Annotated in this window: 40 protein-coding genes (2 of these 40 cut by a window edge); 27 read left to right on the top strand and 13 right to left on the bottom strand. The window is 73.8% G+C overall.

What is annotated here, in order from left to right:
- From WME75_RS43545 to WME75_RS43530, 4 genes are all read left to right on the top strand, one after another.
- A protein-coding gene (locus WME75_RS43545) for a DUF2169 domain-containing protein (protein ID WP_437483712.1) crosses the window boundary here: on the top strand, nt 1–1693 show its 3' portion. The gene continues 968 nt to the left of window position 1, outside the view; 1693 of the gene's 2661 nt are visible here — the last part of the coding sequence; its start codon lies beyond the left edge, outside the window; its stop codon occupies nt 1691–1693.
- Nucleotides 1690–2760 (top strand): pentapeptide repeat-containing protein, encoded by a 1071-nt coding sequence (locus WME75_RS43540; RefSeq protein ID WP_437483710.1) that lies wholly within the window; start codon nt 1690–1692, stop codon nt 2758–2760. The genes WME75_RS43545 and WME75_RS43540 overlap by 4 nt, the downstream gene beginning before the upstream one ends.
- A 78-nt stretch (nt 2761–2838) precedes the next feature.
- Nucleotides 2839–3480, top strand: coding sequence for a DUF3540 domain-containing protein (locus WME75_RS43535; RefSeq protein ID WP_437483708.1), 642 nt, complete (start codon nt 2839–2841; stop codon nt 3478–3480).
- A gap of 28 nt (nt 3481–3508) precedes the next feature.
- Nucleotides 3509–3910, top strand: a complete 402-nt coding sequence (locus WME75_RS43530; RefSeq protein ID WP_437483705.1) for a DUF4150 domain-containing protein — start codon at nt 3509–3511, stop codon at nt 3908–3910.
- A 296-nt stretch (nt 3911–4206) separates the two neighbouring features.
- Here WME75_RS43530 and WME75_RS43525 read toward each other — a convergent pair whose 3' ends face one another.
- Nucleotides 4207–6582 (bottom strand): DUF2169 domain-containing protein, encoded by a 2376-nt coding sequence (locus tag WME75_RS43525; protein ID WP_437483702.1) that lies wholly within the window; start codon nt 6580–6582, stop codon nt 4207–4209.
- Between WME75_RS43525 and WME75_RS43520 the strand changes: the two genes are divergently transcribed.
- Nucleotides 6581–6772, top strand: a complete 192-nt coding sequence (locus WME75_RS43520) for a hypothetical protein (RefSeq protein ID WP_437483699.1) — start codon at nt 6581–6583, stop codon at nt 6770–6772. The two genes, WME75_RS43525 and WME75_RS43520, sit on opposite strands and share 2 nt — an antisense overlap.
- 525 nt (nt 6773–7297) lie before the next feature.
- Here WME75_RS43520 and WME75_RS43515 read toward each other — a convergent pair.
- On the bottom strand, nt 7298–7888 hold the full coding sequence (locus WME75_RS43515; RefSeq protein ID WP_437495045.1) for a Uma2 family endonuclease: 591 nt from the start codon (nt 7886–7888) through the stop codon (nt 7298–7300).
- Between the two features lie 230 nt (nt 7889–8118).
- Here WME75_RS43515 and WME75_RS43510 point away from each other — a divergent pair, with 230 nt between their 5' ends.
- Nucleotides 8119–8847 (top strand): metallophosphoesterase family protein, encoded by a 729-nt coding sequence (locus WME75_RS43510; protein ID WP_437483696.1) that lies wholly within the window; start codon nt 8119–8121, stop codon nt 8845–8847.
- A gap of 427 nt (nt 8848–9274) precedes the next feature.
- Entirely contained in the window at nt 9275–9736 is a 462-nt protein-coding gene (locus tag WME75_RS43505) for a hypothetical protein (protein ID WP_437483694.1), read from the top strand.
- A gap of 310 nt (nt 9737–10046) precedes the next feature.
- On the opposite strand, the gene WME75_RS43500 is transcribed toward WME75_RS43505, so the two are convergent.
- The 3 genes from WME75_RS43500 to WME75_RS43490 form a co-directional block, all read right to left on the bottom strand.
- On the bottom strand, nt 10047–10925 hold the full coding sequence (locus WME75_RS43500; protein ID WP_437483692.1) for a hypothetical protein: 879 nt from the start codon (nt 10923–10925) through the stop codon (nt 10047–10049).
- A gap of 140 nt (nt 10926–11065) precedes the next feature.
- On the bottom strand, nt 11066–12691 hold the full coding sequence (locus tag WME75_RS43495) for a M16 family metallopeptidase (RefSeq protein ID WP_437483689.1): 1626 nt from the start codon (nt 12689–12691) through the stop codon (nt 11066–11068).
- A gap of 4 nt (nt 12692–12695) precedes the next feature.
- Nucleotides 12696–14324 (bottom strand): M16 family metallopeptidase, encoded by a 1629-nt coding sequence (locus tag WME75_RS43490; protein ID WP_437483687.1) that lies wholly within the window; start codon nt 14322–14324, stop codon nt 12696–12698.
- Nucleotides 14325–14511: 187 nt separating this feature from the next.
- On the opposite strand from WME75_RS43490, the gene WME75_RS43485 reads away from it, so the two are divergent.
- From WME75_RS43485 to WME75_RS43475, 3 genes are all read left to right on the top strand, one after another.
- Complete coding sequence (locus WME75_RS43485) at nt 14512–14712, top strand: DUF350 domain-containing protein (protein ID WP_437483684.1); 201 nt, start codon at nt 14512–14514, stop codon at nt 14710–14712.
- 16 nt (nt 14713–14728) lie between these two features.
- Entirely contained in the window at nt 14729–15973 is a 1245-nt protein-coding gene (locus WME75_RS43480) for a hypothetical protein (RefSeq protein ID WP_437483681.1), read from the top strand.
- Nucleotides 15974–16205: 232 nt separating this feature from the next.
- Entirely contained in the window at nt 16206–16616 is a 411-nt protein-coding gene (locus tag WME75_RS43475; protein ID WP_437483678.1) for a response regulator, read from the top strand.
- A gap of 80 nt (nt 16617–16696) precedes the next feature.
- Here the strand turns inward: WME75_RS43475 and WME75_RS43470 are convergent, their stop codons facing one another.
- A complete protein-coding gene (locus WME75_RS43470) occupies nt 16697–16939 on the bottom strand; it encodes a hypothetical protein (RefSeq protein WP_437483676.1) in 243 nt (80 codons plus the stop codon).
- Between the two features lie 332 nt (nt 16940–17271).
- Between WME75_RS43470 and WME75_RS43465 the strand changes: the two genes are divergently transcribed.
- Nucleotides 17272–17721: a hypothetical protein gene (locus tag WME75_RS43465; RefSeq protein WP_437483674.1), complete on the top strand. Its 450-nt coding sequence runs from the start codon at nt 17272–17274 to the stop codon at nt 17719–17721.
- Between the two features lie 289 nt (nt 17722–18010).
- A complete protein-coding gene (locus tag WME75_RS43460; protein ID WP_437483672.1) occupies nt 18011–20773 on the top strand; it encodes an AAA family ATPase in 2763 nt (920 codons plus the stop codon).
- A gap of 39 nt (nt 20774–20812) precedes the next feature.
- Here the strand turns inward: WME75_RS43460 and WME75_RS43455 are convergent, their stop codons facing one another.
- Complete coding sequence (locus WME75_RS43455) at nt 20813–21196, bottom strand: nuclear transport factor 2 family protein (protein ID WP_437483670.1); 384 nt, start codon at nt 21194–21196, stop codon at nt 20813–20815.
- Nucleotides 21197–21248: 52 nt separating this feature from the next.
- Nucleotides 21249–24068, bottom strand: a complete 2820-nt coding sequence (locus WME75_RS43450; RefSeq protein ID WP_437483668.1) for a hypothetical protein — start codon at nt 24066–24068, stop codon at nt 21249–21251.
- A gap of 162 nt (nt 24069–24230) precedes the next feature.
- Here WME75_RS43450 and WME75_RS43445 point away from each other — a divergent pair, with 162 nt between their 5' ends.
- The 7 genes from WME75_RS43445 (at nt 24231) to WME75_RS43415 (ending at nt 31557) form a co-directional block, all read left to right on the top strand.
- Nucleotides 24231–24419 carry a hypothetical protein gene (locus WME75_RS43445; protein ID WP_437483666.1) on the top strand — a complete coding sequence of 63 codons (189 nt, stop codon included), beginning with the start codon at nt 24231–24233 and terminating at the stop codon, nt 24417–24419.
- 68 nt (nt 24420–24487) lie between these two features.
- Nucleotides 24488–25168 (top strand): sterol desaturase family protein, encoded by a 681-nt coding sequence (locus WME75_RS43440; RefSeq protein ID WP_437483664.1) that lies wholly within the window; start codon nt 24488–24490, stop codon nt 25166–25168.
- Nucleotides 25169–25238: 70 nt separating this feature from the next.
- Entirely contained in the window at nt 25239–26381 is a 1143-nt protein-coding gene (locus tag WME75_RS43435) for a hypothetical protein (RefSeq protein ID WP_437483663.1), read from the top strand.
- A 242-nt stretch (nt 26382–26623) separates the two neighbouring features.
- Nucleotides 26624–28285 carry an ATP-binding protein gene (locus WME75_RS43430; RefSeq protein WP_437483661.1) on the top strand — a complete coding sequence of 554 codons (1662 nt, stop codon included), beginning with the start codon at nt 26624–26626 and terminating at the stop codon, nt 28283–28285.
- A complete protein-coding gene (locus WME75_RS43425; protein ID WP_437483659.1) occupies nt 28282–29457 on the top strand; it encodes a response regulator in 1176 nt (391 codons plus the stop codon). Before WME75_RS43430 ends, WME75_RS43425 begins: the two co-directional genes overlap by 4 nt.
- Nucleotides 29458–29644: 187 nt before the next feature.
- Nucleotides 29645–30661, top strand: coding sequence for a hypothetical protein (locus WME75_RS43420; RefSeq protein ID WP_437483657.1), 1017 nt, complete (start codon nt 29645–29647; stop codon nt 30659–30661).
- A gap of 242 nt (nt 30662–30903) precedes the next feature.
- Nucleotides 30904–31557 (top strand): superoxide dismutase family protein, encoded by a 654-nt coding sequence (locus tag WME75_RS43415; RefSeq protein ID WP_437483655.1) that lies wholly within the window; start codon nt 30904–30906, stop codon nt 31555–31557.
- Nucleotides 31558–31681: 124 nt separating this feature from the next.
- Here the strand turns inward: WME75_RS43415 and WME75_RS43410 are convergent, their stop codons facing one another.
- The 5 genes from WME75_RS43410 to WME75_RS43390 all read right to left on the bottom strand — a co-directional run bounded on the left by WME75_RS43410 (nt 31682) and on the right by WME75_RS43390 (nt 43809).
- Complete coding sequence (locus WME75_RS43410) at nt 31682–33121, bottom strand: protein kinase domain-containing protein (RefSeq protein WP_437483653.1); 1440 nt, start codon at nt 33119–33121, stop codon at nt 31682–31684.
- A 60-nt stretch (nt 33122–33181) separates the two neighbouring features.
- On the bottom strand, nt 33182–36505 hold the full coding sequence (locus WME75_RS43405; protein WP_437483651.1) for a protein kinase domain-containing protein: 3324 nt from the start codon (nt 36503–36505) through the stop codon (nt 33182–33184).
- Between the two features lie 67 nt (nt 36506–36572).
- Entirely contained in the window at nt 36573–41465 is a 4893-nt protein-coding gene (locus WME75_RS43400; protein WP_437483649.1) for an FIST N-terminal domain-containing protein, read from the bottom strand.
- Nucleotides 41466–41484: 19 nt separating this feature from the next.
- The gene (locus tag WME75_RS43395; RefSeq protein ID WP_437483648.1) at nt 41485–42738 is read right to left on the bottom strand and encodes a PP2C family protein-serine/threonine phosphatase; all 1254 of its coding nucleotides are present in this window, start codon (nt 42736–42738) and stop codon (nt 41485–41487) included.
- Nucleotides 42739–42786: 48 nt separating this feature from the next.
- Nucleotides 42787–43809: a hypothetical protein gene (locus tag WME75_RS43390; protein WP_437483646.1), complete on the bottom strand. Its 1023-nt coding sequence runs from the start codon at nt 43807–43809 to the stop codon at nt 42787–42789.
- 399 nt (nt 43810–44208) lie between these two features.
- On the opposite strand from WME75_RS43390, the gene WME75_RS43385 reads away from it, so the two are divergent.
- The 8 genes from WME75_RS43385 to WME75_RS43350 all read left to right on the top strand — a co-directional run.
- The gene (locus tag WME75_RS43385; protein WP_437483644.1) at nt 44209–45552 is read left to right on the top strand and encodes a serpin family protein; all 1344 of its coding nucleotides are present in this window, start codon (nt 44209–44211) and stop codon (nt 45550–45552) included.
- Between the two features lie 242 nt (nt 45553–45794).
- Complete coding sequence (locus WME75_RS43380; protein WP_437483642.1) at nt 45795–46634, top strand: N-acetyltransferase; 840 nt, start codon at nt 45795–45797, stop codon at nt 46632–46634.
- Between the two features lie 336 nt (nt 46635–46970).
- Entirely contained in the window at nt 46971–48311 is a 1341-nt protein-coding gene (locus WME75_RS43375; RefSeq protein ID WP_437483608.1) for a ketopantoate reductase family protein, read from the top strand.
- Nucleotides 48312–48520: 209 nt separating this feature from the next.
- On the top strand, nt 48521–50479 hold the full coding sequence (locus tag WME75_RS43370; protein WP_437483606.1) for a hypothetical protein: 1959 nt from the start codon (nt 48521–48523) through the stop codon (nt 50477–50479).
- A 2-nt stretch (nt 50480–50481) separates the two neighbouring features.
- Entirely contained in the window at nt 50482–52326 is a 1845-nt protein-coding gene (locus WME75_RS43365; protein WP_437483605.1) for an acetyltransferase, read from the top strand.
- A gap of 29 nt (nt 52327–52355) precedes the next feature.
- Nucleotides 52356–53849, top strand: a complete 1494-nt coding sequence (locus tag WME75_RS43360; protein ID WP_437483603.1) for an outer membrane protein transport protein — start codon at nt 52356–52358, stop codon at nt 53847–53849.
- 716 nt (nt 53850–54565) lie between these two features.
- Nucleotides 54566–55969 carry a sigma 54-interacting transcriptional regulator gene (locus tag WME75_RS43355; protein WP_437483602.1) on the top strand — a complete coding sequence of 468 codons (1404 nt, stop codon included), beginning with the start codon at nt 54566–54568 and terminating at the stop codon, nt 55967–55969.
- Nucleotides 55938–57671, top strand: partial view of a protein kinase domain-containing protein gene (locus WME75_RS43350; protein ID WP_437483600.1) — the 5' portion only. 1578 nt of this gene lie beyond the right edge of the window; the window shows 1734 of its 3312 coding nt (coding positions 1–1734); it begins with the start codon at nt 55938–55940; its stop codon lies beyond the right edge, outside the window. Before WME75_RS43355 ends, WME75_RS43350 begins: the two co-directional genes overlap by 32 nt.

The raw sequence follows: 57671 nt of genomic DNA, 5'->3' as shown, positions 1-57671 counted from the left end.
CCCGCTCGAGCACTACCAGGCGGCCCTCGCGCGCCGCCTCGACAAGGACAAGGGCGCGGTCGCAGAGATCTCCGACGGCGATCTCATGCCGCCGCGCGCCTCGGGCGTCGCGCCCAACATCGACCTTGGCGACATGGGACGCTGGGTCAAGAGCGAGAACCTGGCCGCCCAGAACCTGCGTCGGGGCCAGGAGCGGAGCTTCGCCGAGGCGCGCGCGCGCGTCGAGGCCGAAGGGCTCGACCCGAAGGACCACGGCCTCGACGAGCTGCCCGCCCTCCCCGAGCCGCCGCCGGACGACCTCGATGCCCTCGCCGCATATGTCGAGGCCGCGTCCCTGAGAACCGAAGAGCTGATGGAGCGAGCCGGAGCAGCGGAGGCGCAAGCCCGCGAAGAGGCGAGACGGGCCTGGGCCGCGATGGGCGAGGACTTCGATGCCGCCATGGAGAGGGCGGCCAAGGAGGGCGCAGGGCCGCCCAAGTTCTCGGCAAAGGCTCACCTCGCGGTGCTGCGCTCGACGGCGGCGGAGGCGCGCGAGGCGGGCGTCGTGCTGGACGACGTGGAGCAGATGCTGGCCGACCCGGGGTATCACGCGACGATCGAGGAGCAGGAGCGGGGCCTGTTCGAAATGTACCGGCGCATGGGGCACCTGCAGCCCGCGGCCGCGGCGATGGCTCCCGAAGCCTCGGAGCGCGCGCGCGTCGTCGTCGGGCTCGCCATGGAGGTCGGCGAACCCCTGGCGAACCGCGATTTCACGGGTGCGAACCTCGCGGGAATGTGCCTGTCCGGCGTGGACCTCTCCGGCGCGTTCCTCGAGGCAACCGACCTCTCGGGCTGCGATCTCTCCCGAGCCAACCTCGAGGACGCCGTGCTCGCCAAGGCGAACCTGCAGGGCGCAACCCTCTCCGGAGCGCGGCTCCGCGGCGCCAACCTGGGCGGCGCCACGCTGCGCGGCGCCGTGCTGGAGCGCGCCGACCTGAACGAGGCGGTGCTGAGCCGCGCCGAGCTCGAGGGAGCGCGCTTCTCCGGCGCGGATCTCACGGGCGCCGACTGGTTCGAGACGATGCCGGGCGGCGCGGACTTCACGGGCGCAACGCTCGGGCAATGCAACCTGCTGAAGGTCGACCTGTCCGGTGTCCGCTTCACGGGCGCCGATCTGTCGGACGCAAACCTCGTGGAGTGCACGCTCGATGGTGCCGATTTCTCGGACGCCACGCTCCGGAAGACGACGTTCATCGCCTGTCGCGGAGAGCGCGTCTCGTTTCGAGCAGCGTGTCTCCAGCAGGGCGTCGTCGTACACGGGTCGTCCTTCCCCGAGGCCGACTTCAGCGACGCCGAGATGGAGAGGGCCAACCTGCGCGGCACCGTCCTCGCAGGCGCACGGTTCGACCGGGCGAACCTGCGCGGCGCGGATCTCTCCGGATGCGACGCCTCCGAGGCGAGCCTGGAGCGCGCCGTCCTCAAGGGCGGCCTGCTCATCCGCACCAATCTCGGAGGCGCGTCGCTGCAGGGGGCCAATCTGATGGACGCGCTCGCCTCCAAATCCCGACTGGCCGGCGCCGACTTGACGGGGGCGAACCTGTTTCGCGCCGACCTGTCGCGCGTTGCCGGCGACGAGCGGACCACATTCGCTGAGGCCGAGGTCGGACACGTGCGCTTCCTGCCAAAGGCCGACGGCCCGCGAGGTGGCTCGTGAACCGCGATGAGCTCCTCGACAAGCTCCGGCACGGCGAGCCGGTGCGCCACGTCGACCTGTCGCACCTCGCGCTCGACGGGGCGGACCTGTCAGGCGCGAGCTTCGAAGAGGTGCGCTTCCCCGCGGCGATGCGCGCGGCGCTCCTCAAGGAGTCGAGCTTCATCGCGTGCGATTTCACCGGGTGCGATCTGCGCGACGCGGACTTGCGCCACGCGAGCTTCTACCGATCGCGGCTCGAAGGGGCGCGCTTCGACGGCGGCAAGCACATCGCGGCTGGCTTCGTCGAGTGCGCCGCCGACGGCACATCGTTCGCGCTCGTCGAGGCGCCCATCGCGAGCTGGGTGAAGACCTCGCTCCGGGGAGCGTCGTTCGCGGGCGCCAACCTCGACCGCGCGAACCTCGTCGACATCGACGCAGACCGGACGAGCTTCGCCGGGGCGAACCTCGAGAAATCGACGCTGTTCCGGGCCGATCTCCGCACCGCCGACCTCGCCGCCGCGAACCTCGAGCTGACCACGCTCGTCGAGACAAGGCTCGGGCCGAAGAGCTTCGCCGACACGAAGCTCTTTCGCACGCAGTTCATGAAGAGCGATCTCGCCGGCGCGAGCTTCGCCGGGGCAGACTGCGCGCAGTGCAACTTCATGGGAGCCGACCTGCGCGAAGCCCGGTTGGAGGGCGCGCGCGGGCCGCAGTGCTTCTTCGGCGAGGCGAGGCTGCACGGGGCGCGCCTCTCGAACGGCCGCTTCCCCCAGGCGGTGTTCGACAGGGCCGAGCTCCTGAAAGCGGACCTCTCCGGCGCGTTCCTGGAGGAGGCCTACTTCGGTCACGCGCTGGCGGCGGGAGCGCGCTTCGTCGACGCCAGGCTCCGGGAAGCGGACTTCTCGCACGCCGACGTGTCGGCCGCCGATTTCTCCGGAGCCGGCCTGTATCGCACCAGGTTCCACCTCGCGAAGCGCGACGGCGCCGTCTTGCCGCGGCTCTCGGGGTGGCTCGGCGATGACGAGGAGCTGGCCAGGGTGGAACGATGGCAGCCGAGGCATGGCGCGGCGCACCCTGGCAAGAGGTGAAGCGGGGTGGATCCCGGCGAGGAGCAGGTCTCTCGAGACACACTCCGTCACAGACGACGGGGAGAAAGGGTTGATACCGTGACAGCCGTAAAGAAGCTTGTGAGGACGGAAGCCTACCTCGAGACGGGCCGCGTCGAGCAGGTCGGCGCGACGATGCTGGTGCGCCTCGCTTCGTCGAGCTGCGAGGCGCGGCGCGCCAAGAGCTGCTTGGTCGCCCCCGAGGCCGGGGACAAGGTGCTCTGCGCGGTCGAGCCGGAGGGGGTCTATGTGCTGGCCGTGCTCCATGGCCGCGACGGCGCACCGACGAAGCTCGCGACCGAGGGCGATCTGGAGGTGCAGGCGCGAGGCGGGCGGGTCGCGATCTGCGCCTCGGAGCGCGTCGACATCGTGGGCGCGCGCGAGGTGGCCATGACGGGCGCCGAGGTGCACGTGCGCGCCAGGAAGGGGTCGATCGCGATCGAGGAGCTCGGCTTCTTCGGGCGGCTGGTGCAGGCCGAGGTGACGAAGATCGCGCTGGTAGCGCAGGAGGCCGACACGATCCTCACCCGCTTGACCCAGCGCGCCAAGCGCGTGTTTCGCTTCGTGGAGGAGATCGATCAGACGCGCGCAGGCACCATCGATCTGCGCGCCCAGAACCTGGTCGGCATTCGCGGCGAGAACGCGATCATCTCGGCCCGTGTCCTCGCCAAGGTCGACGGCGAGCAGATCCACCTCGGTTGATTGCTGAGCGACGAGAGGAGATTCTGATATGCTGGCAAAGACGAGCGCGGGCGGCATGTGCCTGGCGTTTCCCGACGTGTGCCTCACGCCGGCCCCACCTGCACCGGCCCCGGTCCCCATCCCTTACCCGAACATCGCCATCGAGCCCACCGACGTGAGGTTCGTGCCGAACGTCCTCATGACGTGCGCGCCGGCGCACAACATGGCCACCATGCCCATGCTCACGAACGGCGATAACGCTGGCCTGGCGACCGGCGTCGCGTCTGGCACCGTCATGGGCCCTGCGCGTACGGTGACTGCCGCGTTCACGGTGATCGTGGGCGGCATGCCCCTGGCACGGCTCACCAGCATGACGATCCACAACAACACCAACGCGCCCGGCGCCAAGATCGTGCCCAGCGTGACCAACGTGGTCGTCCTGGCGCCGTGAGGGCGTTACGCCAGGGGAGGTGGCGGTGCGCGTCGCGCCGTCACCCGGCCCCCGCGGCGATCACCGGTACGGGGTGCCGGTCGCTGTCGCTGTACAAGGTTGCCGCCTCCGACGACCCCGCTCCCTTCGGGACGCGCAGGGAAGCCCCTCTCCTCCGCACCGTCGCCTCCCAGGGAGGTTCGCCGAGCGTCGCGCCCCGTCCTCGTCGACGTGCTCGGGGGCGCGGCGCAGCAGCGCGCGGAGGAGCGGGCGAGCCTCGACCTCGTGCGGTCGGGGAGCGCCCCGCCTCTGTCGGCTCACGCACGCCCGGGATCCTCCGGACTCGCGGGCGCCGTCTCATCGATGTCCTTCATCTTCGCCCCCGCGATCTTCGCCCGCCGCCGCGCAGCCCCGTGCAGATTGGCACGCTCCAGGTCGGCGCCGCGGAGATCGGTCAGATCGAGCCGCGCATGAGCGAGCACCGCGGAAACGAGGCGGGCGTTGCGGAAGGAGGCGTCGCCAAGATCGGCGCGATCGAACCGCGCCGAGGTGAAGTCGCCTCGCTCGGCCTTCGCCCCGCGCAGGTTGGCATCGACGAACGAAGCGCCCGCGAAGCGCGCTTCCTCCAGATCGGCCCCCTCGAGGTTGCTCCCGCAGAGGCTCGCCCCTTCGCCCCGCGCGCGCGCGAGCCTTGCCCGCTGGAGGTTCGCTCCGGAGAGCGAGGCGCCGCGGAGGTCCGCGTCCTCGAGCACCGCCTCGGCGAGCTCCGCGCCGTCGGCGCGCGCGTTCGTGAGGAGGGCGCGGGACAGGTCGGCGCCGCGGAGATCGGCCTCCTCGAGCATCGCCTCGACGAGCGTGGCGCCCGCAAGGCGAGCGCCGCGGAGCTTCGCGCCGCGGAACGCGCACCGCGCGAGCGAACGCCCGCTGAAGTCGAGCCCCGCCAGGTCGCCGCCCGACAGGTCGTCTCCGTCGAAATCGCGGCCTTCAGCGAGCCTCGCCTCGGCCCGCTTTCGCACCTCGAGCCCGGCGAGCGGCTGGCGCGACGCAGCCGGCGGCACCGCTGCGAGCGCCGCCACCTCGGGCGGCTGGCTCCCCCTCTCCGGCGCCTCCACCTCGGGCGGCTGGCTCCCCCTCCCCGGCAGCGCCACCTCGGCCGACGGCGAGCAGCGAGCGTCTGGCGGCGGCGCGGGCACGGGGCTCCACGGCGCGCCCGGGATGGGGAGCTCCCGGATGGGGAGCTCCCAGCGCGACGCGCTCGTCCCCGGCGCCGCGAGCGGAAACTGCGCCCGCTCCGCCCCGACCTGCGCGAGCCTGTCGGGGATGGGCATCTTCTGGTCGAGCGGGCCTGTGGTCGTCCCGTCCACGGCGAGCGCGGGCTCCGCCTGTGGAGCGGCAGGTACACCGCGGAAGGGGAGCACCGGCGTCTCGATCTTCGAAAGAGGGCCAGTCCCTGCGAGCGCAGCGGGAGCCTCTCTGGGCACCGGGAGCGACGCGCCCCGGCGGGTCGCCTGATCGTGGAGGGGCGGCACGGCGCCGTGGTCCGACGCATGCGCCGCCGGAGCCGCCACGTCTCCTGTCCTGCCGCGCCCCTGGACCGGAGGAGCGAGCTCGCCCGGCTCCGGCCAGGGGACGGTCACGGTGCGCGTCTCGACGCCCGCAAGGAGGCGGAGCTCCTGGATGACGTTGTGGCTCTCGACGGCGAAGTTGCCTCGCCATACCACCGAGACGATCTGCCGATCGGTGTCGATGAGGAGCATGTCAGCGCTGAGCGGGATCTCCTGTGATCCGCTCGCGCCCGCGACGTTGGCGCGGGTGCGGCGCACGCGCGCGCGCGCCGAGGGGAGTCGCGTCTGGATGCGCGCTCGCCCCGCGTTCAGGTTATCCATGACGATCCACTCATCGCCTTGAAGAAAGGGAATCTGCTGATCGAACGGCGCCGGGTTGAAGGCGCGAAAGTCGAAGTCGTCGGGAAGGTGAAGCACGCCGGCGCTCCCCGCGACCCCGGGATCTGCGCCCGGCGCGCCGTGCTGCGCCGAGCTCCGCGGCGTCGCGCGCGGCTCGAAGCCGCCGAAGAGCCGTCTCCGCAGGGGCCAGTGGGGCGCGATGGGCCCGAAGCCCGCGGGCCGGTGCGGGCTCCCAGGATGGACAAGGTTCGGGTGCGTCCGGCCGGGGACCCTCGCTGGATCCAGCGCGTCCGTGTGCGCCTCGTCGCTCGCCGCGGAGAGGCCGACCGGGTTCGAGGGAAAGCCGGGCCCGCCTTGCGCGCGCTCGTAGACGAGCGGCATCTCCTGGAACGGCGCGGGCGTGTCGCTGCCGGGCGCGCGGTCGCCGAAGACATGGATCGTCTTGTCCAGCAGCGGCCCGTCGCGGAAGAGCGCGAGCCTCGCCGAGAGGGCCGGCACCGGACCTGCGCCCGGCGCATGAGCGTGCCCGGTGAGCACGACGCCGGCGCCGGGGAGGTACGGCGCTGTATCGCTCGCGCAGCGCAGGCTGCGCGACGGGTCGTCCTCGTGGAAGCGGTCCTCACGCTCGATGGGCTCGGGCGCCACGAGGTCCGCGTCGCCGCCTGCGCCCAGCGCAAAGCTCGCCTTCACGATGACGGTGACGCGCAACACCCCGCCGACGCACCAGAGGACCGCGCCGCACGACACGGGATTCAAGGCGACGACGTCCACCGGCCAGCTCGAGCGCATGGGCCCATCCTACGTGCCGGCGGTCCCCAGGGTGCAGGGCGACCTCGCGGGGACGACGCCTGGATCCATGCCCGTGTGGCGGGCGGCGGAGGTCGCTTTCCTGAACGACCGTCCTGCCAGCGTGCGGACGCAGCTCGCCTGCGCGGCCCCCTCGGGGCTCGACGCGGACGGCGATCTCCAACGACTGTGACGGGCTCGTGGACGACGAGCCATCGTGCCCGCATTGCGCCCTGCGCCCCGCAGGCGCCGTGCGTCCGCCGATCCCCGATCCGACAGGGTCCGGGCGGGTCGATTCGCTCGATCCCTGAGCGTTTTCTCTAGATCCTGGGTAGATTGATCGGGTTCCCTGAGTCAATTCTCTCGATGTGGCTTTCAATTACCTAGATCCGAGAGATTCAACTCTGGATGGAGCTTTCATTTAGCCAGAAACAAGAATGAATTCTCTAGATTCGGTCTTTATTTAGTCCATTTCCTGGCCGAGATGTCTCGGCGCCGCTGATCCCGGGGTCCCCGCTACGCCGGCGCCGTGCCGCCGCCCCTGCTGACCGACCACGACGAGGTCCGCTACGAACGAGATCCGCTACGAAGTCGAGGCGCCGAGCGGGATGCCGGAGGCGCTGGTGGCGGGAGGCGGGCACCTCGCGAAGCGAACGACCCGATCGCCCTGGCGGAGTACGCCTGAGCGCTCCAGCAGCGCGGCTTGGCGGCGAAGCGACTACTTCGTCCAGAGGACCGAGAGGTCGAGTTCGATCGCCTCGAAGGGCGCGACGCGAACGCGTGCGGCGTCGCCGTGGATCGGACCGCGCTCCCAGCTTCGACCGGACACGAGAGAGAACACCTCGAGCGTGCGTGCGATCGGATCGACAAGCCACGCGTACCGCACGCCCTCGCGCGCGTAGATCGGCATCTTCTCCGTGCGGTCGACATCCTCGGTCGACGGGCTCAGGACCTCGCAGATCCAGTCCGGGGCGAGCGCGAAGTACGCCGTCTCGGGCAGCTCGGGCATGCGCTCGCGGCGCCAGCCGGCGAGGTCGGGCACGAGCGCGTCGATCTCGCCAGGCGCCATCGGGTCGCGGAAGTGCAGTTCGGGCTCGTCCAGGATCCACCAGCCGCCCGGGCCGCCCTTGCCATGGTCGAACGGGCCGGTCAGCTCGGCACCCAGGCCCGAGCTTGCGCGCGCATGCCGCGGCGCCGGACGGGGGAACACGTGCAGGGTCCCGCGAACGAGCTCCGCCACCTTGTTCGGCGGGACGGCCTCGAGGTCCGCGTACGTGGCGCGGCGCTGCTTCTCGGCGGGCTGGCCCATGGGCGAAGCCTGCCCGGGGCGGGGCGGCGGTGCAACGTGGTGCGCGGCGCGATCGACCCCGACCGAGCTGCCCACGCGGGACCCCAGGCCTCGCTCGGGCAGCCGCGAGGCGCTGGAGGCGCTGCCGGACATGGTCTAGCCTGTCAAGCGGTCGATCAACCAACCGCCGCGCCGCCGCGCCGCCAAAGGCCGCTCCAGCGTCCCCATGGCGCCCGCAGAGAGGTCCTCCCATGCGCATCGCCCTGATTTCCGACATTCACGGCAATGAAGTGGCGCTCAGGGCCGTGCTGGCCAGCATCCAGGAGGCCGGCGTCGATCAGGTGATCTGCCTCGGAGACGTCGCGACGCTGGGGCCGCGACCTCGGGCCATCCTGGACATGCTGCGGGAGCTCGGGTGTCCGTGCATCCTCGGCAACCACGATGAGTTCATGCTGGATCCGGAGCTGATCCGCACCTACACAGAGGCGCCCATCGTGGTCGACGCGGTGGACTGGTGCCGTGACCAGCTGTCCGGGGACGATCTCGGCTTCCTGCGCACGTTCCAGGCGCGCCTCACGATCCCGCTCGACGATCACGCGACGCTCCTCCTGTTTCACGGCTCGCCCCGGTCTCACATGGAGGACCTCCTCTCGAACACGCCGCCCGAGGAGCTGGATCGCCGCCTCGACGGCCACACGGCGACGGTGATGGCCGGAGGGCACACGCACCTCCAGATGCTCCGCCAGCACCGCGGCACGCTCCTCGTGAACCCGGGGAGCGTCGGGCTCCCGTTCAAGGAGTACGCGAACGGCGGGCCGCCGACGCTGCTGCACCACGCCGAGTACGCGATCGTGGAGGCGCGCGGCGGCGCGGTCAACGTCAGCCTGCGCCGGGTGCCGGTCGACAGGGACGCGCTCCGCGCCGCCGTGGGGGCGTGCGATAACCCGATGCGCGGCTCGCTGCTGCAGCAATACGCCTGAGCGCGCGCGGCCCGGGGCGAGAGGGCGCCTTCGCGCTGCGACGTCCTGGATCGGAGAGCGCTGCAGGGTGTCTGGGGCAACCCGGAGTCCGAAAACACCCATGATAGGAGATCTCACGGGGCGAGCTTCGTGGCGTCGACTGCCATCAAGGCGATCTCGGCGCGCTCGCGGAGGGTCACGATCTCAAGCCGGTTGGTGGTGCGGTCCTCGGCCTCCCGGGGCCATGCAGCCGCCGCCGGTGTGGACGGTCGACGGGCTCCGACGCCGCCCCGGGCGCGCGAGCGCCCGGATGAGCGCCCGGCGCGGCGCGGGCAGGCGCGCCCTCGGATCACGCGGCGTCGGCGAGGTCGACAGGCCCGATCTGCGCGCGACGGGGCGCGGCGTTCTGGTAGCCTCGACGTGCACGCCGGAGAGCGATGGAGTCCCGATGACGAAATACGAGCAGATCAAGCTGTCCTATGAGGCGTCGAAGGCGGCGATCGGCCAGGTCGCGGAGGAGCTCTTGCTCTGGATATACGAGCTCAGGGATCACCTGGCCTGGCCGAGGGACAAGTGGGCGCTCAACCGGATCGCCGGCGATGGCCAGGCCAACGGGCTGCTGCAGCGGTTCGTCGTCGAGAACCAGCCCGGCGTCGGCGAGGTCCTGAAGTGCCAGCTGTCCCTCACCGTCGAGGACGAGCTGCCGTTCACCGTCGACTTCTTCGCGGTGGGCAGGACCGACAGAGGCCTCCTCGTCGTCCTCATCGGCGGAGACCAGATCACCGTCAGCAAGGCCTCCCCCGAGCCGTTCTTCGAGAAGGCCGTGGAGCACATCCGGCAGCAGGCGAGGCGCGTGGCCAAGGCGCGCCGCGTCGGAGCCGGCCCCGGCACCCCCTACCGCCCCGCATAGCCCCGGCACCACCAGGCGCGTAGCGCCCAGACGAGCGCCGCCGTGCAGAAGCGACAGGCGCGCCGGAGGTGCCGGACTTCACCAACGAAACCCGCCCCGGCCAAAACGAAAGCCAGACCCCCGAGAAACCTGCGCAAACTCACGATGTCTCGTCAGGAAGCTCCTGGCCCAGCTCCTGCTACTACGGGACACCGAGCGCCTGAGGGACGGTTTCCCCCCCCCACCGTCGGACGGGCGCTCTTTTTTTTCCGCGTCGCTGCCTCGGCGCGTCGCGCGGGCACGGCGCACGAGGCGCCGTGCCCCGGGGCGGTCACGGCGAGACGCAGGGGACGCTCGGCGCGGCGTCCGGCGAGAGCAGCGGCGGCAACCACCGCCGCAGCACCAGGGGCACCATGGCGTCGTGCGGCATGGGCTCCGTCGGCTGGAGCTGCTCGAGCTCGCGGAGCACGCCGGGCGCGGCAGGGTGCGCCTCGACGCCGCTCTGGAAGGCGCGGCGGAAGTCGCTGATGGGACGCCTGGCCCAGGTCATCGTCTGCCACGACACGACGACATGCGTGGTCGGCGACGACCGCGCGAGGGGCAGCGCGATGTCGACATCCATGCACGTGTCGACAACGAGCGCCGCGTGCACGGGCGTGGACGCGCGCAGGGCGGTCGCGATGCCGCCCGCGCTGTTGCAGCCGCCGCCGGAGTGGCCCGCGACGACGACGCGCGTGCGGTCGAGCGTCGCGACGCCGCGCAGCCGCGCGGCGGTGGCGTCGAGGAACGTGTCGAGATCGAAGGCCGGCCAGCTCGTCCGCGCCACCGCCACGGCCGCCGGGAGCACGGCGCTCGGCGCCGCGACAAGCATCGGCGGGATCCGGCCCGCCTCCATGAGCTCCGCCGCGATCCGGCGGACGTCGCCCTCCTGGCCGCCCCCCATCCAGCGGTACTTGATCTGCGCCGCGTTGGTGCCGTGCAGGAACACGAGGATCGGCAGCGGCCGCGCGGGGTCGGCGGCCGCCAGGCGGTGCACGAACGCCCGGCCCAGCCAGCGCTGCTCCGGCGGCACCGCGTTCGCGGCAGCCCCGGCCTGCGCTGCGCCCTGCGAGGCCGCGCCGCTCGCCGGGGCAGGCGGGCGCTCGTAGTCGTAGGTCGCGCCGTCGAGCTGCCCCGCAGGCAGCCTCGGCCCCGCCTTCGCGGCGGCCACCGGCGCAGGCCTCGGCTGCGCCCCCGTGCGGCCCGGGAAAGACGCGGCCGCGAGCCCCGCCGCGAGCGCCAGGGCAAACGCCGCCCGCGGAGCGCGCCTGCCCCGAGGAGCGCGCGGCCGCCCGCAACGCCCGGCGGCGGTCACGGCTGCTCCCGCGCCGGGGCCTGCCCCGGAGCGGACGAGGCGCTCGAGTCCCGCGGGATCGTGCGCTTCCGCTCGAAGGCGCGGGTCGGGTCGACCACCTTGACGTCGCCGAAGCGGCTCAGCATCGGGCCGATCACCTCGGCGTCGCCCACGGCGACGAGCGCGGCGCGCGACGGCCGCACGTGATCCGCCGCGACCTTGCCGGCGAGGGCCGGCGTCATGTCCCGGAGCTCCTTGCGGTAGCCGTCGTGATGGTCGTCCGGCAGGTCGAGCACCTGCAGCCTCGCGATCTCGTCCGCGAGCCCCGCGGCCGTCTCGATGCCGAGGCCGAGGCCGCCCGCGAGCCGCCGCGCCGCCGCGTCGACCTCCTCCTGCGACGGCGCCGTGGCCGCGAGCCGCTCGGCGTGCTCGAGCATCGCCTGGGCGGCGAGGCCCGCGCGCGCCGCCGGAACGCTCGCGTGGGCCAGGAGCGGGACCGGGCCGTGCGCGACGTCGAGCGTCGTCGCGGACGCCGCGCGCGCCGCGCCGCGCGGCTCGAGGAGGTCGTGCGAGAAGCGCCCCGAGGGGCCGCCGAGCACCTGGCCCGCGACCGCGAGCGCGGGCCACTCCGGGGCGCCGCGCTCGGGGCCGAGGACGCCGAGGAAGAGCTCGCTCTCCGCGCTCTTCGGGCGATCGATGACCGTGAGCTTGAGCGACCTCGGGGGCATCGGCTCGGTGAACGAGAGCGCCGGAGGCTCGCCTTCGCGCCGGTCGGCGAAGGCCTTCTCGACGGCGGCGCGCGCGGCCTCGGGCGTCGTGTCGCCCGCCACGACGACCACGGTGTTCTTCGGGACGTACCACGCGGCGTGGAAGGCGCGGCAGTCGGCGGCGGTGATCTTCGGGAGCTCCGCCGCGGTCGCGCCGAACGAGGCGTAAGGGTGCAGCTCGGTCGGGAGCGCGTAGAGGTCGCGGAAGAGGATCATCATCGCGCCCCAGCGCCCGTCCGTGTGGGCGCGGTCCCTCGCCGCCTCGGCGGCGCGGGCCTTCAGCTTGGCGAGCTCCGCGGCGTCGAGGCGCGGCCGCTGCACGACGAGCCCGAGCAGCGCGATCGCCTCGGCGAGGCGATCGCGGGGCGCGCGCAGGCCGATCACCGTCGCGTCGAGGCCGGTGTCCACCGCGAGGGAGGCGCCGAGCGACTCGAGGCGCGCGAGCACCTCGCGGCCGGGGAGGTTGCCGGCGCCGCCGCGCAGGAGGAGCTCGCCGGTGAGCGCCGCGAGCCCCGTGCGCTCGCCGTCGGCCGCGGACCCGCCGTGCACGACCACCCGGACCTCCACCAGCGGCAGCGCGCGGTTCACGGCCGTGGCGACGCTCAGGCCGCCCGGGAGCTCGGCCCAGGTGATCGCGGGCATGCGCGCGGGACGCGCGGGGCCGGACGGCGGAGGCGGCTCGCGGCGCGCGACCTCGGGCGGCGGCGCCACCTTCGCGTCGTTCGCCGGCGCGGCCGCCTGCGCGGGCGGGCGCGGCGCGCGCCCGGCGGGAGCGCAGCCGCACACAACGGCCGCCGCGAGCGCCGCCGTCCAGGAGAGCCAGGGGCGCGCCGTCCGTCGCCCGCGCCGTTCGCGTCGGTTGCTTCGCTCGCTCATGACGTCACTTCTTCCTGGGTTTCGCCGTCTTCGCCGGCTTCTTCTTCGCCGCGGGCCGGGCCGCCGCGCCGCGCGGCTTCGCCTCCCCCTTGCCCGGCGCGGCTTTCTCCTGGCCCTTGCCCGGCGCGGCCCGCTGCGCGCCGGCCGGCGCGCGCCTGGGCGCCCGCGGCGGCGGGGCGGCTCCCGGGATGGTGGGGGGGTAGATCTCCACGATGGTCCGGCGCGTCGGGCCGAGGTGATCGCGCACGACGCGCTGCACGTCCTCCCGGGTCACCGCGAAGTAGCGGGCGAGCTCCCCGTTCAGGTGGGCGGCGTCCCCGAAGAGGAGCTCGTGCTCGGCGAGCGCCCTCGCGCGCGCGCTCGCGCCCGCGAGGCCCGACACGAACGCCGACTGGAGCAGCCGGCGCGCCTTCGTCAGCTCGGCCGGAGGCGGCCCCGCCGCCCCGAGCGACCGGATCTCGCCCTCGATCAGCTTCTCGACGTCGCCGACCCGGGCGTCCTCGGCGAGCCGCACGTCGATGGAGAAGAGATCGGGCCCGCGGTGGCCGCCCATCGCGACCCGCACCGACCGCGCGACGGCCTTGTCGCCGACGAGGAGCGCCTCGAGGCGCGAGCTGTCGCCGGCGCCGAGCAGGAAGGCCGCGAGCGAGAGCGCGTGGTGATCCGCGTGCGCGCGCGGCGGGACGGCCCACCCGTAGAGGATGGCCGGAGCGCGGGCGGCGCTGTCCCTGACGACGCCGGTGCGCTGGCTCGTCTGCTCGGGGAACGGGACGTCCTTGAAGGGCGCGGCGGAGACGGCGGGGATGCCGTCGAAGTACCTGTGCACGAGCTCCAGGGCCTCGCCGGCGTCGAAGCCGCCGGCGATGGCGAGCACCGCCCGGTTCGGGCCGTAGTGGGCGGCGTGGAAGTCGCGGGCCCAGGAGAGCTCGGCGCCCGCGAGGTCGTCCGCGTCGCCGAGCGCCGGGTGCTCGTGGGGCCAGTACCCCTGGAAGGCGAGCTGGCGCAGCCGGATCCCGCCCTGGCCGTAGGCGGCGCCGAGGATCGCGCCGCGGCGCTCCTGCGCGTCCCTGCGCTGGGCCTCGAAGCCCTGCGCGCTCAGGTCGAGCGATCTCATGCGATCGGCCTCGAGCCACAGCGCCAGCGCGAGCTCGTTCGCGGGCAGCGTCTCGGCGTAGGTGGTGCGGTCGAGCTCCGTCTCGGCGTGGAGCTCGCCGCCGCGCTCGGCCACGAGGCGCAGGTGCTCGCCCGCGGCCACGTTGCGGCTGCCCCGGGCCATCATGCCCATCACGAGGCGCGCGACGCCGCTCCTGCCGCTCGGCTCGTCGCGCGAGCCGGCGTCGTACGTGACGGCCACCGCGACCGTGGGCGAGCTCTCGTCGGGGCTCAGCACGACGCGCAGCCCGTTCTGGAGCGTGGCCCGCTCGACGGGGATCGCGAGCGCGATCGGCGCCTCCGCCGGGGCTGCCGCGGCGCCCTTCGGCGCGGCAGCGGCGGCGCGCCGCGGGCGCGCGGCGACGGGCGCGGGCTTGCCGGACGGCGGCGCGGCGACGGCGGGACGGGGCGCGCCTGCGCTCAGCAGGCCGAGCGCCGCGAGCCCGGCCGTGAGGGCACCGCGGAGCAGGGTTCGGCTCACGGTCGTGGACACGGCAGGGCGATAGCACGTCGCCGGCCGGGCGCGCCCGCCGCGCGGCGCGGCGACCGCGCTTCACGCGGTCGGCGGTCTCGCGTAGGCTCACGCCGCAGCTCCCGAGGTCACGAGCGCGCGCCGCGCGCCGCCCCGAGCTCAGAGAGAACCGCCGATGCCCGACGTTCAAAACTTGATGAAAGCCGTGATCGGAACGCTCGTCTTCGTCGCAGTGGGGCTGCTCGTCTTCCTGCTGGCGTTCATGCTGATCACGAAGCTGACCCCGTTCTCCATCCGCAAGGAGATCGAGGAGGACCAGAACACGGCGCTCGCGATCGTGATCGGCTCGGTGATCCTGGGCCTCGCCTGGATCATCTCGGCGGCCATCCACGGCTGACGCGCGGGTCTCGGCGTTGGCCACGGCCGGGCCCGACCTCCTCGGCGCGCTGCCGGCCGGGCGGCGCGGCGCGGCCCGCGGCGCCTTCCTGTGGGGCCGCGGCGTCGACCTCGCGGTGTTCGGCGGCTCCGCGGCGGTCGCGCTCGCCCTCGCGGCGCTCTCCTCGGGGGGCGCGCTCCCGACCTGGGGCTTCCTGCTCTTCGTGGTCGGCGTCGACGTGGCTCACGTGCACACGACGCTCTTCCGCACGTACCTCGATCCCGAGGAGCTCCGCCGCCACCCGGCGCTCTACGCCGCCGCGCCGCTCGCCTGCTACGCCGCCGGCGTCGCGCTGCACCTCGCCTCCGAGCTGACGTTCTGGCGCGCGCTCGCCTACGCCGCCGTGATCCACTTCGTGCGCCAGCAGGTCGGGTGGGTCGCCATCTACCGAGCGCTCGCGGGCGAGCGCTCGCGCGTCGATCGCCTCCTCGACGACGCGCTCATCTACGCGGCGACCGGGTGGCCGCTCCTCTACTGGCACGCGCACCCGCCGCGCGCGTTCCGGTGGTTCGTGGACGGCGACTTCGTGAGCTCCCCGCGGCTCGCCGGCGCGGTGGGCCCGCTCGGCGCGGTGTACGCCGCGCTCGCCGTCGCGTACGTCGCCCGCGCGATCCAGCGGGCCTGCGTCGCGCGCGCGCCGCTCAACCTCGGCAAGCACGTGGTCGTCGCGACGACCGCGGCGACCTGGTACGTCGGCATCGTCGCGACCGACAGCGACTTCCAGTTCACGGTCACGAACGTGATCGTCCACGGGGTGCCGTACATGGCGCTCGTCTTCGCGTACGCGCGGGAGCGGGCCCGCGAGGCGCCCCGCTCGCTGCTCGCGCGGCTCGTCGCCGGCGGGCTCCTCGCCTTCCTCGGGTTCGCGCTGGCGCTCGCGTTCGCCGAGGAGATGCTCTGGGATCGGCTCGTCTGGCACGACCAGCCGGAGCTCTTCGGCGGCGCCGTGGACGAGCCGCTCCTCGGCCCCCGCGCGCGGGCGCTGCTCGTGCCGCTGCTCGCGCTCCCGCAGGCGACCCACTACCTGCTCGACGCGGTGGTCTGGCGCCGTCGCCACACGGGCCCCGCCCAGGCGCGCGCGCTCGGGTTCCGGTCCGGCGCCGTGGAGGGCGCGGACGGCGAGGGTGGCGAGGAGGGCGGCGGGCGCGGCGGCGGCGGCGGCGGCGGCGGCGGCGGCGGCGGGACGGACGCCGTGTCGGTTCGGGCGAGCCGAGAGGCTTGACCCGCGGCGCAACTCCCGTAACCCTCGGCGCTTCGCATGGCTTCGCTCGCGGCGCCCGTGCTCCAGCCACGTCCCTCGCCCCCGGCTCGGGCGCGGAGCCGGCGCCGCCTCGCGCAGCCCGGAACCATGGATCCCGGAGAAGATCCGGAGATGCTGAGAGCATGCAATGCGTGCGCGGCCTGCGCCTGCTATCGCTTCGGCATGCTTGTGCAGTCTGGGAGAGGTGACAGAAATGACTGAACCACGGCCAACCGACGGGCCCGGCGCGCCGCGCCTGACGCCGATTCCCCCGAATCCGCGCGCGCCCGTCCTCCTGGTCGACGACGACGCCGAGCTCCGCGAGATGCTCCGCGAGATGCTCGAAGCCTCCGGCTACGATGTCTACTGCGCCAGCAACGGCAAGGAGGCGCTCGATCTGCTGCACGAGGCAGACCCGCCGCCCGGGCTCATTCTCCTCGACCTGATGATGCCGGTGATGACCGGCGAGGAGATGCTCGCCGCCTTGAAGCAGGTGCATGCGCTCGCGGCCATCCCGGTGACCATCGTCTCCGGCCACGACGTCCCGCCCGAGGGCACGGCCTACCTGAAGAAGCCCGTCGATTTCGGGGCGCTGATCGGCATCGTCCAGAAGACCTGCGGCTAGCGTCTCCGCTCACCTGCCGAGCTCGCACGGCAGGAGCGAGCCCACGCACCGATCGAGCTCGGCGCCGCGCTCGCGCCCCCTCAGGCCGCCGGTGAAGCGCCGCCGTGCAGCACGGGATCGACGCCGGCCCGCTCGCCGCGCAGCTCGGCCGGCGCCGGCGACCGCGGGCTCATCGCCGCGAACGCCAGGAGCCCCACCACGGTCAGCAGGAGCGCGAGCGCGAACGCCGCCGCGAGGAACAGGATGCCGAACGACGCGCGGTCGGTTCCGCCTTCGCCCGCGCCCTGCTCCGGGTCCTCGTCGCGTCGCTCCGGCTCATCCACGCTTCGCCCTCCGCTCGGTGGTTGTGCTTACCGCCTCGCGCCGGATGGCGCAACGGACGCAGCGAGCCCCCGGGGGATCGGCCGCGTTCACGGCGGATCGGCCGTGTTCACGCGGGCGCAGCGGCGTCCCCGGCGGACCCGCGGGTGAGGACATTGTCTGTCCGGAAGGCCCATCGCCGTCCGCCTCCGGCGGCGATAGGTTCGCCTCCTCGGAGGGCGAACGAATGGCAGAAGGCCGCACCAGCGACGCTGTGGAGAAGAGCGGACAGGCGAGCTCCGATCGCCTGTGGATCCTTGTCCACACAAGCCATCGTGAGTCAGCTCCAGAGCGCGTGAGCGGCCGACACCCGCGTGAAACCTTGGTGGTGCGCGACGGCGACAACGTCCTCGTCAGCGTCGATGTGGGCAGGGGCTCGGCGCTCGCCGTGCCCTTCAACAAGGCAGAGCTCGGCTGCCCGGAGACCACGCTCGTCGTGCGGCTCGCGGCCAGCTCGACGCCGTGCGCCCGATGCGTCGACGACAGCCTCGCCAGGGCGGCTCAGGAGCTCGGCGGGCTCGACGCGGAGAGCGTCTTCCGCGCGGTCCGCGCCGCGATCGCCGGCTGCGCCGAGCGCGCGCACGGCGAGCGGCCCGGCGGCTCGACGGGCGGCGGACCTCCGCCCGAGAGCGCGGGGCCGCGGTCGTGCGGCGCGCTCCGCCTGGCGCCGGCCAACGCGCCTCACGTGCCCGCGGGGAGCGCGCTCCCTTCGGACAGCGATATCGATGTCATCCTGATCATCTGAGTCAGGCCCCGCCGGGAGACGGCGAGTCGGCTCAACGCGGCTCGGGATGGGCCCATCGCCGATCGCGCGCTCGCAAGGGGGTAGTGGTCAAATTGGAACATGAAGGCGGGAAGGTAGGAAGAAGAGATCAATGATCTTGCCATCTTCCCATCTTCCCGCCTTCATGTGGGCTCTCTCTGGGCAAAGTTGACCACGACCCGATGCCGGGGTGCGTCGCGGCCCCGGGGCTCCGAAATTTGGCCCTCCCGCCCCCGGCGTGCGAACCGAGGGATCGGAGACCTCTGCAAGGATGACCAGCCCTCGCTCCCACGCCGAGCTCGTGACGCTGCGCAAGCTCGCGCAGGACCTCGCCGCCCAGCGCAAGGAGCGCATGTCGAGCGTGCACCTCCTCGCGGCCATCGCCATGAGCGGAGGCCCGGCCGCGGACCTGCTCCGCGATCGGCGGCTCGACGACGAGGCCCTGCTCAAGGCGACCCGATCGGTCGACGACGAGGGGCCCGACCCGATCGGCCGGGCGATGGGGGGCGCGCGCGACGTCGCGAAGCGCGCGACGGCGAAGGAGCCCGCGGCGCTCCACCTGCTGCTCGCGCTGCTGTCCGACCGCAGCTCGGCCGCGCACCGGGCGCTCACGCAGTCGGGGGTCGACCTCGCGCGGCTGCGGACCTCCGCGCTCCAGATCGCGCTCGGCGTCGTGCAGGCGCGGCGGACGCCCGTGCGGGGGATCCACGACGGCGGCGCGCCGGAGAAGCCGGCCGCGCCGGCCAAGGCGTCGCCGGCGCGCCGCGCCCGCGGCGAGGGCGAAGGGCCGGAGCGCACGTCGCGCATGCCGGCCGAGCTGCGGCCGGCCAGGGGCGCCGGCGTCACCGTGCCGGAGCTGCGGCCGTCGAAGAGCGCCGGCGTCACCGTGCCGGAGCTGCGGCCGTCGAAGAGCGCCGGCGCGCCGGAGCCGCGGTCGTCGAAGGGCGCCGGCCCGGGCGTCACCGTGCCGCTGTTCCCGCCGCCACGCCCCCGGCCCATCGCGGCCCCGGGCGCTGGCGAGGCGCCCCTCCCCGCCGAGCCGGCCGCGGCCCTCGCGCCCGCGCCCCGGCGCTCCCTCCTGGCGGACGACGCGCTGGCCTCGCCCGCCGTCGTCCCGGCCGTCTCACCCGCGGGGCGGCCGGTCGCGGCGCTCTCGGCCGCCGCGAGCGCCGTCGCGGCGCGCTTCACCCTCGACCGTGGGCGCTTTCCGGCCCTCGCCTCGCTCGGCCACAACCTCTCGCTCGCGGCGGCGCAGGGGGAGCTCGAGCCGATCGTCGGGCGCGAGCGCGAGATCGAGCAGGCGCTCGACGTGCTGGCCAAGCGCAGCGCGAACAACCCTTGCCTCCTCGGCCCGGCGGGCGTGGGGAAGACCTCGGTGGCGCGCGGCATCGCGCACCGGCTCGCGTTCGAGGAGCGGGAGCCGCGCATCGTCGTCGAGCTCGTGCCCTCGGAGCTGCTCGCCGGCACGGGCGCGCGCGGCGCGCTGAGCGAGCGCCTGTCCACGCTGCGGGCGGAGCTCCGCGAGGCGGGCGGGCGGGTGATCCTGTTCATCGACGGCATGTCGGAGCTGTTCGGCAGCGGCGCGCTCGACGAGGCGATGGCCGAGCTCAAGCTCGCGCTCGCCCGCAGCGAGCTCACGCTGATCGGCACCGCCACGCCCGAGGAGTACCGGAAGAGCATCGAGGTCGACCCGGCGCTCGCGCGGCGCTTCACGATCGTCGAGATCGACGAGCCCGAGGAGGACGAGGCGTTCCTGCTGCTCCAGAGCGTCGCGGTGGGGCTCGGCGCGCACCACGGGCTCGCGTTCACCGACGAGGCGCTGGCCTCGGCCGTCGCCTGGTCGGTGCGCTACCTGCCGGGGCGCGCGCTGCCCGACAAGGCGCTCTCGATCCTCGACCTCGCGGGCGCGCGCACCCGCCGGCGCGCGCAGGCGCCCGCGAGCGCCCGCGCCCAGCTCCGCGAGCCCGCGCGGCAGGTGGGGCCCGCCGAGGTCGCCGAGGTGGTCGCCGAGCTCGCCGATCTCCCGGTCGAGCGGCTGCTCGAGACCGACCGCGAGCGGATGCTCGCGCTGGAGACGCTGCTCGCCGACCGGGTCGTGGGCCACGGCGAGGTGCTCGCGCGCATCGCCCGGGTGCTGCGCCGGAACGCGGCCGGCCTGCGCGCGCGCCGCCCGATCGGGTCGTTCCTCTTGCTCGGCCCGACCGGCGTGGGCAAGACGGAGACGGCGAAGGCGATCGCCGAGGCGCTGTTCCACTCGCCGGACGCCATGACGCGGCTGGATTTCTCCGAGTACGCCGAGTCGCACGCGGTCGCGCGCCTGGTCGGCGCGCCGCCGGGCTACGTCGGCCACGAGGCGGGCGGCCAGCTCACCGAGGCGGTGCGGCGGCGGCCGTACCAGGTGGTGCTGCTCGACGAGATCGAGAAGGCGCACCGCGACGTGCTCGAGGCGTTCCTTCAGGTCTTCGACGAGGGCCGCATGACCGACGGCCGCGGCCGTCGGGTCGACTTCACGAACACGGTCCTCGTGATGACCTCGAACCTCGGCGCGGCGGAGGCCGGCGCGCTCCGCTCCGAGCGCTCCGTCGGCTTCGCGCGCGCCTCCGCGGCCGTGACGCCCGAGCGCCTCGGCGAGGCGATGCTCGCCGCGGCCCGCGCCACGCTCCCGCCCGAGCTCTACAACCGCATCGACGAGGTCCTCAGCTTCGCGCCGCTCACGCGGGCGGACGTCGCCGAGATCACGCGCCGCCTGCTGGGCGGCCTGGAGCGCGAGCTCGAGGCGCGCGGCGTGGAGCTCGAGGTCGAGCCGGAGGCGATCGACGCGCTGCTCGACGCCGGCGGGTTCGATCCCGAGCTCGGCGCCCGGCCGATGAAGCGCACGATCGCGCGGCTCATCGAGGCGCCGCTCGCGGAGCTGATCCTGCGCGGCCAGCTGGAGGAGGGGTCCGCGGCGCTCGTCGGCGTCGAGCAGGGCGAGGTCGTGGTGGACGCGATCGCGCGGGCCGGCGAGCGGCGTTATGCCGCGTGCTCGAGCTGAAGGAGGCGTCGCGCCACGCGCTCCCGCGAAGGCGTGGCGTTATGCCGCGTGCTCCAGCTGGAGGCCGAGGGCCCTCGGGTCGAAGTACGCCTTGAACCGCGTGATGGCGCCGGCGGGGTGCTCGATGACGCTCACGCCCTCGTACGAGAACACCACCCCGTTCGCGAGCGTCCCGTGGCTCTTCCACTCGAGGACGGAGGACTTGTCGGACTCGACGACGCACCGGAAATCGGACTGCACCTCGCCGAAGGTGTGGCGGTAGCCGCGCCAGAAGTCGCGGGCGCCGTCCGGGCCGCGGAGCGGGCGCGTGATGGTCACGTTGCTGAGCTCGGCGTTGGGCGCGAACAGCCGCGCCATGGGCTCGACGTCGCCGCGCTCCTCGATCCGGCGCAGGGCTTCGATGAACTCGTTCGCCTTGGACATGATGCCTCCTGCAGCGCGGGCGCCTGCAAGGGGCGGGCCTCGGCCCCTCCGACTACGGCGGTCCCGCCTCGATCGCCCGCCTGTACCGCTCGCGCCGGTGCGGCTCGCGCAGGATCTCGTAGGCCTCGTCGAGCACCTCGATGACGAGCCGCACGTCGTCGAGCAGGTCCACGGTCGCGGCCGTGAGCAGGGTGGACGGCTCGAACGCCTTCCTGAGCGCGAGGTACGCGCGGCGGATCTCGTAGTTCGTCGCGTCGCGCGGGATGCCCAGGATCGAGAAATAGTCCCCGTCCTCCACCAGCGCGAGCCGCGCCCGGACGCGCTGCCGGATCGCCTCCTCGTCGAGCGGATCCTCGACCGGCGGGGGCGGCGCCTCGGTGATCGACGGCGGGATGAGGACGTCGAGCACCTCCAGGCAGACGAGCGCGTAGATGACGCTCGCGTTCTCGGGCTCCGCCGCGCCCACGAGCTCGCCGACGCTCCTGCCGCGCGCGGTGCGCACGAGCTCCTCCTCCTCGCGCGGGAGCGCGCACTCGCCGAGCAGGTTGCGCCGGACCCCGTCGTCGAGGCGCGCGCCGGGGCCGCCGAGGCGGCGCAGAGCCACCTCGGGGGCGATCACACGGCGGATCGTCTCCACGAAGACCTCGGCGCCGGTCGCGCCGCCGAAGACGTTCGGCTCGGCCTTGAGCCGGCCCGGCGGCTCGGCCTCCAGATCGCACGTGCCGGCCTCGATGAGCACGACGTGGCCGATGACCCACTCGGCGTGCGCGCGCAGGACCGGCCAGAGGTCGTCCTGGCCGAGGTGGCCGTGCGCGATGAGCGCCGCGCCGGCGTGCCGGCCCGACGCGGGGAGCTTGCCCGCGAGCCGCATCGCGACCTCGCGCTCCATGTCGCCCCGCCCGACGAGGAAGGCGAGCAGCGTCTCCTCCGGGATGCTCGAGCCGGCCGTGACGAGATCGCCCTCGTGCAGGACGATGCGCCGCGCGCCCTCCTCGGTCGTGATCGCGAGAGAGCCGGAAGAGCGGCTGCCCACCGCGCGGGCGAGCGCGCGCGGCGCGTCGCCCGGGCCGAGCACCGTGGTCGAGGAGGCGCCGCTGGAGATCGGCGCCTCGTCGTCGAGCTGCGGCGGCGGAGCGTGACCGAGCGCGCCCGTGCTGACCGTGGCGGGCGCGGAGGGCACCGCCGGCATGGGGGGCATGGGCGGCGCCGGCCCACGGAAGGCTGCGCCGGAGATCGCCATGGACGACGGCGCAGACAGCGGCATGCGGCCGAACGAGCCCGGCGCGGCGGGCGAGATCGGCGGGAGGAGACCGCGCCCGAGCGTGCCCGCGTTCACCGTGGCCGGCCCGCCGGCGGGCACCGGGGCGCGCCCCGCGGCGGCGGAGCGGACCGGCGCGGGCCCAGGCGGCAGCGGCTCGGGCTCGGCCCCGCCGCCCCCCGGCGGCAGCAGCGCGGTCCTCACCTCGACCGAAGGCGGCGACAGGAACGCGACGCCCGGCGCGGGCTGCGGAGACGGCGGAAAGCCGGGCGCGCGCGGGTCGCGGGCGCCGCGCGACCGGGTCGGCGGCGGCTCGGTGTAGCGCTGGCGGCGGCTCGGCTCGATCCGACCCGACGGGGCGCGCACCCAGTCGAGGTCCTCGCCGCGCGGGGGGCCCGGCTGCGCGCGGTCCCACGCGGGCTCCTCGCGCGGCGCGGGGGAGGGCGATCGCTCCCACGCGGCCTCGGCGCGCGGCGGCGGCGACCCGAAGCCGTGGGGCCGGCCCGCGTCGCGCGGGGTCGGCGGCGCGGCGTCGCGCCCGCCGCTCCGGCGCGCGGGGGCGCCGTGATCGCGCTCCTCCCTGCCGAGCAGGTGCCCCTCCCGGTCGATCGAGAACGCCGCGAGCTCGGGCCCGGCGCGCTTCGTCGCGTACGCCGCGTCGAGCGACGCATCACCGTGGAGCTCGTCGTCGTGCTCGTCCTCGCCCGGCTCGGCGAGCTCGGCGAGGAGGTCGCCCGGCCCGGTGGTCTCGGCGCGCGTGGCCGGCGGGTGCGGAGCGGCCGCGGCGCCGTACGGGTCGGAGCTGGCCCGCGGCTGCGAGCCCGAGCCGGCGGGCAGCGGCGCCTGGCCCGCGCTCGCGCCGGTGCGCGGCTCGTCTTCCTCCGGATCGAGCGGCTCGTCGAGGGCCGAGAGCAGCTCCGGCGACAGCATCAGGTCGACGTCCTCCTCGGCCGCCGGGATGCTCGACGGGCGCGCCTTCGCCGTGACCCGCTGCTCGGCGGCGACGAGGATCTCCTCGAGCTCCGGGCTGATCCGCGCCGGCAGGAGCCGCGGACCGACCTCCGCGCCGTCCTCCGGCGGCGGCAGCACCGAGCCGACGTCGAGCCGGTCGAGATCGCTGGAGAAGTCCGGGTTCGACGGGACCTCGTTGTCGAATGCGCCCGGGTAGCCCGCCGGCAGGCGCGCCGCGGCGGTCGGGTCCCCGCGGAAGCGCCCCGGCTCCGCGACCGCGCTCACGTGCGCGGCGAGCTCGGCGATGTCGACCGGGCGCTCGAAGACCTGCCCGAACAGCTGCGGATCGAGCTCCGCCGAGCGGACCGGATCGCCCACGAGGAGCACGGACGCGGCGACGCCGCCCGCCCGGAGGTAGAGCCGCTCGAGCGCCTCGATGGTGCCGGGCTCGTCGATGTCGACGATCACCACGCGCGGCGCGTCGCTCGCGAGGCGCGCCTCGAGCTCGTCGATCGGCGCCGCGATCACCTCGAAGCCCCGGCCCCGCAGCGCCGCGCCGATCGCCGCGCCCTCCGCCGAGCCGTCGGCCACGAGGATGGCGCCCGCGCGCAGGCGCGCCTGCACGGCTTCGTGGTCGTCGCGGAGCTCGGACACGGCGGTCATCTCGTGGCGGAGGCCCAGCGGAGCAGCACTCAGGCCCCCCGGTTCGCCTGGACTGTCGGCGGTCGCAGGCGGGCTGTCAAACGGGTTCGCGGCCGCTCGGGTGTTCCCGCCCGCGCGGCGGCTCTCCCGCCGCAGGGCGCGCAGCGTGGTAGACCTCGGCACATGGTGCTCGGCGCTGCCCCCAACGAGATCGCCCTGGCGGCCTTCCTGCTCATCGTGGTGCTGCTCGCCCCGAAGATCGGCCGCATCGGCGAGGCCATCGGCGGGCTGTTCGAGCGGAACGCGCCCGCGGCGGACGGAGGCGCGCCCGAGGACAGCGCGGAGCCGCCGGAAGAGCGCCAGGAAAGCTGAGCGCGCCCCCTCGCCGGCGGCCCCCGCCGGCGCTTGCGTTCTGTTTTGTTGGAATTCATAGTTTTTCGATGGCTGTGCACGAGCCGGCTCCACCGCGGCCGCCGCGGCGCGCGGAGATCGCGGCGCGGATCCCGCGCGGGTACTCCCCGGCGCTCCACCTCGCGGCCCCCACGGCGCTCGGCGCCCTCGCGCTCGCGGCGGCGGTGCGGCTCGTCGACGCGGTGGAGGCCGTCGAGCTCCTCGCGGTTCCGGCGACGCTGCTGCTCGCCTTCGCCTTCGAGTGGTGGGCGCACAGGTCGGTGCTGCACCGGCGGGCGCCGCTGCTCGGCGGGCTGTGCGAGCGGCACGAGCGCGAGCACCACCTCGCCTTCACCGCCGACGACATGGCGCTGCGGAGCGCCCGCGAGCTCTGGCTCGTGCTGATGCCGCCCTACTCGGCGCTCCTGGTCCTCGCCCTGCTGCTGCCGCTCGCCGCGGGGGCGGGCCTCGTGTTCTCGCGGGACGCGGCGCTGCTCGGGCTCGCGACGGCGATGGCGTTCTTCGTCAGCTACGAGTGGATGCACCTCGCGTATCACCTGCCGCCGGACAGCCCGGTGCACCGCGTCCCGGGGCTCGCGCGGCTCCGCGAGCACCACCGGCGGCACCACGACCCGCGGCTCATGAAGCGCTGGAATTTCAACGTGACCGTGCCCTTGTTCGACGTCGTCCACGGGACGCGCTGGTCGCCGCGGCCGCGCAGCGGAGCGTAGCCGCCGCGCACGGGAGCGTGGCCGCCGCGCACCGGGGCGCCCGCGGCACCCGTGTGCTAACGGGTCGCGCGTGCAGACGCGGACCAGAGACGGCCTCGTCCTCCTGCTCGCCGGGGTCCTGCTCGGCGGCGGGCTCGCCTGGCTCGTCGGCCGGCGGCAGGAGAGCCCCCCCGCCGCGCCCCGCGCGCTCGACGCCGTACCGGCGGGCGCGCTGCTCGTCGCGACGCTCGATCTGCCGGCGCTGCGCGCCTCGCCCGCGTTCGCCTCGTTCCTGCGCGAGGAGCGCGAGATCCCGGGGCTCGGCAAGGTGCGCGACGTGTGCGGCTTCGACCCGATGGCCGGGCTCACGGAGGTCGCCATCGCCATCCCGGCGGCGGGCGATCCCGGCGACTTCGGGCTCGTCGCGGCCGGCGCCGTGCAGGACGAGGCGCTGCTCGCGTGCGCCTCGAAGGTGATCGAGGCCCGCGGCGGGCAGCCCGTCGTCGCCGCGCTCGGCAGCTTCCGCGCGGTGCGGGACGCGAGCGCCGAGGGCCGCGGCGAGATCGCCGTGCGCCCCGGCGGGCCGATCCTGCTCGGCGGCGGCGCGTACCTGCGCGCCATGGTCGACGCGGCCGACGGGCGCGCGGCGGCCGTCGGCGCGAGCGCCGCGCACGACGCCATCGCCCGCGCGGTGGGCGAGGGCGCGGCGCGCGTCACCGTGGTCCTCACGCCCGAGCAGCGCGCCGAGCTCGGGCGCGAGCTCGCGCTGAGCGGCGCCGGCCGGTCGCCCGCGGCGTCGATCGTCTCCGGCGGCGCCACCGTCGCGCTCGGCCCCGAGATCGCCGTCCACGGCGCCGTCCTCTGCGACGCCGAGGCCCCCTGCGCCGAGCTCGGCGCACAGCTGAGCGCCGCCCGCGACGCGCGCGCGGAGGACCTCGCGACGCGGCTCCTCGGCCTCGGGGGCGTGCTCGAGCGCATCGCGATCGCCGCCGAGGGCAAGGCGCTCCACGCCCGCGTCAGGCTGTCGGCCGAGGAGGCCGGCGCCCTCGTCGACCGGCTCGCCTCGCTGCGCGGCCTGCGCCAGCCGTCGCTCTCGCCCAGGGAGCCGCCCGCGCCGCAGCCGCCCGCGCTCGAGGGCAGCGCGCCGCCGCGCGGAGACGCCGCCGCGCCGCCGCCCGACGCGATCCTCACGCCGCGGCAGCGGACGGGGCCGGACGACGGCGGCGCGCGGTAGCGCCGGCGGCGCGTGAGCAGGTACACCCGGGTCGCAGCCGCAGCGACCACCGCGCCGCGCCGCGGCGGGACGATTCCGTGGTCTGCCTGACGAGCGAGCCGCCCCGTCGGCGGAGCCGCGCGGCGCCGCCGAACGCGGGCCCCACGCCCTGTCCCGAACTCCTGTACGCTGAGCTTCGCCTTCGGACGGGATCGGCGCTCCGGTCCATCCCGCCGCGCAGCAGGTGGGTGGGGGCTTATCGCATGCAGCTGGTCGGGATCTCCGCCTCGGTGGTCGTCGGGACCCTCGTAGTGATCGCCCTCTGGGCGGTCCGCCGGCGGCTCCTCGCCCGCGAGCGCGAGCTCGATCGCAAGGCCGAGGAGCTCGCGGTGAGCCGCGCCGCGGAGCTGCGGCTCGGCGAGGAGCTCGTCGAGGCGCGGCGGGCCGAGGAGGAGGCGCGCAGGGCGCGGGCGGAGGCCGAGGCGGCGAGCCGGGCGAAGAGCGCGTTCCTCGCCAACATGAGCCACGAGCTCAGGACGCCGCTCAACTCGATCCTCGGCTTCGCGCAGCTCATGGAGCGCGACCTCTCGCTCGGCGACCGGCACCGCGAGAACCTCGCGGTCATCTGCAAGAGCGGCGAGCACCTGCTCGGCCTCGTGAACGACATCCTCGAGATGGCGAAGATCGAGGCCGGCCGGATGACGCTCGCCGACGCCGACTTCGACCTCCACGCCATGCTCTCGGGGCTCTCGGAGATGTTCGCTGTCGAGGCGCAGAAGCGAGGGCTCACGCTCACCGTGGAGCGCGAGCAGGACGTGCCGCAGCACGTCCACGGCGACGAGGGGAAGCTCCGGCAGGTGCTCATCAACCTGCTCGGCAACGCGCTCAAGTTCACGCCCCGGGGCTCGGTGACGCTGCGCGCGTGGGCGAGGCGCGGGACCGGCGCGCCCGACGGCGCGGCGGCGGCGCCGACGCGGGTGTCGTTCGAGGTGATCGACACCGGCCGGGGCATGGCCAGGGAGGAGATCGAGGAGCTCTTCGAGGCGTTCGCGCAGACCGCGGCCGGGCGGCGGTCCGGCGAGGGCACCGGCCTCGGCCTGCACATCAGCCGGCGCATCGTGCGGGTGATGGGGGGCGACATGCAGGTCGAGAGCCAGCTCGGCCGCGGGACGACGCTCCGCTTCGACGTGCGCCTCACGCTGGCCGACGAGGGCGACGCGCGATCCGGCGGCGCGGCGCGCCGCCCGCCGGCGCGGCGGGTCGTGGGGCTCTCGCCGGGCCAGCCGAGGTACCGCGTGCTCGTGGTCGACGACCGGTGGGACGTGCGCCACTGCCTGCTGAAGCTGCTCGACTCGGTGGGCGTCGAGGTGCGCAGCGCGACAAACGGGCTCGGCGCCGTGGCCCAGTGGGAGACGTGGGCGCCGCACCTCGTCCTGCTCGACCTCCGCATGCCGCTGCTCGACGGCTACGAGACGGCGACCCGCATCAAGTCGAGCCCGCGGGGGCGGGAGACGGTCGTCGTCGCGATGACCGCGAGCGCGTTCGAGCAGAACCGGTCGCTCGCGGCGGAGGCCGGGTGCGACGATTTCCTGAGCAAGCCGTTCCGCGACGCGGACATCTTCGACCTCCTGACGAAGCACCTCGGGGCCCGCTTCGACCACGAGGATCGCCCCGCGGAGCGGCGGCCCGCGCCCGCGGCGCCGGCGGTCGACCTCGCGCGCGCGGCGGCCGGGCTGCCCGCGTCGCTGCGCAAGGACCTCCGGCGGGCGGCGACGCGGCTCGACGCCAAGGCCGTCCAGGCGGCCATCGACCGGTTCCGGCCGGAGGACGCCGAGCTCGCGGGGGCGGTGGCCGAGCTCGCGCGGGGGTATCGCTTCGACAGCATCTTGGCGCTATCGAGCGCTGACGAGGAGGAGCCGTCATGACGGACACCGACGCAAAGCCAGCACCTCGCGGGACGGCCTCGGGCGCGCGGCCGGAGCGCCCCAGGGACGAGCCCGCCAACATCCTGATCGTGGACGACATGCCGGCGAACCTGTCGCTCCTGACCTCGATGCTGACGGCGCAGGGGTACGAGGTGCGGGCGGCGATCAGCGGCGCGATGGCGCTGATGTCGGCGGCGGCGGCGCCGCCGGACCTCATCCTGCTCGACGTGAGCATGCCCCACATGGACGGCTACGAGGTGTGCCGGCGGCTGAAGGGGGACGCTCGGACGGCGGACATCCCGGTCATCTTCCTGAGCGCGATGACCGGCATCGGCGACAAGGTGATGGCGTTCGACGCGGGCGGCGTCGATTACGTGACGAAGCCGTTCGAGCTGCGCGAGGTGCTGGCGCGGGTGGGGACGCAGCTGCTCCTGCACCGGCAGCGCCGGGAGCTCGATCGGCAGCGCAAGGAGCTCGAGGACCGCTACGCGCAGGTCCGCCAGATGCACGCGGCGCTGCGCGGGTACCTCTCCGACAGGGCGTGGGAGAGCATCGAGGAGAGCGTGTCGTCGAACCGGCCGAGCGCGCCGGCGCGCGAGGTGCTGACGGTGCTTGTCAGCGACATCGAGGAGTTCGTGCGGCTCTCGGAGCAGGAGGATCCGGGGCCGCTGCTCGCGGATCTCAGCCTGTACATGGCGACGGTGGCGCAGGTCGTCTACGACCACAAGGGCGAGGTCGACAAGTACGTGGGCGACGGCATGCTCGCGTTCTTCCGGAGCGCGCCCGACGCGCTCGCGGCGGCGCAGCGGATCCAGCGGAGCATCGCGGCCTTCAACGAACACCAGCGCTCGCAGGGCCGGCCCGCCTTCCCGACGCGGCTCGGGCTCTCGACAGGGCCAGTCCTCCTGGCGAGCATCGGGTCGAGCGGCAGGCGGGAGTTCACGATCATCGGCGATCGCGTGAACACCGCGTTTCGGATTCAGGCCCACGCGAAGTCCGGTGGCCTGCTGATGGATGAGGCGACGTTCGCCGCGGCCGGGAGCCCGGCAGGGGCGACGCCCGCGCTGGTGCGGATCCGGGGCAAGCAGGGAGAGGAGAAGCTCTATGCCATGGCGCCGGAGGCGTTCCTGGTGAGCGCAGACACGGCGCGAACCGACGGCGGCGGGGCCTGAGGGCTCACGCTCGCTGGAGGCAGCAAAGAGGCCGGCTCTTCAAGGGTGTTTCGAGCGTGACCGGGTTGCGCCGCCCCCGCCGGGCCACGCGAGATCGAGCCCGTGGATCGGGGGATCTGTCGAAATCGTTCGTTCTTGAACCACGCGACGCGCTCGTGCAATAGTCGCCGCGGAGGACAGGACGAACATGAAGCTTCGACATTGTATTACCTTGCTGGGCCTGCTCGTGACATCGGGAGTGGGCGCAGCCGCGTGCTCGGATGATGACGGCGGCACGACAGGCGCGTCGACCTCGACCGGCACCGGTACCGGCACCGGTACCGGCACGGGCGGCGGCGGCGGCGGCGCGACCACCGGCACGGGCGGCGACGGCGGCGGCGCGACCACCGGCACGGGCGGCGCGGGCGCGGGCGGCGGCGGCGACTCGGCCTGTGCCGAGGGGTCGCTGCTCTGCGACGACTTCGAGTCGTACGAGGCCCAGGGCGCGCCCGGCGGCAAGTGGGAGGTCTACACGGCCATGGATGGCTCCGCCGTCTCGGTCGACACGGCCATGGCGTACAGCGGCACCAAGTCGATCAAGGTGACCACGCCCGCGAGCTCGGGAGACAACAACTACAAGTCCGCCATGATCCAGTTCAAGGACGCGGCCGCCTTGCCCGTCGAGGGGAACGTCATCCACGGCCGCATGATGTACTTGCTCGAGTCGGCGCCGGCCACGGATGTGCACTGGACCCTTGTTGACGGCGCGGGCGTCGTTCCGGACAGCGACTTCGAGGGGATGCCCTACTCGGCCACGTACCGCTATGGCGGCCAGCATCCGATCGATGGCGGCAGCCAGCTCATGGCGAACTACGATACGCCCGGGCAATGGAGCACTCCGCCGACGGCGCCGGCGACGGACTGCTGGCATCACGCCGAGGGGAAGGTGGTCCCGGTCGGCCAGTGGACGTGCGTCGAGTTCAGCTTCGACGGGCCGAACAACGAGATGCGCTTCTGGCTGAACAGCGCGGAGATCGCCGAGCTCAAGATGTCCGGGACCGGCCAGGGCTGCGCCAACGGGGTGGAGAACTTCGAGTGGACCGCGCCGGAGTTCACCAGCATCGGCTTCGGCTGGGAGTCCTATCAGCCCGACGAGCCCCGCACGATGTGGATCGATGACGTCGTGCTCGACACAAAGCCCATCGGCTGCCCGCCCGCGAAGTGAGCTCACGCCGCTGAGCTCGCCAGAGGCGCGGAGGTGGACTCCGCGCCTCGTTCATTTCAGCTCCGGGGCCCGAGCCGGGAGGGGCTCCCCGGGCCTGCGGCCTGCGCGGAGCGTGGGGACGAATCGGGACGGGTGCTCGCGGCGGCGGACGATTGTCGGGCTCGCCGGTTGATCGCTCGCCGGGTCCGCTCTACGAGACGGCGGTGGTTCAACGCCTCACAAACATGGAGGTCTCCGCTGTGATGAAACCGGCCTATCCCCTCTCGCTGCTCGCCTCGTTCGTCCTGGTCGTTGCCGCCTGCGGCGGCGCGCCCGAGCCGGCCCCCGCGGTCCCCGACGTGCCCGCCCAGCCGACGCAGCCCGCGCCCGAGACGCCCGCTGCGCCGGCGCCGGCGCCGGAGGCCGCGGCCAGCCCCCCGCAGGGCGACAGCGCCGCGCCCGCGCCGCCCGTGACCATCGAGGTGCCCATCGAGGCGCGGACCAAGTCGAAGCTGAAGGGCTCCGCGACCTTCACCGAGGTCGAGGGCGGCGTGAAGGTCGCCATCCAGGTCGCGGGCGCTCCCAAGGGCAAGATCGCCGTGCACGTGCACGAGACCGGCGACTGCAGCGCGCCGGACGCGAAGAGCGCGGGCGCGCACTACAACCCCGATAACCACCCGCACGGCCTCCCCGACGCCTCGGCTCGGCACCTCGGCGATCTCGGCAATATCGAGGTCAAGCCCGATGGGACCGGCACCCACGAGATCGTCGCCCAGGGCGCCAGTCTCAAGCAGGGCGCCCCGAACACCTTCCTCGGCCGCGCCATCATCGTCCACGAGAAGCAGGACGACGGCAGCCAGCCCTCCGGCAACGCCGGAGGGCGCATCGGCTGCGGCGTCATCGCGCAGAGCAAGTGACGCGGGCCGCCGCGCTGCGCCCGTGACACGTTGAATCCATCCTCCGGCGGCACTCCGCGCCTCGGAGCACCTCCCCGGCAGCACGGGAGTCGCGCATTCCCGTGTCACCGAGCCCATTCCCGTGTCACCGAGGAGGAGCGCTGACCAGGTTCCCTTGTCCCCGCGGGGCCGAGCCGGGAGCCGGGAGGCTCCTGCCGCTCACGAGCAGCACGGCGACGATCACCGCCGCCACCGCCGCCAGGACGAAGGGCGCCCGGGGAGGCGAGCGCAGCCGCCGCTCCCATGACGCCGAGGAGTCCCTGTCGGGCAAGCCCGGGTCGGCGAGCGCCCTCTCGGGGGCCTCCTCGACCCGCGGCCCGGCCGGTGCGGTGCCCCCCTCCCCCCGCGCCACGGGACCGGCCTCCGCCGGCACGCCCGGCCCCTCCGGCACCGCGGCGGCCTCGCCCGGCCCCGCGGGACCGGCCGCCGGCACGCACGGCCCCTCCGGCACCGCGGCGGCCTCGCCCGGCCCCGCGGGACCGGCCGCCGGCGCGCACGGCCTGTCCCGCACGGTGACGACCTCGCTCGGCTCCCCAGGCTCGACCTCCGCGCCTGGAGCCGAGGGCGGCGGGACCGAGAGCGAGTCGCGCAGGCCCCCGTGGAGCATGCGCTCGATGCGCTCGACGAGCGGCTGGGCAGCGGGCGGCGCGAACGGGCGGAGCGCCAGCACGAGCTCCGCCAGGTCGGGCCAGCGCCTGTCGCGGTCCCTCTCGAGACACCGCATGATGATCGGATCGATCTCCGGCGTGAGCCCGCGGCGGACCTTCGACGGCAGCGGCGGCACGAACTGGCCGCCGAGCACGAGCGAGACCGTCTGGACCGAGCGGGCGTGCATCGGATACCGGCCCGTGAGCAGGACGTACAGCAGCGAGCCGACCGCCCAGATGTCCGCGCGCGCGTCGACGTCGCGCTCGCCGCGCATCTGCTCGGGAGGCATGTAGTGCGGCGTCCCGAGCATCTGGCCCGTGCTCGTCCGCATCTCGGCGACCCCCAGCCACGCCGCCTCCGATACCTTGGAGATCCCGAAGTCGAGCACCTTGATGCACGGCGTGCCCTCGCGGGTGTGCGTCAAGAAGAGGTTGGCCGGCTTCACGTCGCGGTGCACGAGCCCCATCGCGTGGGCCTCCGCGAGCGCGTCGCAGGCCTGGATCACGTAGAGCGTCGCCTCCTCGATCGGCAGCGGGCCCCGCTTCTTGCGGAGGACCCGGAGATCGCGGCCGTCGAGGAACTCCATCACCAGGAAGGGCAGCCCGCCCTCGAGCCGCCCGACGTCGTGCACCTTGACCGCATGCTCGCTCTTGAGCCGCGCCGCGATCCGCGCCTCCCGGAGGAAACGCCCGCACATCTCCGGGTCGGCGGCGGTGGCCGGCAACAGCAGCTTGATCGCCCGGAGCTCACCGAGATCCATGTGGGTCGCGGCGACCACCGCGCCCATCGCCCCCTTGTCGAGCAGGCGATCCACGCGGTACTTGCCAGCGATCAGGGTGCCGACCTCCAGCCCTTGGATCTCTTCCAGGCCGCGCATGTCCGAAGCCTCCGACCGAGAGCGCCGCGCCGCAATGCCCACCCTGCCGCAATGGCCGGCTCAGCCGCCTCCCTGCCCCCCGCTCGCCCTCTTCATCGCGATCGTCCGCCGCGCGCCGCCCGACTCGACCGTGAGCTCGACCGCGGCGTTCTCCTGCACGTTCAGCAGCCCATAACGCAATGCGTCAAAGTTGGCGAGCGGCCGGCCGTTGACGGCGACCACCACGTCGCCGACGCGGACGCCGGCGGAGGCGGCGGGGCTGCTGTCGTCCACGGCCACCACCACGGCGTCGCCGCTCGTCTTCAGCTCGCCTTCGAGCAGGGGGAAGATGGGCGCCACCGTCAGCCCGAACGCGCCCACGGTGCGCCGGTAGCTCTGCACGGCCGCGTCGAAGCTCTCCTTGCGCATGCGGTAGCGCGCGACGGCCATCACGGCGCCGTCGCGCTCCTGGACGCGCGCGTCGACGCGCTCGGGGGTGGCGAACGCGCCGACCTGCTTCAGGTACCGGCTCGCCTCGGCCTCCGCCATGCCGGCCCGCCGCGCGCCGCCGCCGCGCGCCTGGAGGAAGCCATACGCCTGCGACCCCGCGAGCGCGGGCACGACGTGGCTGGCGAGCCGCGAGATGGCGTCGGCGCGCGCGGCCGACAGCGCCGCCTCCCGGGTCTCGCCGGCGCCCTCGCCGACCACGAAGATCGCGTCGCCCTCGGCGGCGAACGGCTGCTGCATCCAGGGAGGCATCTCGTCGGCCGGCGGCGCCGTGCGCCACCCCGCGCTCGCCGCGGGCGCCGTCCCCGCCCCGGCGGCGGGGCGCGGACGGCCCCAGCCGAGGTACGCGAAGCCCACGCTGAGGATCAGCAGCGCCGCCGCCGCCCCGACCGCCGCGAACGCCCACCGCGCGCCGGGGCCGCCGGCCGCCGAGACGGTCGCGACCCGCGCCCGCCGGCGCGCCGTCGCCCCCCCGGACGCCGGCGCCCCCGCCGCTGCCCCTGAAGCCGGCCCCCTCGACGCCGGCGCCCCCGCGGCCACCGCCGCCCCCGCGGCCGAGCGCATCGCCACCGCCGCCGGCGCGGGCGTCCTGGAGGGCGCGTGCGGCGGCTCCAGCGCGGCGCCTAGCCGCTTCAGCGCCGGCCGGAGCGGCAGGAACGAGAGCGGCGCGTTGCACCGCTTGCACGGCATGTACGGCTCCCGGTCCTCGAGCGCGGCCAGGGCGGCCTCCCTCACGTCGAGCAGCGTCTGCCGGGGCGCATTGCACCGCTCGCAGGCGCCGTCGACGAGCGCCGAGACCACGACCGCCCGCAGCGGGGGCGCCGCCGAGGCGAGGTGGTCGAGCAGCGCGACAGGACAGCCCTCGATCTGGATCGACGTCACCTCGTCGCCCAGCGCGCGGAGCGACAGCTCGAGCGCCCGCGCCCCCTCGGGCGTCACCCCCGCCCCCCCGGTGAGATCGAGGACCAGATCCCCCTCGATCCCGTCGAGCGCGCGCTTCCACCGGACGTGCGCGTCGAGCTTTCCGCGCACGCGGATGCGCGTCCCGCGCTCGTCCACCGTCTTCTCGATCGCCTCGTGCGTCCCGGCGTCGAGCCGCGCGAGCTCGTCGAGCGCGACCCGCACGTCCTCGGGCAGCTGGATCCCCGCGTGGCTGACCGCGAACGCGAAGTAGCTCTCGGCGTCGTCGTCGAACACCGCCGCCCCGCCGCAGCGCGGGCAGGGGCTCGCGGGCGGCTCGTGCGTCCTGACGAGGTGCGCGTCCCTGTCGCAGTCGAACAGCCGCTCGAACGTGGCGCCGCAGCGCTCGCACCGGTACGGACCGTAGAAGGACGCGACGCGCCCGTCGCCGAAAAAGCGGCGGATCATGCTGACCTGGTTGACGATCGGCTCGGTACAGCGGCCGATGTAGATCTCGGACGCGTTCAGCGAGACCTCGGCCAGCATCGCCATCCACTCGCGCACGCCGAACGACGTGACCCGCTGCACCCCGCCCAGATCGAAGAGCACGCGGCCCGAGATGCCCCGCGCGACGGCGAGCCCCTGGAGCTCCTCGGTCATCCGCCCCGACAGCGAGACGATCAGCAGGCTGCCCAGCCGGCGCTTTGTCACCGTGAGGGCCCGGGGCCCGTGCGCCCCCTCGGGCTCGGCCCCGGAGACGGCGTCCACGAGCGACGGCGACGGGTGCCTCCTCGAGCGCGGCGGCGGATCCAGGTCGTGCGCGGACCCGAGCCGCGACGCCGCGAAGAGCGGCGCCGACAGCTTCGTGGCGACCCCGCCGGGGCGCTCGGTGCTGAGCGCGCCCTGCGGCGCCGCGGCCACGACGTCCAGCTCGCCCGCGAACGAGTCGTCGTTCTGGATCGACTCCTGCTTCTGGACGATGTGCGAGAGGAGGTCCGCCTCCGAGGAGAGCGCGCCGCGCCACGCCTCCACCCGCTGGCCGAACAGCTCCGCCATGAACGACGACAGGGCCAGCGACGAGGTGGCGAGCCGCTCCTCCCGGGCGAAGGCCTCGAGGTCGATCTGGAGGTCCCGCGCGGTCGCGTACCGCTTCTCCCGGTCCCGCTCCAGGCACTTGAGCACGATCCGCTGGAGCTCCGGCGGGTAGTCGCTGCACACCTCGATCGGCGGCAGCACCGGGTCCTCGACGATCGCCCGCATCAGCTCGAACTCGGTGACGCCGCGCCGGAACAGCCGGCTGCCCGTCGACATCTCGTAGAGCAGGATGCCGACCGAGTAGATGTCGCTCCGGCGATCGAGCTGCTCGCTCGTGCACTGCTCGGGCGACATGTACGGGACCTTGCCCTTGAGCGCGCCGTCGCGCGTCTCGTTGACGCGGTTCGCCGCCTTGGCGATCCCGAAGTCGAGGATCTTCACGGCCCCGTCGTACGTGACGAACACGTTGTGCGGGGACACGTCGCGGTGGACGATGTCGAGCGGCCTGCCGTCGAAGCCGACCTTCTCGTGCGCGTAGTGGAGCCCGGCCGCGACGCCGGCCGCGATGGTGATCGCGTGCTCGAACGGCATCCGCCGGTTCGCCGACCGGAGCGACTTCTTGACCGTCCTGAGGTCCTCGCCGTGGAGGTACTCCATGGCGATCACCGGGACGCCGTCGACCTCCTCGATGTCGTACATCTGGACCAGGTTGGGGTGGTCCAGGGTGGCGGCGATGCGGGCCTCATCGAGGAACATCCGCACGAACTCGGGGCTGTCGATGAGGTGCGGGAGGATCCGTTTGACGACGCAGATCTTCTTCACGCCCGAGATGCCCGCGACGGAGGCCACCCAGATCTCGGCCATCCCGCCCATGCCGATCTTCTTGAGCAGGCGGTACCTGCCGAGCGCGACGGGGCGGCGCGACGCGGCGCTCAGGGGGCCGGCGGCGTGGCGCTCGCTCATGCGCTCGCCTCCGCCGTGCAGGCCGGCAGCGTCACTTCGGAAGGAGCGCGGCAGGCGATCATGGTGCTCATCGAGGGCCTTCGGCCTGGGACTTCGCGAAGCGGACGGTGCGGCGCTCACCGCGCGACTCGATCTGGAGGGCCATCGTACCATCGGCCGGGGTGCGCGCCCACGCGTCCGCCGCGGCCTTCCCGAACGCCTCGACCGAGTGGACCGGGCGCTCGTCGACCGCGAGCACGATGTCCCCCGCGGCGATCCCCGGCGCGGCGCCGCGCTGCGGGCGCGGAGCCGCGACGACGACGAGCTCGCCGGAGGTGCGCGCGCTCGCCTCGAGCTGGGGGAAGAAGCGCGCCACGGTGAGCCCCTGAAACGTGGCCGTCTGGCGGTAGCTCTCCGCGGCCGCGTCGAAGCTCCGCCGCGGCAGCCTGTAGCGCGCGAACGCGAGGACGCGGCCGCCTTCCCGCCGCACGACGGCGTCGACGCGCTCGGGCGTCGCGAACGACCCGACCTGGGCAAGGAAGCGCCGGGCGATGCGCTCGACGACCTCCGCGCGCTGCTCGGGCCGGGTCTCGGCCGGCGGGTGCACGGCCACGAGCTCGACAAGAGGTGAGCTCGCGAGCTCGGCGGCGAGGCCGGACGTGAGGCGCTCGATCGCGCTGCTGCGCGCCGCCGCGAGCGCGTCCGCGTCGCTGGCCGCCGGGCCGCCGCGGCCGACGACGAGGACGCTGTCGCCCTCGATGACGAACGGCCGCTCCACCCACGCGGGCGGGAGATCGTCGATGACAGACCAGCCCGCCCGCGCCCGGCCGCTCGCGGAGGGCGCCGGCGCGCGCGTGGCCATCGCGGGCGCCGCCGGGACCGCGGGCGCCTCCGAGGCCGCGGGCGCCGCGGCGGGCCCCGCCGGCGCCGCGGCGCCCGCGAGGGACGCGCGCGCCCCGGTGCGCCAGACCGCGAAGCCGGCGGCCACGAGCGCCACCCCGACGAGCAGCGCGACGAACGCCGCGCTGGCGCCCGCGCCGGGCTGCGGCGCCGCCGCGCTGTGAGCGGCCGGCTGCGGCGAGGCGCTCGACGGAGGCAGGGCCGGCGGCGGGGCCGAGGGCGGGCGGGCCGCGTGGGCGGCGAGCAGCGAGAGCAGCGAGCGGGAGCCGTCGAAGGCGAGCGGCGTGTTGCAGCGCTTGCAGGTGACGCGCGGATCCTGGCCGCCGCGGAGCAGGTCCGCGTGCTTGTCGACCTCGACGAGCGCCGTCCGGACCGCGCCGCAGGACGCGCAGCGGCCCTCGACGACCGCGGACTCGATCCGCGCGAGCTGCGGCCAGGAGGGGCTCGCCACGCGCTCGGCCAGCAGCGAGGGACAGCCCTCGATGCGGACCGCCTCGACGGCGCCCTCGAGCTTGTGGAGCGCCGACTCGAAGCGCGCCGCGCCGTCGGCGGTGACCCCGGGGACGCCGCTCAGGTCGAAGACGATCTGGCCCTCGAGGCCGTCGATGATGCGGCTCCAGCGGAGCGAGGCGGTCAGCTTGCTCCCTACCTTGAGCCGCGTGACGCGCCCCTCGACCGACTTCTCCACCGCGTCGCCGCCCGACGGCTCGTCGCCCTTCTCGAGCTCGACGAGGACCTCCCGCACGTCCGGCGGGATGGCGCCGGTGCCGTGCTGGGCGACGAACCCGAAGTAGGTCTCGGCGTCGTCGTCGAAGGCGCCGGCGCCGCGGCAGCGCGGGCACACCGCCTCGGGCGGCTTGCCCTCGGCGAGCGAGGCCGCGTCGTGGGCGCAGTCGACGAGCCGCTCGAACTGGGTGCCGCACGACTCGCAGCAGTAGGGCGCGTAGAACGAGACGACCTGCCCGTTCCCGGCGAACCGCCGGATCATGCTGAGCTGGTTGACGACCGGCTCGGAGCAGCGCGCGAGGTAGAGGGCGCGGAGGCGGGGCTGGGCCGCCTGGATCATCTGGAGCCACTCGCGGACGCCGAACGACGTGATCCGCTCGACGCCGGCGAGATCGAGCAGGACCTTGCCGTCGAGCTCCCGGGCGAGCGCCGCTCCCTTGAACGCCTCGGTCATGCGCCCGGCGAGCCGGACGACGAGGACCTCGCCGATCCTGCGCCGGTCGAACACGAGGCTGTCGAGGCGGCCGGAGGCGCCGGCGGGCGGCACGCACCGCGTCGGCGCGACGCGCTGCGACCAGGCGGACAGCGACGGCCGGTCCACGGTGGTGGGCATGCGCGCCGACGAGATCGGCCCCGAGGGGGGCGCGGGGGGCGCGGGGATCAGCGGGCGCGACGCGCGGTGGCCGTTCGGCGGCACGCGGATGGTCGGCCGCACCTCCTCGACGGCCGGCCACGCCTCCGCGACCGCCGGCCGCGCCTCCTCGCCGCCGTCGTGCGCCGCGCGCAGCGTCCCCGGCGCGGCGCGCTCGCTCCTCGGCAGGGGGGAGAGCGCCTCGGAGAGGACGGTGAGGGTCATGGTCTGGTTGTGCAGGTCGCAGTGGCCGGCGGCGTAGGGCGAGATCTCCCCGTACGAGTAGAACCCCGTCACCTGCGTGCCCCGCGGCAGCACGCCCAGCACCGCCTCGACCTCCTCCTCGGCCCGGTCGCCCAGCACGATCCGCCGACCCACGCAGCTGATCGCGATCGCCAGCGCGCTCTCGCCCGCCACCGCCGGCGCCGCTCGACCCGCCGCCCGCGCCGCCTGCTCCGCGCCCCCGATCAGCCGCTCGAAGTCCGCCTTCATCAGCTGCACGAGGTGGCCTTCCGGCACGTCCCCCGCGAACGTCATCGACTGCTGCTCGTGGTCCACCGCCAGCACCGTGCGCACGAGGAACTTCTCGTCCCGCGCCGTCGCGCGCAGCGACAGCGGGAACAGCAGCGCCGACGCCGGCAGCTCCGCCGCCTTGTCCCCGAGGTACTCCTTGTACAGCGACAGCGCCGGCCGGCCGTCCACCTCGTACAGCACGTTCCCCGCAGAGCGCGTCACAACCCGCTCCGGGCCGAACTTGTCCCAGCCCCCCTTCGACCCGTGCTGGATCACCACGTGCTCGCCGTACAGCCCCACCGCCGCCACGAGCCCGCTCCGCACCGTGTCTCCGATGCACACCCACGTCCGCTGAAACCGCGTCCCGTCCCCGGACAGCCCCCCGGTCACCACCACCGACTCCGGCAGCACCGCGTTCATCCCCGCCACGAGCTGGCTGCCGTTCACCCCCAGCCCCTCCGACAGCACGAGCACCCCGCGCAGCCCCGGCCGGTCCAGCTTCCGCGCAAGCGCCTGCCCCGCAACGAACGACCCCGACGCGCTCGCCACCTCCACCTGCGCCGCCGACAGCGCCGTCCGCTCGAACCGCGCCACCGCCACCGACAACGTCCCGTCGCGCACCGACGTGCCCGCGATCTCCCCCGCGCTCGAGCACCCCACCATGTGCGATCTCGGGTACGCCCGCCGCAGCTCGCGGATCGCCCCCGGGTCGTCCAGGAACTCCGGCGCGCCGAACACGAGCACCAGCGTCCGGTCGCTGTCGAGCGCGGGCAGCGCCCGCACCGACCACTTGCCTGTCTCGCGTGAGAACGAGAACGTCTCGAGCTGCATCCCGAGCGCCGCGCCCGACGCCGGCGACGCGAACGACAGCGGGTCGAAGTGGGTGTCGGACGCGACCTCGAGCTCCTCGAACTCCGCCATCCCGCCCGCCGGCTGCGCGACGACGCGGGCGGCCACGGCCGGCGTCCCCGTCGGGGGGCGCGGCCTTCGCTCCCGCGGGCCTTCGCCCCGGACGAGCTGCGAGGTGGGCGCCTCGGAGAGGACGGTGAGGGTCATGGTCTGGTTGTGCAGGTCGCAGTGGCCGGCGGCGTAGGGCGAGATCTCCCCGTACGAGTAGAACCCCGTCACCTGCGTGCCCCGCGGCAGCACGCCCAGCACCGCCTCGACCTCCTCCTCGGTCCGGTCGCCCAGCACGATCCGCCGACCGACGCAGCTGATCGCGATCGCCAGCGCGCTCTCGCTCGCTCCCGCCCTGCCCCCCGCCGCCCGGCCCGCCTCGCTCGCCGCTCGCCCCGCCTCGCTCGCCGCCCGCGCCGCCTGCTCCGCGCCCCCGATCAGCCGCTCGAAGTCCGCCTTCATCAGCTGCACGAGGTGGCCTTCCGGCACGTCCCCCGCGAACGTCATCGACTGCTGCTCGTGGTCCACCGCCAGCACCGTGCGCACGAGGAACTTCTCGTCCCGCGCCGTCGCGCGCAGCGACAGCGGGAACAGCAGCGCCGACGCCGGCAGCTCCGCCGCCTTGTCCCCGAGGTACTCCTTGTACAGCGACAGCGCCGGCCGGCCGTCCACCTCGTACAGCACGTTCCCCGCGGAGCGCGTCACAACCCGCTCCGGACCGAACTTGTCCCAGCCCCCCTTCGACCCGTGCTGGATCACCACGTGCTCGCCGTACAGCCCCACCGCCACCACGAGCCCGCTCCGCACCGTGTCTCCGATGCACACCCACGTCCGCTGAAACCGCGTCCCGTCCCCGGACAGCCCCCCGGTCACCACCACCGACTCCGGCAGCACCGCGTTCATCCCCGCCACGAGCTGGCTGCCGTTCACCCCCAGCCCCTCCGACAGCACGAGCACCCCGCGCAGCCCCGGCCGGTCCAGCTTCCGCGCAAGCGCCTGCCCCGCAACGAACGACCCCGACGCGCTCGCCACCTCCACCTGCGCCGCCGACAGCGCCGTCCGCTCGAACCGCGCCACCGCCACCGACAACGTCCCGTCGCGCACCGACGTGCCCGCGATCTCCCCCGCGCTCGAGCACCCCACCATGTGCGATCTCGGGTACGCCCGCCGCAGCTCGCGGATCGCCCCCGGGTCGTCCAGGAACTCCGGCGCGCCGAACACCAGCACCAGCGTCCGGTCGCTGTCGAGCACGGGCAGCACCCGAACCGACCACTTCTTCGTGACTCGATCGTAATGGAACGTCTCGAGGATCATGGGGCTCGTCCCCTTGAGGCTACAGCACGCGGGCCACGACGAGCGTCATGTCGTCGTCGAGGGAGCGCTCGCCGCGGAACCGCGAGACCGCCGCGACGATCGCGTCCCTCGCCTCCTCGGGCGCGTGCGTCGCGACGCTCTGGAAGAGCGCACGCAGCCGCTTCTCGGTGAACTGCTCGCTCGACGCGTTCTCGCACTCGGTCACGCCGTCGGTGAACCAGAGGAGGGCGTCGCCGGCCTCCAGCTGCACGGTGCTCGCCGCGTACTCGGCCGAGCGCGCTGCCCCGAGCGGCGAGCCCTGCGCGGCGAGCTGGCGGACGGTGTTGTTCCTGACGAGGTACGGGAACGGGTGGCCCGCGTTCGCGAGGGAGAGCGAGCGGGCCTCCGGATCGAAGATGCACGCCGTGCAGGTCATCAGGAACTTCTGCTTCCCCGCCTCGAAGATCGAGCAGTTCATGAGCCGGAGCAGCTGCGCGACGCCGAGCTCCTCCCGCACGAACGTGCGCGCGATGTCGCACGCGGCCTTCGCCGCCCCCGTGATGATCGCGGAGGAGATGCCGTGCCCGGTCACGTCGCCGATGACCGTCAGCAGCTTGCCGTGCGGCAGGTCGTGGAAGGTCCACCAGTCGCCGCCGCACTCCGCCGCGGGCTGGAAGTGGCCGGCGAGCCGCAGCGAGCGCCGCTCGATGACGTCGTCGCTCGGCACGAGCATCTGCTGGACGGCGCGCGCGACCTCGAGCTGCTTCTTCAGCGACGCCCGCTCGGCGGTCTCGTGGAGCAGCTGCACGAGCCGGTCCCCGAGCGCGACGAGCTGGACGCGGACCTCGTGGATCGCCTCGTCCGCCTCGCTCGCCGGGGCGGCGCCCTCGGCCTCGCTGCCCGGCGCCGCGCCGCTCAGGGAGAGCAGATCGCTGAGCTTCGTCGCGAAGCGCCGCTTGGCCATGGAGATTGTCGAGTCGACGTCGTGCGGCCGCGCCGGCTCGACCTGCGAGCTGGCGGCGTCGTGGAAGATGGTCAGCGCGTCCCCGATGGCGACGACGACGCTGCGGAGGCGGTCCCGCTCGGCGAGCAGCTTGCGGTGGAGCGCGCCCATCTCGTTCGTCGAGAGGTCGAGCGAGCGGGTAAGCAGGCTCCTGTCGTCGGCGACGTGGCGGTAATGCTCGCTGATGCGCGCGACGACCTTGTTCCAGGTCTCCCTGTCGGGCGGCTCGCCGAGGTCCTCCAGGCCGAGGCGCCTGAGCTGCCGTGCGAGGAGCGGATCGATCTCAGCCATGGCGTCCCTCCCGGGCGGGCTGCGCTGGGCGCGCGGCGAGCCTGCGCGCTACCACTCGGGCCGCTCCAGCGTCTCCATCGCCGGCGCGGAGCGCTCGAAGAAGTGGATGGATGCGGGGAGGGAGCGGAACTCGCGCGGGTTCACGTCGAGGTCCCAGAACGAGGTGACCAGGGTCGAGGTGGTGGGCGAGACGTCGATGACGAGCACCGCGCCGGCCGCGTAGATCTTGAGCATGCCGAGGCCAGCGCCGCCGCGCGAGGTGTCGAGCACCGAGGCGCGGGTGGAGTCCGCGCCGCGGGCGCTCAGGCCGCGCGTGATGCCCTCGAAGACGTGGTGTCGCTGCAGGCCGCCGAACGGATCGTGGGCCTGGAGGGCGATGTGGGCGCCGTCGGTGCCGAGCCGCAGCGTGGGGATCTCGTTCTCCTCGAGCACGAGGTCGCACCGCCGGTCGTGGGTGTAGCGCGGGCGCCCGCGGCCATCGACGGGCGCGTCGTACATGGCGTTCATGAGCAGCTCGTGGGCGAGCGCGGCGAGCCGCTCGGCGACGCGCGCGGGGGCGCCGGCGCGCTCGGCCCAGTGCGCGACCTCCGCGACGGTGCGGTCGCGGTCCTCGCTCGTGCGGGGGCGCCATTTCACGATGGTGGCGCCCCAGGAGAGCAGGTCGGACAGGCGGGGCGGGAGCGCGAGCGGCTTGACGATGCGGCGGACGGCGAGCGCGATCTCCCACGGCCGGGGCATCGAGGCGAAGCTCGGCCAGCCGACGATGCTGGAGAGCCGCGGCTCCTTCAGGGCGGCGTGGAGGAGCGCGTCGGTGCTGCCGGAGGTCCACACGAGGAGCTGCATGCTGGGGTAGCGCTCGGCCGCCCACTCGAGCGCGAGGTCGAGATCGGCGGCGTCGCAGCCGAGCAGCAGGGGTCGTTCGGACAGCCGCGCGCGCAGCTCGGCGGGGTCGCCGGCCACGGGCACGTCCTGCATGCCGGCGGCGGCCGACATGACGCGGGCGATCCGCTGGCCGACGACGCGGTTCCGCTCGAGCACGGCGATCGTCGCTTTCGGGGCAGAGTCGCTCAAGGGGGGCACCGCGGCGTGTTCCCCGGCAGCCGCTGCCCGGGGGTGCTCGCGGCCATTACACCACGGTTCGCGGCCCGGGGGCGCCACGGATGACGTCCCGCCGCGGCCCGCGAGGGGCCCCCTCGGCGGGGCTCCCGCGCCTGCTCGGCTGGACGACGGGCGAGCTCGACACGAGCGGAGCCGACCGCTCCTTCGAGTGATGGATACCCTCGCTCGCGCCCGCCTGCGCCGGGCTCGGGCCGGGATCTTGTGCCAGATCGGGCCAGCCGTTTCGCCGGATGTCAGGGGTCGGGCGCGCGCGGTGCGCGGCGGCTCGGACGCGGGCGCGCGTGTCGTCTCGGAGACCCAGGAGCCCGCGAGCGGAGGCCGGGGCGGCACGGCGAATGCTCGGCGAGCGGCATGCTGCGAACCCTTCGAACCTGCGCTCCGCCCTTCGTCCTGTCTCTGGCCGCGATCCTCGGTTGCGAGACGACAACCGACCCGAACGAGGACCCGAACCCCGACCCCGGGGGCGAGGCGTGCCACGACGCCGACAAGCCCGGATGTGTGGTCGCCTCGGACAAACAGCGTATCTCGGCCCCCGACGTGCCCGCGGAGGACAGGGCCGCGCTCGTCTCGGGCAACTCCGCCTTCTCGCTCGACCTCTACAAGCAGCTCCGCCAGAAGCCGGGCAACGTCTTCTACTCGCCTTACAGCATCTCGACGGCGCTCGCGATGACGTGGGCCGGCGCGAAGGGCGAGACCGAGGAGGCCATGGCCGACACGATGCACTTCGACCTCGGGCAGGACAGGCTCCACCCGGCGTTCAACTGGATCGACCAGGAGCTCGAGAGCCGCGGTCAGGGCGCCCAGGGCGCCGACGGAGAGGGCTTCCGCCTCAACGTCGTGAACGCGCTCTGGGGGCAGATCGGCTACCCGTTCGAGGCGCCCTTCCTGGACACGCTCGGGCTGAACTACGGCGCCGGAATGCACGTCGTGGACTTCCTGGACCACCCGCAGGACGCGGCCGATCTCATCAACGGCTGGGTCAGCGACAGGACCGAGGGCAAGATCGAAAAGCTGGTGCCCGTCGAGGCGATCACCCCCGAGACGGTGCTTGTCCTGACGAACGCCATCTATTTCAACGCGGCGTGGCGCACCCCGTTCGAGCCCACCGCGACGGAGGACGGCCAGTTCGAGAAGGCCGACGGGACCGACGTGACCGTGCCCCTGATGCACGCCAACCTGGAGATACCGTACGCCGAGGGCGACGGCTACAAGGCGGTCGCGATGCCCTACGACGGGGACGAGCTGTCGATGGTGCTCCTCCTGCCGGAGAAGGGCACGCTCGACGCGTTCGAGGCGTCGCTCGACGCGGCGAAGGTCGACGGCATCGTCGGCGCGATGAGCGAGCACCTTGTCGACACAACGATGCCCAGGTTCAAATTCGAATACGAGCTGAGCCTCAAGGACACGCTGAAGGCGATGGGGATGGAGATCGCGTTCACGTTCGGCGCCGCGGACTTTACCGGGATCAATTCCACGGGACAGCCCTACATCCAGGACGTCCTCCACAAGGCGTTCGTCGGCGTGAACGAGGCCGGCACCGAGGCGGCGGCCGCGACCGCGGTCATCGTCGGCGACGAGTCGGCGCCCCAGCCGGCGTCGCTCGCGCTCGTGAGTCCCTTCCTGTTCCTCATCCGCGACAACGCGACGGGCAGTCTCCTGTTCGTCGGCCGCGTCGCCGACCCCAGCGCGAGCTGAACACCGCGCCTCGGCGCCCGGAGCGCCGAGGGGCCGGTGCGACGGACGCACGGCGAGCTCCTTTCCTGCCGCGCGGGGTAGCGGGAGGGGCGCTCCGGCGCTCCTCAGCCCTGCACGAGGCGGAAGACCGGCAGCTCCGGCCGGCAAAGTCGGCCGCGGTCGGAGCAGCGAGCGACGAGCTGGCCCAGCCGCCGGGCAGCAGAAGGCGTCCGCGCCGTCGTCGCCGGCGCTACGCTTCCCGCGTGACACCCCGGCCTACCTTCGTCGATCACGCCCTGTCCGCCCGCATCGAGGCCGCCGAGGCCGCGAAGGTCGAGGCGCTCGCGCGCGAGGTCGCCGCGCGGGTCCCGGCGCGGCGCGCCGCCGTCGCCGTCATCGCGGGCGGCCGCGCCGCGTTCGTCGTCCCGCACACCCGGCTCTCGCGCGCGGCCGGCCTCGGCATGAGCGGCCCGGTCGAGGCGCGCGACGTCGAGGCCCTCGAGGACTTCTACGCCTCGCGCGGCACCGCGGCGCGCATCCTTGTCTCGCCCTTTGCCCACCCTTCGCTGCTCGCGCGGCTCGGGGAGCGCGGCTTCCGCCTGGACTCGCTCGACACCGTGCTCGTGCGCCACCTCGCCCCCGCCGCCGAGGTCCACGCGCCGGAGCCGGCCGCGCGCGGCGGCGTGGTCGTGCGGCGCGCCGCGCGCGAGGAGGCCTCGGCGTGGATCGCGGCCTCGCTCTCCGCCTTCGCCACACCGGGCGAGCCTCCGCCCGATGGGGCCGACCTCTTCGAGGCGGGCTTCCACGACCCCGGGGCGGCGTACTTCTTCGCGTCGTCAACCCACGGCGCCGTCACCGGCGTCGGCGCGGTCTACGTGCACGAGCGCATCGCGCTCCTGTTCGCGGGCGGCACGCTCGCGGCCCACCGCGGCCGGGGCGTGCAGCGCGCCGTCATCGACGCCCGCCTCGCGTACGCCCGCGGCGCGGGGTGCGATCTCGCCTACTCGGTCACGGAGCCGGGGAGCACCTCGCAGCGCAACCTGGAGCGCGCGGGCCTCGTGGCCGTGTACTCGCAGGCGGTGCTCATCAAGTCCTTCGCCTGAGCGCTCGGGCGCGAGCTCCCAGCGTCACGAAAACTACGGAAGGCCGCTGTGATCTGAATGTCCTCTGGAGGTGGCCGCCAGGACAGCCGGAGCGCGCGGGGCCATCGCCCATGCACTCTTGACGCGGCTCGGCGCTGCGAGCGAGGAAGCCGGCCTCGATCGGTATTTGAAGGTCAATACCGCAGCGGTGGCACGAATCGACGCACCCCGTCATCGCTCTCCTGCGGAGCCACCTCCCCGGCGGTCGCTCTCCCGCGTGTCCAACCCCACTGTCCCCCCATGCCGCTGCCCTCGAGCCCGTCGAGCCCGCGCCGCAGCGGTGGTAAGGGATCTCTCATGAGCTTCATCGATTCACCCGGCGAGCTTGCGCCGAGCTCGCCCGCTGCCCGCGCTTCCTCTGCTCCCCGCCTGCTCGTCGTCGGCTGCGGCGGGATCGGCGGCATCGTCGCCGCGCATCTCTACGAGCAGGGCCACGACGTCACCGCCTTCACGACGAACCCCCTCATCGCGGACGCCATCAACGCCGCTGGCTTCCGGGTGCGCGGCGAGGCGAGCCCGGGCACGGTCCGCGGCCGCGCGGTGCGCGAGCTCGGCCCGGACACCCGCCCCTTCGACTACGTCCTCCTCGCGACGCAGCCGCCGCAGGTCGAGGAGGCGGCGCGCAGCGTTGTCGCGCACCTCGCCCCGGCGGGCGCGATGATCTGCCTCCAGAACGGCCTCTGCGAGGAGCGCGTCGCCCGCATCGCCGGCCCGGAGCGCACCTTCGGGGGCATCGTCGCGTGGGGCGCCTCGATGGTGGAGCCCGGCGTGTACGACCGCACCTCGAGCGGCGGCTTCGTCCTCGGCCGGCTCGACGGCGCGGGCGACGCGCGCCTCCACGAGCTCGCGCGGATCCTCGAGGCGATCGGCGCGACGACCGTCACCGACAACCTCGCCGGCGCGCGCTGGTCGAAGCTCGCCATCAACTGCGCCATCTCGTCGCTCGGCACCGTCGGCGGCGATCGCCTCGGCGCGCTCCTCAGGCACCGCTTCGTCCGCCGCCTCGCGCTGGAGATCATGACCGAGACCGTGCAGGTCTCGCGCGCGACCGGCGTGCGCCTCGAGAAGGTGGCGGGGACGATCGACCTCGACTGGATCGCGCTCACGGACGCCGAGCGCACCGCGGCGGGCTCGCCGGGCCTGTTCGCGAAGCACGCGCTGCTGCTCGCGGTCGGCGCGCGCTACCGCCGCATGCGCTCGTCGATGCTCGCCGCCATCGAGCGCGGCCGCCCGCCCGCTGTCGACTTCCTGAACGGCGAGGTCGTCGAGCGCGGCGCCGCACACGACATCGCGACCCCGATCAACGCCGCGGTCCGCGAGGAGGTGCTCGCGATCGCCGCCCGCAAGCGCAAGCCGAGCCTCGCTCAGCTGCGCGCGCTGTTCGACCGGACGCGCGAGCTCGTGGGCGCGCCGTCGTCGTCCATGCGGCCCCCGCCCGCGGACGCGCCGCACGAGCCGTCCATGGCGGCGGCAAGCGCCCAGACGGCCGCATCGGATGAGCCGTCCGTGGCGGCAGCGGACGTCCAGGCGGCGGCGCCGGGCGAGCCGCCTGTGGCGGCGACGGACGTCCAGGCGGTCGCGCCGGGCGAGCCATCCGTGGCGGCGACGGACGCCCAGAGCGATCGCGAGGGCACGTAGCGTCGAACGTGGAGCGGCCGGCAGGGACGGAAAACCAAAAGGACACCGGGGGACACCGACACTTGTCCCGGCGTTCTTTGCGTCGTCGCGGATCGCGCTCTCCGCGTCGTCGCGGCGCGATCTCTTTGTCGCGCCGGCGCGTCGAAGTTGGGTAGCATCGGGCGTCTCTTCCTGTGGATCTCGAGAAGGTCCCTCGACGAGGAGCCCTCATGACGCACTCCCCGCTCGCTCAGTCCCGACGCGGCGCCGCGCTCGGCGGCCGTGTTCCCCTCTTGCTGCCCGCCGCGCTCGCCGCGCTCGCCGCGTGCAGCGGCGGCGGAGGCGGCGGCAGCGGGGCCGCAGGCGGCGGGGGTGGTGGTGGCGAGGGCGGCGCCGGCGGCGGCCCCGTCATCGAGGAGCCGAACCGGTTCCGCCTGCGCATCGACGACGCGGAGGTCCCGTCGGTCGTCCTGGAGCTCGACAAGCAGAAGGCGCTTCAGGTCTTCGGCGAGGACGGCGCCAAGCAGATCACGATCCTCAACGTCGACACCACAGGCCTGCTCCAGGACGCGCTCCAGCAGATCCAGAACGCGTGCGGGACCTCGTGGCAGAACGACAGCGAGAGCCCCGGCCACAACTGCGCGCTTACCCCGCTCGGCCAGAGCTTCGGGGCGGCGTGGCGGACGTCGCCGGAGTTCGCGCTCGTGCGCCTGCTCAGCATGACGCCCGCCAATGCCGATGTGACAGGGACGTCCCTCGAGGGGCTGTACACGTTCTTCGACGACAATCCCGGCACCTTCGCGTTCGACTTCGCCGACGTCCTCGCCGATAGCATCACCCTCGATCTGACGGTCCAGCCAGAGCCGACGGCCACACGCAGCAACCGGACGGCCCCGCTCGTACCGATGGACAAGCTCATCAGCGCCCTTCAGCAGCAGCTGCTCGGTACGCACCCGGCCATTCCCGCAGCGGACGGCGTGAGGTTGCCCGTGACGCTCTACGAAGCCCTGTTCGACCTCCAGCCGCTCTCCGAAAAGCTCGGCCCCTCCGGGGACCATCCGGGCGTGCTCGTACCCGACGACGACGCATTCACCACCAGGAGCGATGTCCTACAGCCCGACTTCCTGATGCGCGTCGTCGCCGAGTCGGGCCTGCGCAGGGTCTCCGGGGTCGATCTCTCGAGGGGGGGCGGTGACATGTTTGTTCGCGTGGGCGACGCGCCGCTCCGGTTCGATTTCAACGATCCGGAGAAGCTCCAGATCACCGGCATCGCACAGGCACCGATCGTGGACATGCGGATCGCGCTCCGCGAGCTCCCCGACGCCATACGATCTTGCACCGGCACCCCGGACTGCAAGACCAACTCTCCGGACAGCCCGGTCGGCACCGATTCCGTCTGGTCAGTTCCCCCCTATTTGCTCGAATCCATCGTTGCCACGGCCGGATACCTCACGTACGGCACCCGCGTGCCCTTCTCGGGGTGTTATTTCCGGGCGAGCGGGGCGTGCCAGCTGGGCGTGAACATCGGCCAGGAGGGCGAGCCGCTCGGCTGGTCCGTCTTCCTGGGCAACATCGTCTTTCCGCCCAACCCGCCGCCCGACATACCGGAGCCGCAGTTCTTCTGGGAGCTCCTCACCGATGTTGCGCAGGTCGCCATCCACGACCCGACCGGCGATGGCGCCCCCGAGATCGCCGAGGGCGCCGCCCAGCCGGTCTACGCGCTCCACGGCGTCAGCATCGGCCTCACCGGCGAGCAGATCCTCGCCGACCTCCGCCCGACGCTGCAGAGCCAGGCGAAAGAGATCGCCGAGATCATCCTCGGCAGGTACTGGGTCAACAACGACGCGCTCGACTTCTTCTACGACCGCGGCGCGCCGGGCGGCGCGCCGACCCTCTTCTTCGTGGCCGAGGGCGACCTCCGGCCTCCGGATCAAAGCGCGGAGGCCCCGCGCGCCTACACGTACGAGAGGCCCGGCTTCTTCACGAGCCCGGACCTCGACGAGGCGAGCAAGGTCTCGAAGAAGGAGCTCGAGGGCCTCGCCGACACAGCGCACGAGAAATACAGGCTGCCGCCGGGCGAGACCACGCTGTACACGCAGGACGACGAGGGCGCCGTCTACGAGGTCCGCTTCCACGTGCCCGACAGCGACGATCCGGTGGAGATCACCGCCGACGTGGAGAGGCTCTGATCATGGAAGCGCGAGACAGCATCCGCCCCGCCGCCCCCGTCCGCCGCCGGCCCGCCCGGCTCTCCCGGCTCGGCCCCCTGGCCGCCGCCGTCCTCGCCTGCGCGCTGCCCGGCTGCGTCGACGCCGTCACCGTGGAGCAGCCGCCGCCCCCATCGGCGCTCGGCGTGAACGAGAGCCGCGCCCTCACGCTCGAGTTCCTGCGGTTCGACGCGAGGGGCTTCGCCAAGACGCTGACGCTCGACGAGCTCAAGGCCATCCCGCGGCCCACGCTCGAGGGGATATGGCTGCTCGATCTCGACATCGCGGCCCTCATCGAGAACGCGCTGCTCAAGGTCATGTACATGCCCCCCGCCGAGATCGCCGCGCTCCCGCCCGCGTCGCGGAACCTCGTCGGTCTCCTGAACATGACGCCCGAGAACGCCGATCTCCGCGGCACGAGCCTCGAGGGCCTGCTCGGCGTCGGCAACGCCGTCGGGCTCCCGACGTCGAAGATCCTCTCGGACCTCGTGGGCGCGGCCGGCAACGAGCGGCTCATCCCCGTCCAGATCACCGCGCAGGCCGTCCTGGAGAACCTCGTCAGCACCCACCCGAACACCCAGCGCCGCAGAGGACCGCCGAACGACGAGCACCCGGACGGCGTCTACCCCGTCGCGCCCCACTCCATCCCCGTCACGCTCTACGACGTGGTCACCGACTTCGCCGGCCTCGCCGAGCAGTTCGGCCCGGCGCCGCTCGATCCGGACCCCGAAGACCCCGACAGCCCGAAGATGCACCCCGGCTTCATCAAGGCCGCCTCCGGGGTGAAGGCGGCCCTCGACGACTTCACGATGACGGTCCGGGTCGACGTCAACGCCCTCCCGTACAAGGGAGTCGACGCGACGAGGGCCGGCGTCGCCAGCGTCAACAGCACGCCTGGCCAGATAGACACCCTGTTCGATTTCAGCGAGCCGGACTGGCTCGTGCTCGACAACCTGGCCAGAAACCTCAGCATCGGCGAGCTGACCCTGGCCATCCCCGAGAGCGCGACGTACCTGCCGGGCGGCACGAGCCGGGAGCCCGCGCCGCGCGGCGATTCGCCCGTGTGGGAGCAGCCGCTCTGGGAGTTCGAGCACATCCTCGCCCGCGCCGGCGAGCTCAGGGCAGCGCGGATCGAGGACCACTGCGCAAGCTACGGGCCCCAGGGCACCTCCACGAGCGACTTCCAGCCGGTGAAGGTCTGCGTCGACGACACCGGATGGACCGAGATCAGCGTCGACGACAGCATCGTCCTCGAGGAGCCGCCGCCCTCGCCTTCCTACTTCTGGGACATCCTCCTCGAGGTGGCCCAGGCGCGGCTACACGACGGCGGGCTCGACGAGGGGGAGGCCGACCTCGAGGTGACCCTCCGCGACGTCCCGGTCGGCGTGAAGACCGAGGATCTCGTCGCGAGCATCAAGGAGAACCTCGCGAAGGATCCGGCGGTCCTCAAGGAGATGGCGATCGAGCTCAACGACAACGCCGCCGGCGACGCGGACTTCTACCTCTACCAGCCGAGCACCGAGAGCGGCGTCGCCGGCCAGCGGGATTACCTCTACTTCGTCGCGCCCGACGACATCCGCAAGGACGCCGAGGGCGCGCGCGTGCGCGACTACGCGTACGAGAGCCCGGGCTTCTTCGCCGACGCCGCGCTCGCGAAGAAGGTGTCGACGATCGAGGAGATCGACGGCGATGCGCTCCACGAGAAGGTGGAGGTCCAGCCAGGAGATACGCTGTATTTCGCGGACGACGAGGGGCGCCGCTACGAGATCAAGATCGGCGACAAGCCGAGCGCCCATCGCCTCTCACTCACCCTCACCCGGATCCAGTGATCGGCCCCCCCACCGTGAGGACCCGTGTCATGACAGGAGCTCTGCCGACCCCGCGGCCCCGCGCCCGTGCCCGTGCGCGTGAATGGCCAGGACGTGCGCTCGCCGCGCTGGCGCTCGCGACAGGCCTCGTCTGCGGGACAGCGGACGACGCGCGCGCCTCGGGCATCGACGCGCCGTGGGTGACGAGCGGCGTCTCGGGCCCGACGACGTCCGACGCCGCCGCCGTCTACTGGAACCCGGCTGCCCTCGCGGGCGTCGAGCGGCCGGAGCTCCTCCTCGGCGCGGGGCTCATCGTCGGCCACGCCACCTACAAGCGCGAGCGGCGCGGCGCGTACCAGACGCCGGACACCCTCCAGTTCAAGCTCCCGCTCGATCCGGCGAACGTCGCCCCCGGCAAGGCCGGCGCGGCCGAGGTGGTCTCGACGACGCCTGTCGCGCCGACGGGCAACGCCTTCCTGGCGATCCCGGTCCTCCCGAAGCGCCTCACGGTGGGCGTCGGCCTGTACGTCCCTTATGCCGCGGCGCTCAGCTTCCCGAACGGCGCGCAGCGCTGGCAGCTCCAGCAGGCGTTCATCGTCGCGAGCTCGCTCACGGTGGCCGCCGGGCTCCGGGTGACCGACCAGCTCTCGCTCGGCGCCGGCGTGTCGTACGTCGGCGGCCTGGCCGAGCTCTCGAAGGTGCAGGACTTCGCCAGCCTGAAGGAGTTCCGCGACGGCCTCGCCTATCTCAAGCAGGACAACGACTTCGGCCCGACGACGCCGTCCGAGCTGCGCGAGCTCGACGTCCTCGCGCGCCCCATCGCGCTCAAGCAGGCGTTATCGCACGGCGCCTCCTTCCACGTCGGGCTCGCCTTCAACCCGAACAAGGACCTGCGCTTCGGCCTGACGTACCAGCACAGCGCCGCGATGCGGTACAAGGGCAAGTTCGCCATCGACATGAACCACCCGTTCTTCACGCAGGACCTGGCCGAGCAGGGCCTGCGCTACAAGCCCCTCGTCGAGGGCGACGCGGAGCTCTCGTTCACGCTCCCCAAGCGGCTCACCGCGGGCGTCGGCTACCGGGTAAACGACAAGCTCAGCGTCGATGGCCTCCTGTCGTACGTGCTCTATTCGGACATCGAGGCGTTCGTGGTCAAGGCCTCCTCGCCGGATCTCGCCCAGCCGAAGCTCGGGATCGCCGATAGCGTCACCGTGACCTTGCCCCGCCGGTGGAACGACACGATGTGGCTGGAGGTCGGCGCCAAGTACCGGCTGAGCGAGGCGCTCCTGGCGACTGCGTCGGTCGGCTATCAGTCGCCGGCCTCGCCGGACAGCACGATCGACGTGGCCTCGCCCGACAACCACCGGCTGATCGGCGACATCGGCGGCGTCCTCACGCTGAGCGATCGCGTCTCGCTCTCGGGCGACGTCCGCGTGCAGGGCATCCTGCCGCGCACGGTGACCGAGTCCGACTACGACCTCGGCAACGGGAGGTACACGCTGGTGCTCACGACGGTGGGCGGGCACCTCAAGGTCGTGTTCTGACCGCGATTCGCTGACCACCGGCGGCGCGACGACGCGAAAGCGCCGCGGACCCGTCAGCGGCGATGCGGCCGCGTCCCCGCCCTGATTCGTCTCGGCCGGGCTCCTGCGCCAGCGCACGCGGCTCGCGTGACGCCTCGAGCTTCCGCCTCCTCGCCGGGCAGACAGGCACTCTGACGAGCTGACATCGGGCTTGCTTTGGGATGACGCGCCGGCGCTCGATCCGAGGGAGGGCGCCGGAGAGACCGTGATCCCTCACAAGGAGAGTTCCATGAATCGCATCGTCAATAGCACACTCGCGATCGCCGCTTGCGCCGCCACGCTGGGTATCCAGGACCCCGGAGACGCACCGCTGGAACGGCGGATTCTTCGTGACCCTGCTCGGTGATCCCGCCGAGGGCAATGTGACTACCGTGGCCCACCTGGCCTGCGACGGCGAGGCGCTGCCCTCGATTCCTGAGTGACCGCGCGGTGATTCTTCAACGACTTCCCGCAGGCCTAATCCAGAGTGCCTGCAGCGCAGCTCGGGCCGCGGGCGAGACCGCCGCGAGGGCCCGCCCCGCGCGCCGCTCCATCGGCGCCAGCGCGAGCCGCAAGCACCCCAGGACGACGATCCGGCGATGGCTCGGAAACCTGGGCGACGCAGCACCAGAAGCCGCCTCACCAGCGCTCCGGTGGAGGTATTGACCACCGTGGTTCGGCCCTGTAATCACGGAGCAGTGCCGGGCCGCCTCGACAGCAGCACCCTGTCCGCGAGCGGCGGGCCGCAGGAGCCTCGCTGTCCAGGGCGCGGCCCCTGCCTCTTCCTCGTCCTCGAGAGCCATCGGCCGTTCAGCGCTCCGGCGCGCGTCTCCCTGGAGGCGATCGATGAGGTGCGCGTCGGCCGCGGCCCGGCGCGGAGCATCACCGCCGCGGCGGATACGAGCGCGCGGTGGGTCGATATCCGCCTCGACGACCCCTGGCTGTCCTCCAGGCACGCGCGCGTGATCCGGATCCTCGGCCGCTGGACCCTCGAGGACAGCGGCTCGAAGAACGGCAGCTTCGTCAACGGGGCGCCGCAGTCGTCCGCCGTGCTCGTCGACGGCGACCTTGTCGAGCTCGGGCGCACGTTCTTCATCTTCCGGGAAGCGCTCGCCTCCGAGCACGGCGACGCGCCGGTCACCGCGGCTTCGCCCGCGACGGCCCCCGCCCCGGGGCTCATCTCGGTCTTGCCCGAGGTCGTCGCGCTGTTCGAGCGGCTCGCCCTGGTGTCGCGCTCGGCGCTCTCGATCCTGCTCCAGGGAGAGACCGGCACCGGCAAGGAGGTCATGGCGCGCGCGGTCCACGCGCTCTCCGGGCGGTCCGGGGAGCTCGTCGCCGTCAACTGCGGCGCCCTCCCCCGCGATCTCGTCGAGGGAGAGCTCTTCGGCCACCGGAAGGGAGCGTTCTCCGGCGCGATCGACGATCGCCCCGGCCTCGTCCGCGGCGCCGACCGCGGGACGCTCTTCCTCGACGAGATCGGCGACCTGCCCGGGCCGGCGCAGGCGGCGCTCCTGCGGGTGCTGCAGGAGCGAGAGGTGCGCCCGGTCGGCGGCACGCGCGCCGTACCCGTGGACGTGCGCGTCGTCGCGGCGACGCACCGCCCCCTCGAGGGCATGGTCGCCTCCGGCGAGTTCCGCGCGGATCTCTACGCGAGGCTCGCCGGGCACACGGTCGAGCTGCCCGCGCTCCGGTCCCGCCGGGAGGACCTCGGCCTGATCGCCGGCGCGCTCCTCGGGCGCATGGAGCCGGCCCTCGCCGACCGCCTCCAGATCCACCCGCGTGCGGCGCGGGCGCTGCTGATGTACCGCTGGCCTGGCAACGTGCGAGAGCTGGATCAGTGCCTGACGTCCGCGGTCGTGCTCGCGCATGGCGGCGGCACGATCGATCTCGAGCACCTGCCGGCCGCGATCCAGCGCGCGGGCGGCGAGGCCGGGGCGGTGGGCCTGGGCGACGACGAGGCGAGGCGCGACGCGCTGGTGGCGCTCCTCCGCGAGCACCGGGGGAACATCGCCTCGGTCGCGCGCGCGATGGGCAAGGCGAGGATGCAGATCCAGCGCTGGATCAAGCGGTATGGGCTCGATCCCGACGCGTTCCGACGCTGAGGCGCGCCTCGGCGGTGCAACAGCGGGCGCCCTGAGCGTCGAAGCAACCTTCGCGCGCCGGTACCGGATCGTCCGCGTGCTCGGCGTGGGCGCGATGGGCGCCGTGTACGAGGTCATCGACACGGAGACGGATCGCCGCCGGGCGCTCAAGGTGATGCACCCCCACACCCTGGAGCGGACCGATCTCCGCGAGCGGTTCAAGCTGGAGGCGAAGGTCGCGGGCAAGGTCGACAGCCCGTTCCTCGTCGACGTCGTGGACGCGGGCGTCGACGACGCGACCGCGACGCCCTTCCTCGTGATGGAGCTGCTCCGGGGCGAGACGCTGGCCGAGCGATCGGGGCGCTCCGGGTCGATGGCGCCGGGCGAGGTGCTCACCTGCCTGAGCCAGGCGGCCGCCGGGCTCGACAAGATGCATCGGCTCGGCATCGTCCACCGCGACCTCAAGCCGAGCAACCTGTTCCTGGAGCGCAGGGACGGCGAGGCGCCACGGCTCAAGATCCTCGACTTCGGCATCGCGAAGGTGGTGAAGGAAGGCGCCAGCCACGAGCCGACGAGCGTGGCAGGGACGCCGATGTACATGGCGCCCGAGCAGTTCCGCGGCTGCCAGGTCACCGCCACGGCTGACGTGTATGCGCTCGGGATGATCGCGTTCGCGCTGCTCGCCGGGGGGGCCTACTGGGAGGACGAGCGGCGCGGCGAGGACATCGTCGCCTTCGCCCTGGTCGCGGTCGGCGGTCCCGCGGAGCCGGCGACGGCGCGCGCTCGGCGCCGCGGGATCGCGCTGCCTCCCGGGTTCGACGCGTGGTTCGCCCGCGCGGTGGCCGTGGCGCCGGAGCAGCGGTTCCCGAGCGCCGGCGCCGCCGTGGCGGCGCTGGCCGAGGCGCTGGGGGTCGCCGGCTTCGCGCCGGCGGTCCCGCCGGAGCCGGCCGGCGTGCCAGAGCTGGCCGGCGTGCCAGAGCTGGCCGGCGCACCTACCGAGCTGGCGCCACGTCGCGAGGAGCAGGAGATGGCCGCCTCCACGAGGACGGAGGATTCGACCACGTTCCCCCGCGTCGACGCCGTCGGCGACACGACCCTCATTTCCCCCCCGGATCCGCTCGGCTCCATGGCGCTCGCGTCCATGGCGCCCGCGGCGCGCGCTCGCGTCACGCCGGACGAGGTGCCCGCGCGGCCGCCGCCGGGCGCGCCCAGCACGGCGCCGGCGCGTCGTCGCGCCGCGCGCTGGCTCATCGGCCTCGGCGGCGCCGCGGCGATCGCCGGGCTCGGCGCGCTCCTCTCGCCGCGCCTGTGGCCGCCGCAGGGCGGCCTGCCGGCCTCGACGCGCGCGGCCTCGCCGCTCGATCCGCCGGCCGCGGTGCTCGCGTGTCCCGTCCTCGACGCCTCCGGCGTCGAGGAGCCCTCGGGCTGGCTCGGGGCGGCCGCGGCGGCGACGTTCTGCGAGCGCGCGCGGGTGCTGCTCGGCGGCAGCACCGCGCGGACGCTGACGCCGGCGGAGCTCTTGTCGCTGCCCCGCCAGCCCACGGACAAGTATCCCGTGGACCCGTACGCGTCGCCCGAGGCGCGCCCGAGGACACTCGCGGCCGCGCGGAGCCGCGCCGCGGCCTACATCGACGGGCAGGTCGCGAAGGAGGCGTCGGGCTTCCGCGTCGCGTTGACGTTGCGCGGCGCAGGCGGCGCAGAGCTCTCCCGGGCGGACGGCGCC

This window comes from Sorangium sp. So ce1014, from assembly GCF_051521505.1.
Classification (GTDB): domain Bacteria; phylum Myxococcota_A; class Polyangia; order Polyangiales; family Polyangiaceae; genus Sorangium.
Note: the sequence above shows the minus strand (reverse complement) of the source record. Positions and strands in the feature narration are given on the sequence as shown.

Excerpts from the sequence above, each read along its gene's own strand:
- WME75_RS43530 (WP_437483705.1), top strand. The coding sequence starts at position 3,509 with ATGCTGGCAAAGACGAGCGCGGGCGGCATGTGCCTGGCGTTTCCCGAC.
- WME75_RS43520 (WP_437483699.1), top strand. The coding sequence starts at position 6,581 with ATGGGCCCATCCTACGTGCCGGCGGTCCCCAGGGTGCAGGGCGACCTC.
- WME75_RS43525 (WP_437483702.1), bottom strand. The coding sequence starts at position 6,582 with ATGCGCTCGAGCTGGCCGGTGGACGTCGTCGCCTTGAATCCCGTGTCG.
- WME75_RS43515 (WP_437495045.1), bottom strand. The coding sequence starts at position 7,888 with ATGGGCCAGCCCGCCGAGAAGCAGCGCCGCGCCACGTACGCGGACCTC.
- WME75_RS43510 (WP_437483696.1), top strand. The coding sequence starts at position 8,119 with ATGCGCATCGCCCTGATTTCCGACATTCACGGCAATGAAGTGGCGCTC.
- WME75_RS43505 (WP_437483694.1), top strand. The coding sequence starts at position 9,275 with ATGACGAAATACGAGCAGATCAAGCTGTCCTATGAGGCGTCGAAGGCG.
- WME75_RS43495 (WP_437483689.1), bottom strand. The coding sequence starts at position 12,691 with ATGAGCGAGCGAAGCAACCGACGCGAACGGCGCGGGCGACGGACGGCG.
- WME75_RS43485 (WP_437483684.1), top strand. The coding sequence starts at position 14,512 with ATGAAAGCCGTGATCGGAACGCTCGTCTTCGTCGCAGTGGGGCTGCTC.
- WME75_RS43475 (WP_437483678.1), top strand. The coding sequence starts at position 16,206 with ATGACTGAACCACGGCCAACCGACGGGCCCGGCGCGCCGCGCCTGACG.
- WME75_RS43460 (WP_437483672.1), top strand. The coding sequence starts at position 18,011 with ATGACCAGCCCTCGCTCCCACGCCGAGCTCGTGACGCTGCGCAAGCTC.
- WME75_RS43455 (WP_437483670.1), bottom strand. The coding sequence starts at position 21,196 with ATGTCCAAGGCGAACGAGTTCATCGAAGCCCTGCGCCGGATCGAGGAG.
- WME75_RS43450 (WP_437483668.1), bottom strand. The coding sequence starts at position 24,068 with ATGACCGCCGTGTCCGAGCTCCGCGACGACCACGAAGCCGTGCAGGCG.
- WME75_RS43445 (WP_437483666.1), top strand. The coding sequence starts at position 24,231 with ATGGTGCTCGGCGCTGCCCCCAACGAGATCGCCCTGGCGGCCTTCCTG.
- WME75_RS43440 (WP_437483664.1), top strand. The coding sequence starts at position 24,488 with ATGGCTGTGCACGAGCCGGCTCCACCGCGGCCGCCGCGGCGCGCGGAG.
- WME75_RS43430 (WP_437483661.1), top strand. The coding sequence starts at position 26,624 with ATGCAGCTGGTCGGGATCTCCGCCTCGGTGGTCGTCGGGACCCTCGTA.
- WME75_RS43425 (WP_437483659.1), top strand. The coding sequence starts at position 28,282 with ATGACGGACACCGACGCAAAGCCAGCACCTCGCGGGACGGCCTCGGGC.
- WME75_RS43420 (WP_437483657.1), top strand. The coding sequence starts at position 29,645 with ATGAAGCTTCGACATTGTATTACCTTGCTGGGCCTGCTCGTGACATCG.
- WME75_RS43415 (WP_437483655.1), top strand. The coding sequence starts at position 30,904 with ATGAAACCGGCCTATCCCCTCTCGCTGCTCGCCTCGTTCGTCCTGGTC.
- WME75_RS43410 (WP_437483653.1), bottom strand. The coding sequence starts at position 33,121 with ATGCGCGGCCTGGAAGAGATCCAAGGGCTGGAGGTCGGCACCCTGATC.
- WME75_RS43405 (WP_437483651.1), bottom strand. The coding sequence starts at position 36,505 with ATGAGCGAGCGCCACGCCGCCGGCCCCCTGAGCGCCGCGTCGCGCCGC.
- WME75_RS43400 (WP_437483649.1), bottom strand. The coding sequence starts at position 41,465 with ATGATCCTCGAGACGTTCCATTACGATCGAGTCACGAAGAAGTGGTCG.
- WME75_RS43395 (WP_437483648.1), bottom strand. The coding sequence starts at position 42,738 with ATGGCTGAGATCGATCCGCTCCTCGCACGGCAGCTCAGGCGCCTCGGC.
- WME75_RS43385 (WP_437483644.1), top strand. The coding sequence starts at position 44,209 with ATGCTGCGAACCCTTCGAACCTGCGCTCCGCCCTTCGTCCTGTCTCTG.
- WME75_RS43375 (WP_437483608.1), top strand. The coding sequence starts at position 46,971 with ATGAGCTTCATCGATTCACCCGGCGAGCTTGCGCCGAGCTCGCCCGCT.
- WME75_RS43370 (WP_437483606.1), top strand. The coding sequence starts at position 48,521 with ATGACGCACTCCCCGCTCGCTCAGTCCCGACGCGGCGCCGCGCTCGGC.
- WME75_RS43365 (WP_437483605.1), top strand. The coding sequence starts at position 50,482 with ATGGAAGCGCGAGACAGCATCCGCCCCGCCGCCCCCGTCCGCCGCCGG.
- WME75_RS43360 (WP_437483603.1), top strand. The coding sequence starts at position 52,356 with ATGACAGGAGCTCTGCCGACCCCGCGGCCCCGCGCCCGTGCCCGTGCG.